Source organism: Variovorax sp. GW823-FHT04B03 (genome assembly GCF_058796495.1).
On sequence record NZ_JBXAIT010000004.1, the window covers coordinates 614,668 to 671,392 of the forward strand.

The 56,725-nt window shown below is 66.9% G+C and carries 51 protein-coding genes and 1 tRNA gene (2 of these 52 running past the window's edge); 30 read left to right on the forward strand and 22 right to left on the reverse strand.

The features are described from left to right. Window positions 1–314: the 5' portion of a Cys-tRNA(Pro) deacylase gene (gene ybaK / locus AC1RAD_RS20165; protein ID WP_139702042.1), read on the reverse strand. Its footprint begins 178 nt before the window's first position; only the first 314 of its 492 coding nucleotides appear in the window; the start codon lies at window positions 312–314; its stop codon lies off the left edge, out of view. 9 nt (window positions 315–323) lie between these two features. Continuing rightward, window positions 324–1,385, reverse strand: a complete 1,062-nt coding sequence (locus AC1RAD_RS20170; protein WP_492736791.1) for an aldo/keto reductase — start codon at window positions 1,383–1,385, stop codon at window positions 324–326. 118 nt (window positions 1,386–1,503) lie between these two features. Here AC1RAD_RS20170 and AC1RAD_RS20175 point away from each other — a divergent pair, with 118 nt between their 5' ends. After that, window positions 1,504–2,430 (forward strand): alpha/beta fold hydrolase, encoded by a 927-nt coding sequence (locus tag AC1RAD_RS20175; protein ID WP_492736793.1) that lies wholly within the window; start codon window positions 1,504–1,506, stop codon window positions 2,428–2,430. Here AC1RAD_RS20175 and AC1RAD_RS20180 read toward each other — a convergent pair. Further along, window positions 2,427–3,128 (reverse strand): aspartate/glutamate racemase family protein, encoded by a 702-nt coding sequence (locus AC1RAD_RS20180; protein WP_492736795.1) that lies wholly within the window; start codon window positions 3,126–3,128, stop codon window positions 2,427–2,429. The genes AC1RAD_RS20175 and AC1RAD_RS20180 overlap by 4 nt on opposite strands. Before the next feature lie 132 nt (window positions 3,129–3,260). Between AC1RAD_RS20180 and AC1RAD_RS20185 the strand changes: the two genes are divergently transcribed. Both AC1RAD_RS20185 and AC1RAD_RS20190 read left to right on the forward strand, forming a co-directional pair. Beyond that, window positions 3,261–4,094, forward strand: coding sequence for a MetQ/NlpA family ABC transporter substrate-binding protein (locus AC1RAD_RS20185; RefSeq protein WP_492736797.1), 834 nt, complete (start codon window positions 3,261–3,263; stop codon window positions 4,092–4,094). Then, window positions 4,091–5,446: an LLM class flavin-dependent oxidoreductase gene (locus AC1RAD_RS20190; RefSeq protein ID WP_492736799.1), complete on the forward strand. Its 1,356-nt coding sequence runs from the start codon at window positions 4,091–4,093 to the stop codon at window positions 5,444–5,446. The genes AC1RAD_RS20185 and AC1RAD_RS20190 overlap by 4 nt, the downstream gene beginning before the upstream one ends. A gap of 141 nt (window positions 5,447–5,587) precedes the next feature. On the opposite strand, the gene AC1RAD_RS20195 is transcribed toward AC1RAD_RS20190, so the two are convergent. Beyond that, window positions 5,588–6,490: a LysR family transcriptional regulator gene (locus tag AC1RAD_RS20195; RefSeq protein WP_062473378.1), complete on the reverse strand. Its 903-nt coding sequence runs from the start codon at window positions 6,488–6,490 to the stop codon at window positions 5,588–5,590. 111 nt (window positions 6,491–6,601) lie between these two features. Between AC1RAD_RS20195 and gcl the strand changes: the two genes are divergently transcribed. The 3 genes from gcl to AC1RAD_RS20210 are packed head-to-tail and all read left to right on the forward strand — an operon-like array spanning window position 6,602 to window position 10,129. Beyond that, window positions 6,602–8,395, forward strand: a complete 1,794-nt coding sequence (gene gcl, locus AC1RAD_RS20200; protein WP_062473376.1) for a glyoxylate carboligase — start codon at window positions 6,602–6,604, stop codon at window positions 8,393–8,395. A 13-nt stretch (window positions 8,396–8,408) separates the two neighbouring features. Next, entirely contained in the window at window positions 8,409–9,194 is a 786-nt protein-coding gene (gene hyi / locus AC1RAD_RS20205; RefSeq protein WP_492736802.1) for a hydroxypyruvate isomerase, read from the forward strand. A 23-nt stretch (window positions 9,195–9,217) separates the two neighbouring features. Continuing rightward, a complete protein-coding gene (locus tag AC1RAD_RS20210; protein ID WP_390342163.1) occupies window positions 9,218–10,129 on the forward strand; it encodes a 2-hydroxy-3-oxopropionate reductase in 912 nt (303 codons plus the stop codon). 2 nt (window positions 10,130–10,131) lie between these two features. Here AC1RAD_RS20210 and AC1RAD_RS20215 read toward each other — a convergent pair whose 3' ends face one another. Beyond that, complete coding sequence (locus AC1RAD_RS20215) at window positions 10,132–11,472, reverse strand: NAD(P)/FAD-dependent oxidoreductase (RefSeq protein WP_492736804.1); 1,341 nt, start codon at window positions 11,470–11,472, stop codon at window positions 10,132–10,134. A gap of 220 nt (window positions 11,473–11,692) precedes the next feature. Between AC1RAD_RS20215 and AC1RAD_RS20220 the strand changes: the two genes are divergently transcribed. Then, window positions 11,693–13,993 carry an NADP-dependent malic enzyme gene (locus tag AC1RAD_RS20220; RefSeq protein ID WP_492736806.1) on the forward strand — a complete coding sequence of 767 codons (2,301 nt, stop codon included), beginning with the start codon at window positions 11,693–11,695 and terminating at the stop codon, window positions 13,991–13,993. Between the two features lie 77 nt (window positions 13,994–14,070). On the opposite strand, the gene AC1RAD_RS20225 is transcribed toward AC1RAD_RS20220, so the two are convergent. From AC1RAD_RS20225 to AC1RAD_RS20235, 3 genes are read right to left on the reverse strand one after another with little or no spacing between them, the layout of a single operon-like run. Continuing rightward, window positions 14,071–14,862, reverse strand: coding sequence for an aspartate/glutamate racemase family protein (locus AC1RAD_RS20225; RefSeq protein WP_492736808.1), 792 nt, complete (start codon window positions 14,860–14,862; stop codon window positions 14,071–14,073). A 13-nt stretch (window positions 14,863–14,875) separates the two neighbouring features. Next, window positions 14,876–15,925, reverse strand: coding sequence for an S-methyl thiohydantoin desulfurase domain-containing protein (locus AC1RAD_RS20230; protein WP_492736810.1), 1,050 nt, complete (start codon window positions 15,923–15,925; stop codon window positions 14,876–14,878). A 44-nt stretch (window positions 15,926–15,969) separates the two neighbouring features. Next, window positions 15,970–17,631: an OPT/YSL family transporter gene (locus AC1RAD_RS20235; RefSeq protein ID WP_492736812.1), complete on the reverse strand. Its 1,662-nt coding sequence runs from the start codon at window positions 17,629–17,631 to the stop codon at window positions 15,970–15,972. 159 nt (window positions 17,632–17,790) lie between these two features. Here AC1RAD_RS20235 and AC1RAD_RS20240 point away from each other — a divergent pair, with 159 nt between their 5' ends. From AC1RAD_RS20240 to AC1RAD_RS20290, 11 genes are all read left to right on the forward strand, one after another. Continuing rightward, window positions 17,791–18,570, forward strand: coding sequence for an IclR family transcriptional regulator (locus AC1RAD_RS20240; RefSeq protein ID WP_492736814.1), 780 nt, complete (start codon window positions 17,791–17,793; stop codon window positions 18,568–18,570). 298 nt (window positions 18,571–18,868) lie between these two features. Continuing rightward, window positions 18,869–19,783, forward strand: a complete 915-nt coding sequence (locus AC1RAD_RS20245) for a dihydrodipicolinate synthase family protein (RefSeq protein ID WP_062473360.1) — start codon at window positions 18,869–18,871, stop codon at window positions 19,781–19,783. Window positions 19,784–19,821: 38 nt separating this feature from the next. Then, a complete protein-coding gene (locus tag AC1RAD_RS20250; RefSeq protein ID WP_492736816.1) occupies window positions 19,822–20,439 on the forward strand; it encodes a TRAP transporter small permease in 618 nt (205 codons plus the stop codon). A 1-nt stretch (window position 20,440) separates the two neighbouring features. Then, on the forward strand, window positions 20,441–21,706 hold the full coding sequence (locus tag AC1RAD_RS20255; protein ID WP_354343887.1) for a TRAP transporter large permease: 1,266 nt from the start codon (window positions 20,441–20,443) through the stop codon (window positions 21,704–21,706). Between the two features lie 55 nt (window positions 21,707–21,761). After that, a complete protein-coding gene (locus AC1RAD_RS20260) occupies window positions 21,762–22,760 on the forward strand; it encodes a TRAP transporter substrate-binding protein (protein ID WP_492736818.1) in 999 nt (332 codons plus the stop codon). Between the two features lie 155 nt (window positions 22,761–22,915). Beyond that, complete coding sequence (locus AC1RAD_RS20265; RefSeq protein WP_062473355.1) at window positions 22,916–23,950, forward strand: ABC transporter substrate-binding protein; 1,035 nt, start codon at window positions 22,916–22,918, stop codon at window positions 23,948–23,950. Further along, window positions 23,950–24,813, forward strand: coding sequence for an ABC transporter ATP-binding protein (locus tag AC1RAD_RS20270; RefSeq protein ID WP_492736820.1), 864 nt, complete (start codon window positions 23,950–23,952; stop codon window positions 24,811–24,813). The genes AC1RAD_RS20265 and AC1RAD_RS20270 overlap by 1 nt, the downstream gene beginning before the upstream one ends. Window positions 24,814–24,823: 10 nt before the next feature. Then, the gene (locus AC1RAD_RS20275) at window positions 24,824–25,594 is read left to right on the forward strand and encodes an ABC transporter permease (RefSeq protein ID WP_070062385.1); all 771 of its coding nucleotides are present in this window, start codon (window positions 24,824–24,826) and stop codon (window positions 25,592–25,594) included. A gap of 11 nt (window positions 25,595–25,605) precedes the next feature. After that, window positions 25,606–26,082, forward strand: a complete 477-nt coding sequence (locus tag AC1RAD_RS20280; protein WP_062473350.1) for a nucleoside deaminase — start codon at window positions 25,606–25,608, stop codon at window positions 26,080–26,082. Beyond that, a complete protein-coding gene (locus tag AC1RAD_RS20285; RefSeq protein ID WP_492736822.1) occupies window positions 26,082–26,900 on the forward strand; it encodes an aminoglycoside phosphotransferase family protein in 819 nt (272 codons plus the stop codon). The genes AC1RAD_RS20280 and AC1RAD_RS20285 overlap by 1 nt, the downstream gene beginning before the upstream one ends. Before the next feature lie 10 nt (window positions 26,901–26,910). After that, window positions 26,911–28,422 (forward strand): hypothetical protein, encoded by a 1,512-nt coding sequence (locus tag AC1RAD_RS20290; protein ID WP_492736824.1) that lies wholly within the window; start codon window positions 26,911–26,913, stop codon window positions 28,420–28,422. On the opposite strand, the gene AC1RAD_RS20295 is transcribed toward AC1RAD_RS20290, so the two are convergent. From AC1RAD_RS20295 to AC1RAD_RS20305, 3 genes are read right to left on the reverse strand one after another with little or no spacing between them, the layout of a single operon-like run. Continuing rightward, the gene (locus AC1RAD_RS20295) at window positions 28,386–28,607 is read right to left on the reverse strand and encodes an oxidoreductase-like domain-containing protein (protein ID WP_492736826.1); all 222 of its coding nucleotides are present in this window, start codon (window positions 28,605–28,607) and stop codon (window positions 28,386–28,388) included. The two genes, AC1RAD_RS20290 and AC1RAD_RS20295, sit on opposite strands and share 37 nt — an antisense overlap. A gap of 16 nt (window positions 28,608–28,623) precedes the next feature. Further along, window positions 28,624–29,976 (reverse strand): sensor histidine kinase, encoded by a 1,353-nt coding sequence (locus AC1RAD_RS20300; protein WP_095950874.1) that lies wholly within the window; start codon window positions 29,974–29,976, stop codon window positions 28,624–28,626. Next, window positions 29,973–30,653, reverse strand: coding sequence for a response regulator (locus tag AC1RAD_RS20305; protein WP_062473345.1), 681 nt, complete (start codon window positions 30,651–30,653; stop codon window positions 29,973–29,975). Before AC1RAD_RS20305 ends, AC1RAD_RS20300 begins: the two co-directional genes overlap by 4 nt. Before the next feature lie 120 nt (window positions 30,654–30,773). Between AC1RAD_RS20305 and AC1RAD_RS20310 the strand changes: the two genes are divergently transcribed. Further along, on the forward strand, window positions 30,774–31,466 hold the full coding sequence (locus AC1RAD_RS20310) for a phosphatase PAP2 family protein (protein ID WP_487848151.1): 693 nt from the start codon (window positions 30,774–30,776) through the stop codon (window positions 31,464–31,466). A 10-nt stretch (window positions 31,467–31,476) separates the two neighbouring features. On the opposite strand, the gene lpxO is transcribed toward AC1RAD_RS20310, so the two are convergent. From lpxO to AC1RAD_RS20325, 3 genes are all read right to left on the reverse strand, one after another. Next, window positions 31,477–32,373 carry a lipid A hydroxylase LpxO gene (gene lpxO / locus AC1RAD_RS20315; RefSeq protein ID WP_062473341.1) on the reverse strand — a complete coding sequence of 299 codons (897 nt, stop codon included), beginning with the start codon at window positions 32,371–32,373 and terminating at the stop codon, window positions 31,477–31,479. A gap of 93 nt (window positions 32,374–32,466) precedes the next feature. Further along, entirely contained in the window at window positions 32,467–33,897 is a 1,431-nt protein-coding gene (locus tag AC1RAD_RS20320; RefSeq protein WP_307637751.1) for a sensor histidine kinase, read from the reverse strand. After that, complete coding sequence (locus tag AC1RAD_RS20325; RefSeq protein ID WP_062473337.1) at window positions 33,894–34,577, reverse strand: response regulator; 684 nt, start codon at window positions 34,575–34,577, stop codon at window positions 33,894–33,896. Before AC1RAD_RS20325 ends, AC1RAD_RS20320 begins: the two co-directional genes overlap by 4 nt. 166 nt (window positions 34,578–34,743) lie before the next feature. Between AC1RAD_RS20325 and AC1RAD_RS20330 the strand changes: the two genes are divergently transcribed. After that, entirely contained in the window at window positions 34,744–35,883 is a 1,140-nt protein-coding gene (locus AC1RAD_RS20330; protein ID WP_492736829.1) for an alpha/beta fold hydrolase, read from the forward strand. A 3-nt stretch (window positions 35,884–35,886) separates the two neighbouring features. On the opposite strand, the gene AC1RAD_RS20335 is transcribed toward AC1RAD_RS20330, so the two are convergent. Further along, on the reverse strand, window positions 35,887–36,765 hold the full coding sequence (locus AC1RAD_RS20335) for an NAD(P)-dependent oxidoreductase (RefSeq protein WP_307588797.1): 879 nt from the start codon (window positions 36,763–36,765) through the stop codon (window positions 35,887–35,889). Between the two features lie 124 nt (window positions 36,766–36,889). Between AC1RAD_RS20335 and AC1RAD_RS20340 the strand changes: the two genes are divergently transcribed. Beyond that, a complete protein-coding gene (locus AC1RAD_RS20340; protein ID WP_492684541.1) occupies window positions 36,890–37,243 on the forward strand; it encodes a winged helix-turn-helix transcriptional regulator in 354 nt (117 codons plus the stop codon). A 13-nt stretch (window positions 37,244–37,256) separates the two neighbouring features. On the opposite strand, the gene AC1RAD_RS20345 is transcribed toward AC1RAD_RS20340, so the two are convergent. From AC1RAD_RS20345 to AC1RAD_RS20355, 3 genes are read right to left on the reverse strand one after another with little or no spacing between them, the layout of a single operon-like run. After that, window positions 37,257–37,658 carry an OsmC family protein gene (locus tag AC1RAD_RS20345; RefSeq protein ID WP_070062377.1) on the reverse strand — a complete coding sequence of 134 codons (402 nt, stop codon included), beginning with the start codon at window positions 37,656–37,658 and terminating at the stop codon, window positions 37,257–37,259. A 31-nt stretch (window positions 37,659–37,689) separates the two neighbouring features. Further along, window positions 37,690–38,169, reverse strand: a complete 480-nt coding sequence (locus tag AC1RAD_RS20350) for a GNAT family N-acetyltransferase (protein WP_492736832.1) — start codon at window positions 38,167–38,169, stop codon at window positions 37,690–37,692. After that, entirely contained in the window at window positions 38,166–38,633 is a 468-nt protein-coding gene (locus tag AC1RAD_RS20355) for an Lrp/AsnC ligand binding domain-containing protein (RefSeq protein WP_062473326.1), read from the reverse strand. The genes AC1RAD_RS20350 and AC1RAD_RS20355 overlap by 4 nt, the downstream gene beginning before the upstream one ends. Window positions 38,634–38,698: 65 nt before the next feature. Between AC1RAD_RS20355 and AC1RAD_RS20360 the strand changes: the two genes are divergently transcribed. Next, window positions 38,699–40,063, forward strand: a complete 1,365-nt coding sequence (locus AC1RAD_RS20360; protein ID WP_492736834.1) for a D-amino acid dehydrogenase — start codon at window positions 38,699–38,701, stop codon at window positions 40,061–40,063. A gap of 42 nt (window positions 40,064–40,105) precedes the next feature. On the opposite strand, the gene AC1RAD_RS20365 is transcribed toward AC1RAD_RS20360, so the two are convergent. From AC1RAD_RS20365 to AC1RAD_RS20380, 4 genes are read right to left on the reverse strand one after another with little or no spacing between them, the layout of a single operon-like run. Beyond that, window positions 40,106–40,456, reverse strand: a complete 351-nt coding sequence (locus tag AC1RAD_RS20365; protein ID WP_492736836.1) for a hypothetical protein — start codon at window positions 40,454–40,456, stop codon at window positions 40,106–40,108. Between the two features lie 28 nt (window positions 40,457–40,484). Next, window positions 40,485–41,309, reverse strand: coding sequence for a MetQ/NlpA family ABC transporter substrate-binding protein (locus AC1RAD_RS20370; protein WP_062473320.1), 825 nt, complete (start codon window positions 41,307–41,309; stop codon window positions 40,485–40,487). Window positions 41,310–41,352: 43 nt separating this feature from the next. Beyond that, complete coding sequence (locus AC1RAD_RS20375; RefSeq protein WP_492728203.1) at window positions 41,353–42,015, reverse strand: methionine ABC transporter permease; 663 nt, start codon at window positions 42,013–42,015, stop codon at window positions 41,353–41,355. Then, entirely contained in the window at window positions 42,008–42,877 is an 870-nt protein-coding gene (locus tag AC1RAD_RS20380; protein ID WP_492736838.1) for a methionine ABC transporter ATP-binding protein, read from the reverse strand. Before AC1RAD_RS20380 ends, AC1RAD_RS20375 begins: the two co-directional genes overlap by 8 nt. A 235-nt stretch (window positions 42,878–43,112) precedes the next feature. On the opposite strand from AC1RAD_RS20380, the gene AC1RAD_RS20385 reads away from it, so the two are divergent. The 8 genes from AC1RAD_RS20385 to AC1RAD_RS20420 form a co-directional block, all read left to right on the forward strand. After that, the gene (locus AC1RAD_RS20385; protein WP_307637742.1) at window positions 43,113–43,937 is read left to right on the forward strand and encodes a MetQ/NlpA family ABC transporter substrate-binding protein; all 825 of its coding nucleotides are present in this window, start codon (window positions 43,113–43,115) and stop codon (window positions 43,935–43,937) included. 125 nt (window positions 43,938–44,062) lie between these two features. Further along, a protein-coding gene (gene prfB, locus AC1RAD_RS20390) for a peptide chain release factor 2 (protein WP_095950518.1) occupies window positions 44,063–45,167 on the forward strand; the annotation gives its coding sequence in 2 pieces (ribosomal slippage) (window positions 44,063–44,143 and window positions 44,145–45,167; 1,104 coding nt in all). A 3-nt stretch (window positions 45,168–45,170) separates the two neighbouring features. Next, window positions 45,171–45,860, forward strand: a complete 690-nt coding sequence (locus AC1RAD_RS20395; protein WP_095950519.1) for an HAD family hydrolase — start codon at window positions 45,171–45,173, stop codon at window positions 45,858–45,860. Next, entirely contained in the window at window positions 45,844–48,543 is a 2,700-nt protein-coding gene (pepN, locus tag AC1RAD_RS20400; protein ID WP_492736841.1) for an aminopeptidase N, read from the forward strand. Before AC1RAD_RS20395 ends, pepN begins: the two co-directional genes overlap by 17 nt. A 23-nt stretch (window positions 48,544–48,566) precedes the next feature. Beyond that, window positions 48,567–49,580 (forward strand): class 1 fructose-bisphosphatase, encoded by a 1,014-nt coding sequence (locus tag AC1RAD_RS20405; protein WP_070062369.1) that lies wholly within the window; start codon window positions 48,567–48,569, stop codon window positions 49,578–49,580. Between the two features lie 25 nt (window positions 49,581–49,605). After that, window positions 49,606–49,681, forward strand: a tRNA-Thr gene (locus tag AC1RAD_RS20410). 552 nt (window positions 49,682–50,233) lie between these two features. After that, on the forward strand, window positions 50,234–55,510 hold the full coding sequence (locus tag AC1RAD_RS20415; RefSeq protein ID WP_492736843.1) for a DEAD/DEAH box helicase: 5,277 nt from the start codon (window positions 50,234–50,236) through the stop codon (window positions 55,508–55,510). A 5-nt stretch (window positions 55,511–55,515) separates the two neighbouring features. After that, on the forward strand, window positions 55,516–56,725 hold the 5' end (the start) of the coding sequence (locus tag AC1RAD_RS20420) for a DUF8741 domain-containing protein (RefSeq protein ID WP_492736845.1). It continues 1,568 nt past the right edge of the window; the window shows 1,210 of its 2,778 coding nt (coding positions 1–1,210); its start codon is at window positions 55,516–55,518; the stop codon falls past the right edge of the window.

Consider the following 56,725-nt stretch of genomic DNA (forward strand, 5'->3'; position numbering starts at 1 on the left):
CCCACCATGTAGCCGCTGTGGCGCTGCGCCACCTCGGGCTTGCAGGGCTCGACCGACTTGGCGCCGATCTGCCGCGCGAGGTTCTTGGTCGAGACCGTGCGGTTGCCATGCATCAGCACGATCAGCGGCTTGGCGTCCTGGTCCTGCATCACCAGCGTCTTGACCACGGTGAACGGATCGAAACCCAGCACCTGCGCGCTGTGCTGGGCGCCGCCGTGCTCCTGGTACTCGTAGGGGTGCTCGGTGAAGGCGACCTTGTTCGCCCGCAGCAGCTGGGTGGCGGGCGTCTCGGAAACGTGGGCTTTCTTGCTCACTTGCTCAGATCAGGCGGCGGGGTCGCGGATGTCCAGGCGGATCTTGTCGATCTCGGCCAGCACCTCGGCCGACAGCGTGGTGCCGTAGGCGTCCAGGTCTTCGTCGAGCTGCGCCACCGAGGTCACGCCGATGATCGTGCTCGCCACCTGCCACTTGGTGTAGCAGAAGGCCAGCGCGAGCTGCGTGGGGCTCAGGCCGTGGTCGCCTGCGAGCTGGTTGTAGCGCCGCGCCGCGCGCAGCGCGTCGGGCTTGCCCCAGCGCTGCTTGCGCACCGACTCGTAGCTCGAGATGCGCGCGCCCTTGGGCGCGTCGGGGCCTTCGATGCCGCTCTGGTCGTACTTGCCCGTCAGCAAGCCGAAGGCCAGCGGCGAGTACGCCAGCAGCGACACGCCGAGCCGGTGCATGGTCTCGTCGAGCGCGTTCTCGTGCGCGCGGCTCACCAGGTTGTAGACGTTCTGCACCGACACCACGCGCGGCAGCCCGTGCTGCTCGGCCAGCCGCACGAACTCGTGCACGCCGTAGGGCGTCTCGTTCGACAGGCCGATGGTGCGCACCTTGCCCGCCTTCACCAGCTTGCCCAGCGCCTCGAGCTGGTCGTGGATCGGCGTCTGCGAGGTTTCCTTCTCGGGGTTGTAGTGGATGTTGCCGAACACCGGCACGTGGCGCTCGGGCCAGTGGATCTGGTACAGGTCGATCACGTCGGTCTGCAGGCGGCGCAGGCTGCCGTGGCACGAGGCCTCGATGTCGGCCGCCGTCATGCCCGTGCCTTCGCGCACCCAGGGCATGCCGCGCGAGGGGCCGGCCACCTTGGTCGCCAGCGTGATCTTCTGGCGCGTGCCGGGGTTGGCCGCAAACCAGTGGCCGATGATGGTTTCGGTCGCGCCGCAGGTTTCCTTGCTCGCCGGCACCGCGTACATCTCGGCCGTGTCGATGAAGTCGACGCCGCGCTCGAGCGAACGATTCAGGACGGCATGAGCCGTGGGCTCATCGACCTGCTCGCCGAAAGTCATGGTGCCGAGGCAGATCGGGGTGACGTGGAGGTCGCTCTGACCGAGTGGAATCTTTTTCATGCGCGGAATGCTAGCGCGCCCGCGCGGCAGGCGCTGCCCCGGCCCCGAGAAACCGAGCGCCGCCCTGTCCTGTGGCGGACTGCGCGCGGCGCGGCCTCTCCGTATCATCGAGCGCCATATGTACCAAGCCCTCCGCCCCTCGCGCAGCGAATTCGTGCCCGTGCGCAACCTGAACTACCACGTCCGCCTCTGGGGGCAACCTTCGGGCGAACGCCCGCCGCTGGTGCTGGTGCATGGCTGGATGGACGTGGCGGCCTCCTGGCAGTTCGTGGTCGATGCGCTGAAGGACGACCGCTTCATCATCGCCCCCGACTGGCGCGGCTTCGGCCTCACCGACGGCGGCGGCGTCGACAACTACTGGCTGCCCGACTACCTGGCCGACCTCGAATGGCTGCTCGACCACTACGCCGGCGAAGGCGACGATGCGCGCCCGGTCGACCTCGTGGGCCACAGCATGGGCGGCAACGTCGCCATGCACTACGCGGGCGTGCGCCCGGCGCGCATCCGCCGCCTCGTCAACCTCGAAGGCTTCGGCATGCCCGCGCGCCAGCCCGCCGAGGCGCCCGCGCGCTACGGCCAGTGGATCGACGAGCTCAAGGGCCTGCACCGCGGCGAGAAGGCGCTCGCGGGCTATTCGGCGGTGGACGGCGTGGCGCGCCGCCTCATGAAGACCAACCCGCGCCTCACGCAGGACAAAGCCGACTGGCTGGCCGGCCACTGGTCGGCGCCGCAGGCCCAGCCCGACGGCAGCGCGCGCTGGCAGATCCTCGGCGAGGCCGCGCACAAGATCATCAACGCCAACATCTTCCGCGTCGACGAAACCCTCGCGCTCTACGCGCGCATCACCGCACCGACGCTGATGGTCGAGGCCTCGGACGACAGCCTGCACGGCTGGTGGAAGGCCCGCTACACGCTCGCCGAATTCCATGAGCGCCTGAAGTCCGTGCCTTCAGTGCGCATCGAGCAGCTCGACGACGCGGGCCACATGCTGCACCACGACCAGCCGCAGCGCGTGGCGCAGCTGATCGAGGACTTCCTGGCCTAGTTTGACTTCTGCGTGGCGCGGCGCAAGGCCGCGCGCGCCAGCAGCCGCGTCGAGTCGAGCGTCGGCAGCGGCGAGTTCGCATCGCTCATGATCAGCGGGATCTCGGTGCAGCCGAGCACGACCGCGTCACAGCCCTCGGCGTCCTTCAGGCGCTGCATCACGCGCTGGAAGGTGGCCACGGCCTCGGGCTTGAAGATGCCGCAGACCAGCTCGTCCATGATGATCCGGCCGATCTCGGCGCGCTCTTCGAGCGTGGGGCGCACGTATTCGAGGCCACGCGCCGAGAGCTTCTCGGGATACACCTCGCTGTCGGTCAGCCAGCGCGTGCCCGTGATGCCGATGCGGCGAAAGCCCCGGCGCACGGCCTCGTCGGCCACCACCTCGGCGATGTGCAGCCAGGGCCGCGGCGAATGCGGCGCCACGTGGTCGAAGGCCTGGTGGATGGTGTTGTCGGGGCAGATCAGGAAATCCGCGCCCGCCGCGGCGAGCTTGCGCGCGGAGCCGAGCATCAGCGCGCCCACGCCCGCCAGGTCGCCCGCGTCCAGGCAGCGCGTGTACTCCGCGAGCGAGGGTGTGTGCATCGACACCTCGGGGTGCGCATGCGGGCCGAGCAGCGCCGCGCCCTCGATGCAGATGGTCTTGTAGCAAAGGGCCGCGCCTTCGGCGGAGCAGCCGACGATTCCGATGTGCAGGGTCATGGAGCGCATCCTACAAAAGCCGACGCGGTTTATCCGGCCTGCGGATATGCAAGCGCGCAAATCTTCGTTCGCGGCGCGCAGCGTGCGACCTAGAGTGCCCGACTCCCCTTGCCGTCTCCCGGAGTTGTCGCCATGCCTTCCCTTTCGCGCGCGCCCTCGTGGCTGCGCCGCCTCGCCCCGCTGTCCTGCGGGCTCGCACTGAGCCTGCTGCTGCTGGCCCCCGCCCACGCGGACGACCTGCGCGTCGGCTTCATGCCCGGCCCCTACCGCGACGCCTTCACTCACGGCATCGAGCCCCAGTTGAAGAAGCTGGGCTACAGCATCAAGTACGTCGAGTTCAGCCAGGGCGTGCAGCCCAACGACGCGGTGGAGCGCGGGCAGATCGACGCCAACATCTTCCAGCACTCGCTGTACCTGAACGCCACCAACAAGCAGCAGGGCTTCGACCTCGTGCCCGTGGTGCATGTGCCGACGCCGCCCATGGGCCTGTATTCGCGCCGCCACAAGACGCTCGACGCCGTGCCCGACGGCGCCACCGTCACGCTGCCGGCCGATCCGGTGAATGCGGCGCGCGCGCTCAACATCCTCGCGGCCATCGGCTGGGTCACGCTCAAGCCGGGCGTGAGCCCGCTGAGCGTGTCGGAGCGCGACATCGCGAGCAACCCCAAGCGACTGAAGATCGTGCCGCTGGACGCCGCGCAGGCGCCGCGCTCGCTGGCCGACGCCGACCTCGCGGCCGTGCAGGGCAACTTCGCCGTGGCCTCCGGGCTCAAGCTCACCGAGGCGCTGAAGCTCGAAGACATGACGCTGCCCTACGTCAACGTGGTGGCGGTGAGGCGCAGCAACGAACACGCGAAATTCGCGAAGGACATCGCCACCGCCTACCAGTCGCCCGAGTTCCAGAAGTTCTTCAAGGCCAACCCCGTGTGGGCGGGCTACCGGCTGCCGGACTACTTCAACCAATGAGCAACAAGAAAACCACCACGCCGCGCAGGCAGCTGCACCTCAACGTCAACATCCTCCATTCGGGCTTCGTGCCCTCGGCCTGGCGCCTGCCCGAGAGCGACCCGTGGGCGTTCGCCGACATCCAGCACTACATCCGCACCGCGCAGATCGCCGAGGCCGCCAAGCTCGATGCTGTGTTCCTGGCCGACAACGCGGCCATCGTCGACCAGATCCACTTCCGCCCGATCACCGCACTGGAGCCCACCATCCTGCTGGCCTGCGTGGCCGCCGCGACCACGCACATCGGCCTCATCGCCACCGCCTCCACCAGCTACAACGAGCCCTACAACCTCGCACGCCGCTTCGCCACGCTCGACCACGTGAGCGCCGGCCGCGCCGGCTGGAACATGGTGACCACGGCCGACCTGCCCTCGGCGCGCAACTTCGGCCTGGACACCACGCCCGACCACGCGAAACGCTACGCCCGCGCCTCGGAGTTCGCCGACATCGTCAAGGCGCTGTGGGACAGCTGGGAAGACGACGCCTTCGTCGGCGACAAGGCCGCCGGCCGCTTCATCGACCCCGCCAAGGTGCACGCCCTCGCGCACCGCGGCGAGCACTTTGCAGTGCAGGGCCCGCTCAACCTGCCGCGCCCGCCGCAGGGCCACCCCGTGCTGGTGCAGGCCGGCGCCTCGGCCGACGGACGCGAGCTGGCATCGCGCCATGCCGAAGCCGTGTTCTCCGCCTCGCAATCCTTCGAAGAATCGCAGGCCTACGCACGCGCCCTCAAGACCCGCGCCGCCGAGCTGGGCCGCGGCCCCGACGCAGTGAAGGTGCTGGCCGGCCTCACCACCATCGTCGGCGCCACCGAAGCGCAGGCGCTTCGCCGCCGCGACGCGCTGGTCGACCTGATCCCGTGGGACTACAGCCTCATGCGCCTGGCCGGCACGCTGGGCATCACGCCCGACCGCCTGAAGCTCGACGAGCGCCTGCCCGACGACCTGCCGCTGCCCGGCAATGGCAACGGGAACCACACCTTCTTCAACGCCGTGGTCGCGGCCGGGCGTACGCACGGCTACACGGTGCGCCAGCTGATCCGCGAACTCGCAGGCGGCGGCGGGCACCGCGTGATCGTCGGCACGCCCGAACAAATCGCCGACGACATCGAGCACTGGTTCAGGGGCGGCGCGGCCGATGGTTTCAACCTGATGCCCGATGCGCTCCCGCATGGGCTGCAAGACTTCGTGGAGGGCGTGGTGCCGATCCTGCAGAAGCGAGGCCTCTTTCGCACGGAGTACGAGGGGCGCACGTTGCGCGATCACCTGGGGTTGGCGCGACCAGCAGGGCGGGCGGCGCAACGGCTTGCAGCCTGAAGGTTCCGTTCCCCCACAGCGTGCCCTGTGCCCAGGACACTGGGTGCTTCCCGCAGCGAAATCAAGGAGGAGGCCGCAGGCCGGGGGACATTCGCGGAGGGAAGTACCCGGTGGCCTGGGCACGCCCCCCGAACAGTCGGCTCAGGCTTCCCACCACCCCTCGTCAAAGCGCCCCTGCAAGAAGGCCACGAACCCCGACACCTTCCCCGGCACCAGCTTCGGCGAAGGAAACACCGCGTGGATCTCCTGCTCCGGCAGCGCGTGGTCACCCAACACGGCGTTCACCTTGCCAGCCGCCAGCGACTCGCTCGCCACATAGCGCGGCATCAACGCAATGCCCAACCCGTCGCGCGCCGCAGCCAGCACCGCCGACAGGTTGTTCGACCGGAAGCGCCCCGACACCGGCACCGTCACCGGATCGCCCTTGGGCGTGTGCATGCGCCAGAACTCGTCGCCCACCACGCTGCTGTAGATCAGCGCCACGTGCGCGCTCAGGTCCTGCGCGCGCTTGGGCGTGCCGTGCTTCTTCAGGTAGGCCGGTGACGCCACCATGACCCACGGGTTTGCGCCGAGGTAGCGCGCGCCCAGTGACGAATCGGCCAGCTTGCCCATGCGGATCGCCACGTCGATGCCCTGCGCGATGAGGTCGACATAGCGGTCCTCGAAGCTCAGGTCGAGCTGCACCTGCGGATGCCGGCGCATGTACTCCAGCGCCAGCGGCACCACCACGCGCCGCCCGAAGGCCACCGACGTGCCCACCCGCAAGAGGCCCTGCGCCTGGTTCTGGCGCAGCTGCACGATGCTGTCGGCCTCCTCGGCGTCGCGCACGATGGTCTTGCACTTCTCGTAGTACAGCGCGCCCGGCTCCGTGAGGCTCACGCCGCGCGTGTTGCGGTTGAGCAGCCGCACCTTCAGGCGCGCCTCCGTGGCCGCGACCTGCTTGGTCACGGTGGGTTGCGTGGTGTTGAACTCGCGCGCCGCCTTCGAGAAGCTGCCGGTCTCGACCACGCGCACGAACATTTCCATTGCCAATAGACGGTCCATGGCCGGATGGTAGCCACTTATTCCGCCATGGAATAGGTTTTATGGCCCCCAGCCGTCTTCTTGGAATGCGCCCCGCTTCCTACAGTGAGGCCACCTCAAGGAGACTTTCAAATGGCAAAGATGACAGCGGTCCAGGCCGCAGTTCTGGTGATGGAAAAAGAAGGCGTGACGCAGGCCTTCGGCGTGCCGGGCGCAGCAATCAACCCGCTGTACTCGGCCCTGCGCCAGCGCGGCAGCATCTCGCACATCCTCGCGCGCCACGTCGAGGGCGCCTCGCACATGGCCGAGGGCTACACCCGCGCCGTGGCCGGCAACATCGGCGTGTGCATCGGCACCTCGGGGCCTGCGGGCACCGACATGATCACGGGCCTGTACTCGGCCTGGGCCGATTCCATTCCCATTCTGTGCATCACCGGCCAGGCACCGCGCGCACGCCTGTACAAGGAAGACTTCCAGGCGGTCGACATCGAGTCGATCTCCAAGCCCGTCACCAAGTGGTCGGTCACCGTGCGCGAACCCGGCCAGGTGCCGCAGGTGTTCCAGCAGGCCTTCCACCTCATGCGCTCGGGCCGCCCGGGCCCCGTGCTCATCGACCTGCCCTTCGACGTGCAGATGGCGCAGATCGAGTTCGACATCGACGCCTACGAGCCCCTGAAGCCCTACAAGCCGGCCGCCACGCGCGCCCAGATCGAGAAGGCCATCGGCATGATGCAGGCGGCCGAGCGCCCGCTGATCGTGGCCGGCGGCGGCATCATCAATGCCGACGCCTCCGACCTGCTCGTGCGCTTTGCCGAAGCCACCGGTGTGCCGGTGATCCCCACGCTCATGGGCTGGGGCGCCATTCCCGACGACCACCCGCTCATGGCCGGCATGTGCGGCCTGCAGACCAGCCACCGCTACGGCAACGCCACCGTGCTGGCGTCGGACTTCGTGCTGGGCATCGGCAACCGCTGGGCCAACCGCCACACCGGCTCGGTCGACGTCTACACCAAGGGCCGCACCTTCGTGCACGTGGACATCGAGCCCACGCAGATCGGCCGCGTGTTCACGCCCGACTTCGGCATCGTCTCCGACGCCAAGGCCGCGCTCGAGCTCTTCGTCGAAGTGGCCGAGGAAATGAAGGCCGCCGGCAAGCTCACCGACCGTGGCGCCTGGGCCGGCGAATGCCGCGAGCGCAAGAAGACCTTGCTGCGCAAGACCAACTTCGACACCGTGCCGATGAAGCCGCAGCGCGTGTACCAGTGCATGAACAACCACCTGGAGCGCGACACCTGCTACGTGAGCACCATCGGCCTGTCGCAGATCGCGGCCGCGCAGTTCCTGCACGTGTACAACCCGCGCCACTGGATCAACTGCGGCCAGGCCGGCCCGCTGGGCTGGACCATTCCCGCCGCGCTGGGCGTGCGCGCCGCCGACCCGACGCGCAAGATCGTCGCGCTCTCGGGCGACTACGACTTCCAGTTCATGATCGAAGAGCTGGCCGTGGGCGCGCAGTTCAAGCTGCCCTACCTGCACATCGTGGTCAACAACTCCTACCTCGGCCTGATCCGCCAGTCGCAGCGCGGCTTCGAGATGGACTACTGCGTGCAGCTGGCCTTCGACAACATCAACGCACCGGCCGACGCCGGCATCGAAGGCAGCTACGGCGTCGATCACCTCAAGGTGGTCGAGGGCCTGGGCTGCAAGGCGATCCGCGTGCACAAGCAGGAAGAGATGGCGCCCGCCATCGCCCGCGCAGAAGCGCTCATGGCCGAGTTCCAGGTGCCGGTCGTCATCGAGGTGATGCTGGAGCGCGTGACCAACATCGCGATGGGCACCGAGATCGACGCCATCAACGAATTCGAACCGCTGGCCGAAAGCACGGCCGACGCACCGACCGCCCTTGCGGTGGCGATGCTGGATTGAGGAGACAAGAGACATGCCCAAGTTCGCAGCCAATCTCACGATGCTCTTCACCGAGCTGCCGTTCATGCAGCGCTTCGAGGCGGCCGCCAAGGCCGGCTTCAAGGCGGTGGAGTACCTCTTCCCCTACCCCTTCGACAAGAAGGAACTCGTGGCCGCCCTGCGCGCCAACGGCCTGCAGCAGGTGCTGCACAACCTGCCGGCCGGCGACTGGGACAAGGGCGAGCGCGGCATCGCCTGCCACCCGGACCGCACCGGCGAGTTCCGCGAAGGCATCGCGCTGGCCATCGACTACGCCACGGCGCTGGGCTGCCCGCAGCTCAACTGCCTGGTCGGCAAGGTGCCGGCGGGCGTGAGCACCGACGCCGCCCACAAGACCGTGGTCGAGAACCTGCGCCTCGCAGCGCGCGAACTCGAAGCAGCTGGCCTGCGCCTGCTGATCGAGCCGATCAACACCTTCGACATCCCCGGCTTCTTCCTCACGCGCACCGACCAGGCGCTGGCGCTGATCGACGAGGTGGGCTCCAACAACCTGCGCGTGCAGTACGACATCTACCACGCACAGCGCATGGAAGGCGAGCTGGGCAACACGCTCACCAAGCAGCTGGCGCGCATCGGCCACATCCAGCTGGCCGACAACCCGGGCCGCGGCGAGCCGGGCACGGGCGAGATCAACTACCCGTGGCTGTTCCAGCACATCGACGCGCTGGGCTACGACGGCTGGATCGGCTGCGAATACAAGCCCCGTGCCACCACCGTCGAAGGCCTCGGCTGGCGCGAAGCCCTCACGAAGAAGCAATGAACGTTCACGAAGGAAACAGAGACATGACCACTGCAGCACAAAAAATCGGATTCATCGGCCTGGGCATCATGGGCGCCCCCATGGCGGGCCACCTGCTCGACGCAGGCCACCAGCTCTTCGTGAACACGCACGGCAACACGCCCGAGCCCTTCGTCTCGAAGGCCACCATCTGCGGCTCGGCCGCCGAAGTGGCGCGCAAGGCCGACATCATTTTCATCATGGTGCCCGACACCCCCGACGTGGAGAAGGTGCTGTTCGGCGCCCCCGGCGCGGAAGGCGTGGCCGACGGCCTGAAGGGTTCGCAGGGCAAGATCGTGGTGGACTGCAGCTCCATCGACCCGATCGCCACCAAGGAATTCGCACGCCGCATCGTGGCGCTGGGCGCCGGCTACATCGACGCGCCGGTCTCGGGCGGCGAAGTGGGCGCCAAGGCCGCGAGCCTGACGATCATGTGCGGCGGCGACGAAGGCACCTTCGGCCGCGTGAAGCCGCTGCTGGACAAGATGGGCAAGAACGTGACGCTGGTGGGCGGCGCGGGCGACGGCCAAGTCTGCAAGGTGGCCAACCAGATCATCGTGGCGCTCAACATCGCCGCCGTGAGCGAAGCCCTGGTGTTCGCCTCGAAGGCCGGCGCCGACCCGGCCAAGGTGCGCCAGGCACTGATGGGTGGCTTCGCCAGCTCGCGCATTCTCGAAGTGCACGGCGAACGCATGATCAAGCGCACCTTCGCGCCGGGCTTCCGCATCGCACTGCACCAGAAGGACCTGAACCTGGCGATGCAAAGCGCCCGTTCGCTGGGCGTGGCACTGCCGCAGACCGCGAACGCGGCGCAGCTGATGAATGCTTGCGCGGCGATGGGCTACGGCCAGCTGGACCACTCGGCGCTGGTGAAGGCTTTGGAAGCCCTCGCCCAGCACACCGTGACTCCCGACTGAAACTAGGTCTTTGCAGTCTCCAGAGACTCTTTCAGGTTGCGCCGGCGCCATGCCCAGGTCTTCACGGCCTGCGGCAGGATGCCGATGCACGACGCGTAGTACGTCACCTTGAAGCCCCAGAAGCGCGGCCCGATGGGCGTGTTGCGGAACAGGTCGCCGGCCAGGATGGACAACAGCGCCTCCTGCATGCGCCAGATGTTGCGCGGCGCCATGAACAGGCGGCGGATGGCGGGCGAGGTGATGCGGTAGATGAACCACGAGAACATCTTCGGCCCGTGCTTCATCACCTTCTCGTAATGGCGGAAGGCCTTCTCGGCCTCCTTCGCCTCGCCCTTGAGCCAGTGGTCGGCGCAGGTCGCGGCCTCGAAGCCGCTGTTCATCGCCAGGTACACGCCCGAGGAAAACATCGGGTCGACGAAGGCGTAGGCGTCGCCCACCATCATGAAGCGGTCGCCACGGCAGAACTTGGAGTCGTAGGCGTAGTTGCCGGTGGTGGTGGCGCCTTCCATGAGCGTGGCGTTCTTCAACCGCGCAGCCAGCTTGGGCGCCAGCGCGATGGTCTGCATCAGGAAGTCCTCGAGCGAGGCGCCCTGGCGCCGCTTGAAGTAGGCCGGCGAGGCCACGGCGCCCACGCTCACGGTGCCGTCCTTCAGCGGGATGTACCAGAACCAGCCGTGGTCGAACCAGAAGAGCGAAATGTTGCCCTCGAAGCGGCCCGGCCGGCGCTCGGCGTTGGCGAAGTGGCCGTACAGCGCCGCGCTCGCATGCTTGCGGTTGCGCTGCTTGGCGTCGAACTGGTTCGACAGCAGCGTGTCGCGCCCGCTGGCGTCGATCACGAAGCGCGGGCGCCATTCGGTCTCGGTGCCGTCGTCGGCCTTGACCTTCACCAGCGGGCGGTTGTCGGGCGTGCCCTTGCCGGCGTCCATGTCGACGCCGGTGACGCGCCGGCCCTCGAAGGTGCGCGCGCCGCGCTTGCCGGCGTGGCGGAACAGCAGCTCGTCGAATTCCGAACGGCGCACGTGCACCGCATAGGGAAAACTCTTGTCCATCGCCTGGCCGAAGTCGAAGTGGCTGCTATGGTCGTGCCAGGGCGAGACGAACTCGGCGCCGTGCTTGCGCAGGCCGATGGCCTCGACCTCGGTGCGCACGCCGAGCCGGTCGAACAGCGGCATGTTCATCGGCAGCAAGGATTCGCCGATGTGAAAGCGCGGATGTTGCGCCTTCTCGAGCAGCACCACGTCGTGGCCCTTGTCTGCGAGCAAGGCAGCCACCGTGGAGCCCGAAGGGCCTCCGCCGATGACCACGACATCCGGCTCGGTGCCGGTGAAAGGTCCGGGTGTCATTCGATGTCCCTCCGTGTTGTTCTGTGGTTGTGGACGTTGGTTCGCCGCACCGCCCGTGCGGCACGGATTTGCCCCCCGGAAACGGGGGTGTTGAAGTTTAGCGAGTCGGCAGACCCTCTCGATCAGGCGGAAGATAGAGGGTCTCGTCGTTCCCCCCGAGAGAAGAGGCCGCGCTTTTGCGGTAGCCTCATTGCCCGCCAGAACCTAGGAGACTTTTCAAATGGCTGCATCCCTGTCCCCCGCTGAAGAAGCACTTCGAGAAGCAGCGCGCGAATACCACCGCTCGCCCGTCAAGGGCAAGATCTCGATCACCCCCACCAAGCCCCTGCTGAACCAGCGCGACCTGTCGCTGGCTTACTCGCCGGGCGTGGCCTACCCCTGCCTCGACATTGCGGAAGATCCCGCGCTCGCGGCCGAATACACCGCCCGCGGCAACCTCGTGGGCGTCATCACCAACGGCACCGCCGTGCTGGGTCTGGGCAACATCGGCCCGCTGGCCTCCAAGCCCGTGATGGAAGGCAAAGGCTGCCTGTTCAAGAAATTCGCCGGCATCGACGTGTTCGACATCGAGCTGGCCGAGAACGACCCCGACAAGCTGGTCGACATCATCGCGGCGCTGGAACCCACGCTGGGCGGCATCAACCTCGAGGACATCAAGGCGCCCGAGTGCTTCTACATCGAGAAGAAGCTGCGCGAGCGCATGAACATCCCGGTGTTCCACGACGACCAGCACGGCACGGCCATCATCTCGGCCGCGGCGCTGCTCAACGGTCTGGAGCTGGTCGGCAAGAAGATCGAAGACGTCAAGATCGCCGTCTCGGGCGCCGGCGCTGCCGCCATCGCCTGCCTGGACGTGATGGTCGGCCTGGGCGCCAAGCCCGCCAACATCTACGCCTGCGACTCCAAGGGCCTGATCTACATGGGCCGCGCGGGCGGCTTCGACGAATCGAAGGCCCGCTACGCCCAGAAGGACACCGGTGCGCGCACCCTGGCCGACGTGGTGAAGGACGCCGACGTGTTCCTGGGCTGCTCGGCCCCCGGCGTCATGAGCGCCGAGATGGTCAAGACCATGGGCACGCAGCCGATCATCCTGGCGCTTGCCAACCCCGAGCCCGAGATCCGCCCCGAGCTGGCCAAGGCCGTGCGCCCCGACTGCATCATTGCCACGGGTCGTTCGGACTACCCGAACCAGGTCAACAACGTGCTGTGCTTCCCGTACATCTTCCGCGGGGCGCTCGATTGCGGCGCGAGCAAGATCACGGAAGAAATGAAGCTGGCCTGCGTGCGCGAGATCGCCGACCTCACCAAGGCCGACATCAGCGAAGAGGTGGCCACCGCCTACGCCGGCCAGGAGCTGGCCTTCGGCCCCGACTACATCATTCCCAAGCCCTTCGACTCGCGCCTGATCCTGCGCATCGCGCCGGCCGTGGCCAAGGCGGCCGCCGCCTCGGGCGTGGCCTCGCGCCCCATCGAAGACATGGAGGCCTACCGCCAGCACCTGACGCGCTTCGTCTACCAGACGGGCATGTTCATGCGCCCGGTGTTCAGCGCCGCCAAAATTTCCACCACCAAGCGCGTGGCCTACGCCGAGGGCGAGGACGAGCGCGTGCTGCGCGCCGCGCAGTGGGCGGTCGACGAAGGCCTGGCCCAGCCCATCCTGGTGGGCCGCCCCGCCGTGATCGAGGCACGCATCCAGAAGGCCGGCCTGCACATCCGCCCCGGCACCGACTTCGAGATCGTGAACCCCGAAGACGATCCGCGCTTCCGTACCTACTGGGAGAGCTTCCACAAGCTCATGGGCCGCCGCGGCGTCACGCCCGAGGCCGCCAAGACCATGGTGCGCCGCTCCAACACCACCATCGCCGCGCTGATGCTGCACCTGGGCGATGCCGACGCGATGATCTGCGGCCTGGTCGGGCGCTTCGACGTGCACCTGGAGCACATCCGCAACCTGATCGGCCTGAAGCGCGGCGCGCCCGGCTTTGCCACGCTGAATGCGCTCACGCTCGAGAAGCGCACGGTGTTCATCACCGACACCAACGTGAACGAAGACCCGAGCGCCGAGTTGCTGGCCAGCATCGCCGTGATGGCCGCCGAAGAGGTGCGCCGCTTCGGCCTGCCGCCGAAGGTGGCCTTCCTGTCGCACTCGAACTACGGCACCTCCAGCCGCGGCTCGGCGCGCAAGATGCGCCTGGCGCGCGACCTGTTCTCGCAGATGGCACCCGACATCGAGTGCGACGGCGAGATGCACGGCGACGCCGCGCTGTCCGACGAGATCCGCCGCACCGCCCTGCCCGAGACCACGCTCACGGGCGAGGCCAACCTGCTGGTGTGCCCGAACCTCGACTCGGCCCACATCCTCTACAACGTGCTGAAGATGACGGGCGCGAACGGCATCACGGTGGGCCCGATCCTGCTGGGTGGCGCGAGCTCGGCCCACGTGCTGACGCCTTCGGCGACGGTGCGCCGCATCATCAACATGACGGCGCTGGCCGTGGCGAAGGTGAAGGCGCAGGACTGACGCCGACGTTTCGTCGATGAAACACAACGCCCCGTCGCGGTCTCCGCGGCGGGGCGTTTTTCATGGGACGGCCGTGTTCAGGTGTGGACGGGCGACACCACCGGCATGTCGGCCGGGTCGAACACATTCCAGGCCAGCAGCTCCTTGTCTTCAGGCGGTGGCTCGCAGCCGCCGACGCGGCTGGGCTTCCAATCGAAACGCTGTTTCGTATCGGCCAGCGCCTCGGCACGCTTGAAGGCGGCCAGCGCCGAATCGATGACGGGCACGCCCAGCGCGTCCTGCAGCTGGCGGTAGAAGCCGAACTCGAGCGTGCAGCCCAGGATGAGCGCCTCGGCGCCGTCCTCGTCGATGGCGCGGCGGCCCTGCGCGATCATGCGGCGCACGGTCTCGTCGCGGTCGCGCTGGAAGTCTTCCACGCCGAGCTCCAGCGCGCGGAACGATGCGATCAGGTGTGCATGGCCGTACTCGCGCACGCGCGCCTCGATGCGCGGCACCCACTTGCGCCGGCCCACGATCACCGACACCTTCTGCGCCAGGTTGGACGCGACCTCGAACGAGGCCTGGCAGGGCGCGACCACCACGGTCTGGCCCGAGATCTCGCGCGCCTCGACCAGCACCGGGTCGTAGAAGCAGCCGACCACCACGGCGTCGAAGCCCTGCTGCGCGGTGTCGCGCACGGCGCGCACGATGTCGGCGCCCAGCAGCGCCTCGTAGCTCTGGTACTCGACGTGGTGCTGCACCGAGGCGTTGCGCAGCGACACCACCTCGACCTCGGTGCCGGGGTTCTTCACCTCGGCGAACTCCTGCGCGAAGCGCGCGTTGTAGGTGTCGTTGCCGACGGCCCGGATCCAGCGGATGCGCAGTGTCATGGCATGTCTCCGTTCAGGCCGGCGCGAAGGCTTCGCCCAGCGACTTCTCGAGCGGGCGGTACAGCTCGGGCATGAACATGGTGCGCGACAGCAGCAGCCGCGCGCGCGGCGCCACCAGCACGCGCAGCCGCGCGCCCTGGCGCACATGGGCCGACACCACGGGCTGGCCGTCGTCCGAGAAGGTCATGATCAGGTCCGGAAAGCGCGCGATGCGCTCGCCGCCCTGCGCCAGCAGCATGTACTCGTTGATGAAGCGCAGCGTGGTGCCGGCCGCGTCGTCGAGCTCGACCACGCCGACGTCCAGCCCTTCCTGCTGCTCGCAGCGGTAGCTGCGCACCGTGCCTTCGGCGACGAGACGGCCGTCGAGCGAACGGGCCACGGCATCGACGCCGCCGTCCAGGAAGGTCCGGCCCAGCGCGATGGCGTGGCTGATGGCGCCCGGTGCGCCGTGCTGGCGCGCATAGCCCACGGTCACGGGGTTGCGCGCCACGGCCACGAGGCCGCCCGCCTCCACCGAGGCGCGGCGCACCACGGCCGAGGTCTGCTCGAGCCGGCCCGACACCACGCCTTCGACATAGCGGTGCGGCTCGCCGCCCGCGTAGGCCTGCACCGAGAGGTAGTCGGGCTCGGTGTGCAGGCCCAGCGCGCCCATCACGCTCGAGGGGTGGGCGCGGCCGTTGCACGCGAGGTCGATCACGGGCAGGCCGGTCATGGCGGCATGGAACCAGCCGTTGACCGTGGTCTCGGCGCCGTTCTCGTTGGCGTGCAGCGCGACCAGCTTCTGGCCCGCCGGCAGCTCGCGCCGCAGCAGCTCCAGCGTGCGCAGCAGGTGCGCCGGCTGCACGTGCGGGTCGGGCGCGGCCGGCGCGCCCACGAGGGCCATGGTGGCGGTGAGCGCGGCGTCGTCGAACTCGTCGACGCTCCACAGCTGCGGCGTGCCGACCTGCAGCGCCAGCCGCGCGGCGCGCTCGCCGGCCGCGATGAGCCCGCCGCCCCCGCCGCCGAGGATGGCGCCGCCCCAGATGGCCGCGCGGACGTCGTCGCTGGTCAGATTGCGTTTCATGGATTCGATTCCTGTGTGTGTGTGATGAAAGGAAAGAAGGAGAACTACTTGCGCAGGCTCTTCACCGCGCCCGAGAAGAAGCTGTAGAGCGCGTCGCCCGCGATGACGCCGCCGGCGAACACCTCGAGCCGTTCGCGCGCGGCGGCGCCGAGCACGGCATGCACCGCGAGCCGGCAGGCGATGCCGGCCGCGACCATCCAGCCGGCCATCGGGCTGGCGATGAGCAGGCCGGTGGCGAACAGCACGCCCAGCTGCTGGCGCGGCCCGCCCGCCAGCTGCAGCAGCGCGCCGGGCACGGCCCACAGCGCCAGGCTGCGCGCGGTCTCGCCCGAGATGCCGGCCTTGATCGCGGCCACGTAGGCGGCGTTGATCGGCGCGGTCTGGTGGTTGGCGAAGAACAGCGGGTAGGCGCAGGCCACCACCACGATCGCCACGCCGAAGCCGACCATGCCGGCAATCATCTGTTCGCGCCGGCCTTCGAGTTCGAAGGCCGAGCCCGAGGCCTCGCCGCGCAGCAGGTGGCCGGCCTTGAGGTCGTAGCCCATGTCGGCAAAGGCCGGGCCGGTGGCGGCCGAGAAGCCGGCCAGCACCACCAGCGCCTCGGGCGGAAAGCCGATCAGGATGCCCAGCAGCAGCGAGATCAGCGCCACCGCGAAGGCCGGGAACCAGCCCGAGTGCATGGCCGCGATGCCCACGATGAGTTCGTGCACGAAGGCCGCGAAAGTGCCGTACACGATGAACAAGGCCAGCATGCCCGGCGACATGCCGGTGTAGATGCCGGTGCCCGCGCACAGCAGCACCATGATCGCGAGGTAGCCCGCGCCGCCCAGCTTGAGCGAGCGGCCGAGCACGCTGGCGGCGCGGGCCTCGGCCAGCGCCTCTGTCGTCGCGGCGGTGCCGTCAGTGTCGGCCGCGCGCCCGTGCTTCTTCAGCACCACGCGCGCCACCTGCACCAGCGCGACGAGGCCGGCGCCGATCATCATCCCGTGCGGCACGTAGCGCGTGCCGATGTCGAAGCCGAACAGCGGCGCCGAGTAGCCGCGCACCAGCAGCCCGATGCCGAAGGCGGTCATGGCGCCGAGTCCGCCGATCAGCGCCACGCCGAAGGCCGACATCGGCAGCTTGAACACCGCGCCCGCCACGCCGGTGGCCAGCCCGCCCAGCAGCAACCAGGCCTGCTTGCCGCCGCCGTCGCCCGCCTTGATGGCCTCGGCCGCGGCGATGCCCAGCGGCCACGGGTTCTTGGCCGGGAAGGCGGGCGTGTCGAACATGCGGTACAGCAGCCACGCGTCGAGCAGCATCGCCAGGCTCACGCCGACGAGCATCGGCACCACCATCTGCGGCAGGCCGAACAGGAAGGGAATGCCGATCGGCAGGAACAGGCTGTTGGCCGCGCCGAAGGTGGCCGACGAGATGCTCGTCTGCGCCAGGTTCTGCGCATGCACCGAGCGGAAGCCCCGGAACATGGCCAGCGGCACGCGCGCCAGCGTCATCGCCGCGAGCGCGCCGATCAGCGAGGTGCTCGGCGTGATGCCCAGGCTGGCCAGCATCTGGATGCCGACGATGGCGCCGAACACGCTCAGCACCACCGTGAGGATCAGGTTGGCGGGCGCGAGCGCCTTGGGATGCAGCGCGGCCGGCGGCAACGCGGTGTGCCCGGCGCCCTTGTCTTCCAGCGGCGCGACGGCGGTCACTTCATGGTGCATGGTCATTCCTTGTTAGTTCCATATTTTGGAACCATGTCCAATAAACTTGAACTTAATGATAAAACCGTACTTTCGGCTGTCAAGCGGGCGTTCACCCGGGTCGGCCGAAAGACGCACCGGCGCCGAACCTATGATTCCCACCCCAACCTATCGAACACGATGAGCACCCTTGCCAACGCCATGGACGTCCTGAAGCTGATCGCGCGGCTGCGCCGCGACATCACGGTGACGGACGTCGTGACCGAGCTGGGCCTGCCCAAGAGCTCGGCCTCCCGCACGCTGAGCATGATGGCCGGCTACGGCTTCCTGGACCGCGACGCAGCCACGCGCGCCTACCGCCCGGGCGGCGTGATCATGGAGGCCTCGTACCACTTCCGCGCCTCGCGCAACACGGCCTCGCTGGTCGAGGAGGCGCTCGACGCGCTGGTGCGCGAGACGGGCTGCACGGGCTACATCAACGTGCTCGATGGGGCCGACACGCTGGTGATCCAGATGCGCACCGGTGCCGGCGCGCTGCAGATCTACACGCCGCCGGGCAGCCGCGCGCCCGCCTACTCCAGCGCCATGGGCCGCGCGCTGCTGGCCCGCCTGAGCGACGACGAAGTGGGCGCCCTGATCGGCATCAAGCTCGACCAGGGCCGCGGCCACGCACCGAAGACGCGCAAGGATTTGCTCGCGCGCCTGGCCGTGATCCGCGACACGGGCTGGGCCCTGTCGCGCGGCGAGTACGTGACGAACGTGGCGGGCATCTCGTCGGCGGTGCTCGACCCCGCCACGCGCCAGACCTACGCCTTCGGCATCGCGCTGCCCGCGGAGCAACTGTCGGAAGCACTGGTGGAGCGCTTCGGCGCCACCGTGCGCGACGCCGCCAGCAGCGTGGGCAAGCGCGTGGGCGATCCGTACTGGCTGGGCTTCGGGGCGACTGCCGCACTGACGTAGCCACACCAGCGCCGGCGCAAGCCGCACGCCCCGCCGCGTTCACCGCTGCGGGGCTTTTTTTCGCCTGCCGCATCGTGAGGCGCCTCGGTGCGCAGGGTGCGCCAAGGCGGTGCTTCCGGGCGTCCGACCGCCCCTTTCAGAAGCCTCCAACCACCATTTCGGCTGGCATGCAATCTGCTAATACCCTGAGCAGATATTTCTCATATCTTACTAATATATTTAAAAACCGAGCCTTCAAGCCCTGGTTTCGACCGCTGTCCGCAGCGCCCTTTTCTTCTTTTTTTCGAGGTACACGTTCATGAGCAATCCCCGCTGGCAAGGCATCTTCCCCGCCATCACCACCAAGTTCCACGCCGACGAAAGCATCGACGCCGAGGGCACCGCCCGCCACATCGACTTCCAGATCCGCAACGGCATCCACGGCCTCGTCACCTGCGGCTCGCTCGGTGAAGCCAGCACGCTGACGCTCGAAGAAAAGCTGCAGGTCGCCAAGATCGCTCTCGAAGCCGCCGACGGTCGCATCCCCGTGCTGGCCAACGTGTCGGAGACCAGCACCCGCGAAGCCCTGCGCTACGTGGACGGCGCCAACAAGCTGGGCGTGGCCGGCTACATGGTCATGCCCTCGGTGATCTACGTGGCCGACGCGCGCGAAGCGATGCTCAACGTGCGCACCATCGCCAACGCGGCCCAGAAACCCATCATGGTCTACAACAACCCGGTGGCCTACCGCGTGGACCTCAAGCCCCAGCACATGGTCGAGCTGGCCGACTGCGAATGGATCGCCGCCATCAAGGAAAGCACCGACGACATCCGCCGCATCACCGACCTGCGCAACACCGTGGGCGACCGCTACCAGCTGTTCCTGGGCGTGGACGACCTGGCCTACGAAGGCCTGGCGCTGGGCTGTGACGGCCTGCTGGCCGGTGTCGGTTGCGCCTTCCCGCGCGAGACAGTGGCGCTGTACGACCTGATGAAGGCCGGAAAATTCGCCGAAGCACTCAAGCTCTACCAGTGGATGACACCGATGCTGCACCTGGACGTGTCGACCAAGCTGGTGCAGAACCTCAAGCTCATCGACCTGCTGGTCGGCGTGGGCACCGAGCACATGCGCCGCCCGCGCCTGCCGCTCATCGGCGAAGAGCGCGCCTTCATCGAGAAGGTCGTCGCCAAGGCGCTGGCCACGCGGCCCGCACAGTACCAGTCGGTCATGTAATCGCCGCGCGCACGACGCACCGCAAGGCCCAGAACACCATGCAAGAAAACGCCTTGAAAGAAAGCGGCGGCCTGTCCCGCCGCGTGCTCGACGCGTCGGACTTCGTCCTGCGCTGCGAGCGCCACCTGCTCAGCAGCCTCATGGGGCTGCTCATCGTGCTGGTGCTGCTGAACGTGGTCACGCGCTACGGCGGCTTTCCGCTGTACTGGGTGGACGAGGCCTCGGTGTACTGCGTGGTCTGGCTCACCTTCATCGGTGCGTCGGCGATGACGCGGCTGCGGCTGGACTTCGCGGTGACGCTGCTCACCGACAAGCTCGGCACGCGGGCCGCGCGCGTCGCCAAGGCCAGCGCCTCGGGCGGCGTGCTGCTGCTCGGGCTGGCCCTGCTCGCGATGTGCTGGCTGTGGATGGACCCGGCGGGCATCGTGCGCCACGGCTTCGACGCGAAGGAGTTCGCGGCCGAGAGCTTCAACTTTCTCTACACCGAGCGCACGCAGACGCTCGACTGGCCGACGTGGGTGGTGCAGCTGATCCTGCCGATCTTCGCGCTCACCCTCAGCGTGCATGCGCTGGCCAACCTCCTCGAAGACCTCGGCCTGCAGCCCAAGCGCACGCACGACGAGTTCCATGTCGCCAACGCGGACGCCGTGAACTGAAATGCTGACCTCTGCCTTCTTCCTCCTGATCATGCTGGTCGGCGTGCCGATCGGCGCCTGCCTGTGCCTGTCGGGCATCGTCTACATCCTCAACTCGGGCGACACGGTGCTGTTCCAGTCGTTCCCGGTGCAGATGTTCGGCGGCGTCGACAGCTACAGCCTCATTGCGATTCCGCTGTTCATCCTGATCGGCGAGATCATGAACGGCGGCGGCATCACGAAGCGGCTCGTCGACCTCGCGCTGGCCTTCATCGGCTCGGTGAAAGGCGGCTTGGCCTACGTGAACATCCTGGCGAACATGCTGGTGTCGTCGATCATCGGCTCGGCCACCGCGCAGGTGGCGATCATGAGCCAGATCATGGTGCCCGAGATGGAGAAGCAGGGCTACGACAAGACCTTCGCGGCCGGCATCACGGTGTACGGCGGCATGCTCGGCCCGATCATTCCGCCCTCGGTGATGTTCGTGGTGTACAGCGTGCTCGCGCAGGTGGCGGTGGGCGACATGCTCATCGCGGGGATCATCCCCGGCGTGATCCTCACGGTGCTGTTCTTCATCGTGATCGCCGGCATGGGCGTGATCTACAACTACCCACGCACCGAGAAGCGCACCGCCCGCCAGCGGCTGCACACGATCCTCACGGCCTGCCCGACGTTGCTCATTCCCATCGTGATCGTCGGCTCGATCCTCGGCGGGCTGGCCAACCCCACCGAATCGGCAGCCGTGGGCGCGGTGGCCGCGGTGCTGGTGGGTCGCTACGTGACCAAGGAATTCCGCTTCGCGATGATTCCGCAGATCCTGCTGAAGTCGGCGATCTACTCGGCGGTGGTGCTGTTCCTGGTGGCGGCCGCCGCGGTGTTCTCGTGGCTGCTGATCTACGGCAAGGTGCCGCAGGCCACGGCCGCATGGATACAGACCGTGGCCAAGGACCCGATCGCCTTCCTGCTGCTGGTGAACGTGATCCTGCTGGTGATCGGCACCGTGATCGACGGCATTCCCGGTCTCATCATGACCGTGCCGATCCTGCTGCCCATCGCGACCGAGATCTACGGCATCGACCCGCGCCATTTCGGCGTGGTGGTGGTCATCAACCTCGTGCTCGGGCTGATGACGCCGCCGGTGGGACTGAGCTTCTTCGTGGCCTCGGCGGTGACGGGGGCCAAGCCCGGAAAGATGTTCATCGTCACGCTGCCCTTCTTCCTGATCTGCTGCGTGGCGCTGGTGCTGCTGTCGCTGTTCCCGAGTCTTTCGCTGGCGCTCATCAAGTAAGCGCTGAACCGATCTCTCTCTCGCTTCCCTTCACCTCACCCCACAGGAGCTTCGCATGGCCCTCTCCCGCCGCCAGTTCGTCCAGGCCGCCGCCGGCACCGCCGCCGCGTCGACCGCCCTCTTCGGCACCGTGTCGCGTGCCGCCGCCGCCAAGGAATTCCGCCTGGGCCTCATCACGCCCGCGGGGCACTCGTGGAACCGCGCCGCGGTGAGCTTCGGCGAGGCGCTGAAGAAGGCCACCGACGGCCGCCTGAGCGCCACCGTGTTCCACTCCGGCCAGCTCGGCAACGAGTCGGCCATGATGCAGCAGTTGCAGTCGGGCGCGCTCGACATGGGCTGGATTCAAGCCGCCGAACTCGGTTCGCGCGTGGCGAGCGTGGCGGCCATCAACGCGCCCTACCTCGTGCGCTCGACCACCAACGTCGCCTCGCTGGTGCGCACGCCCGCGGCGCTCAAGCTGCTCGATGTGCTGCCGCGCGAGACCGGCACCATCGGCCTGGGCTGGGGCATCACCGGCATGCGCGTGGTGTTCGCGACCAAGGACATCGCCTCGCCCACCGACCTGAAGGGCATGAAGCTGCGCATCAACCCCACGCCGGTGTACCGCGACTTCTACCAACTGCTGGGCGCCGCGCCCACGCCCATTCCCACGCCGGGCGTGTTCGACGCGATGTCCAACGGCCAGGTCGACGGGCTCGAAGCCGACATCGAGTTCTCGTGGAACCAGCGCTTCGACCGCGTCTCGAAAACGCTGCTGCCGATGAACGCGCTGTTCATGCCCTTCGCACCGCTGGTGTCGGGCCGCATCTGGCAGACGCTCGACGCGAAGGACAAGGCGCTCATCACCGACCTCGTGAAGCAGCAGCTCGACGCGCAGATCAAGGACATCGTGACCACCGAGCTCGGCCTCATCGACAAGTTCAAGGCCAGCGGCATCGCGATCAAGAGCGCCACCAACTACAACCCCGCGCCGGTCATCGCAGAGTTCGACAAGGTCTGGCTGCCCAAGGCGCCGCAGATTGCCGAGCTGCGCAAGATCGGCGCGACGCTCTGACGGCGGTCCACGGCCCGGATTCCCAGGCGCGGTGCACGCCGCACACGCCCTGGGCGGGCCGCGCACCTTGGTGATTCACCGGAAGGGTTCGCACCAATCGCGTGCGGGCACCGTTTTTGCTTGAATGCCGAAGCATTCACATTCACGGAACCCGCATGAACAAGCGTCAACTGATCCAGTCCTTCCTCGCCGCCTCGGCCCTCAGCTTCGGCCTGTCTTCGGCCATGGCCCAGAGCCCGACGCCGATCAAGTTCCAGCTCGACTGGCGTTTCGAAGGACCGGCCGCGCTGTTCCTGCACCCCGCGGCCAAGGGCTACTTCAAGGCCGCCGGCCTGGACGTGACCATCGACGCCGGCAACGGCTCGGGCGGTACCGTGACGCGCGTGGCCTCGGGCGCCTACGACATGGGCTTTGCCGACCTCGCAGCGCTGATGGAGTTCCACGCCAACAACCCCGACAGCCCGAACAAGCCGGTGGCCGTGATGATGGTCTACAACAACACGCCGGCCTCGGTCATGGCGCTCAAGAAGAGCGGCATCACCAAGCCGGCCGACCTCGCCGGCAAGAAGCTCGGCGCACCGGTGTTCGACGCCGGCCGCCGCGCGTTCCCGATCTTCGCCAAGGCCAACAACATCGGCGCCGTGAACTGGACCGCCATGGACCCGACGCTGCGCGAGACCATGCTGGTGCGCGGCGACATCGACGCCATCACGGGCTTCACCTTCACCTCCCTGCTCAACCTGGAGGCGCGCGGCGCCAAGGCGGCCGACGTGGTGATCCTGCCCTACCCCGACTACGGCGTGAAGCTGTACGGCAACGTGATCATCGCCTCGCCCAAGCTGCTCAAGGACAACCCGGCGGCGGTGAAGAAGTTCCTCTCGGCCTTCGCCAAGGGCGCCAAGGAAGTGATCGCCAACCCTGCCCTGGGCATCGAGTCGGTGAAGGCGCGCGACGGCATCATCGACAGCAAGCTCGAGACGCGCCGCCTGCAGCTGGCGATCGACACCGTCATCAACAGCGCCGACGCGCGCACCGACGGCTTCGGCGCCGTCAACGCGGGCCGCATGTCGCTCATGGCTTCGCAGGTCTCCGATGCCTTCAACACCAAGACGCGCGTGAGCCCCGACGCCGTGTGGACCGCGGCCATGCTCCCGCCGGCGGCCGAGCTCAGCGGAATCCTGCGCAAGTGATGGCGGCCGGCGCAACGACACCCGACGCAGCCGCCCCCTTCGTCGATTTCCAGGACGTCTGGCTCGCCTACAACGAAGAGCTGCTGCGCGCCAACCACTTCGCGGTCGAGGCCATCGACCTGAAGGTGACGCGCGGCGAGTTCATCGCCATCGTCGGCCCCTCAGGCTGCGGCAAGTCGACCTTCATGAAGCTCACCACGGGGCTGAAGATGCCCTCGATGGGCAAGATCCGCATCGACGGCCAGCCCGTGACCGGGCCGCTGAAGATCTCGGGCATGGCCTTCCAGGCGCCTTCGCTGCTGCCGTGGCGCACCACGGTCGACAACGTGCTGCTGCCGCTGGAGATTGTCGAACCCTACCGCTCGAACTTCAAGGCCAGGCGCAAGGAATACGAAGAGCGCGCCCGCCGCCTGCTGCAGAAGGTGGGCCTGGGCGGCTACGAGGACAAGTTCCCGTGGCAGCTCTCGGGCGGCATGCAGCAGCGCGCGAGCATCTGCCGCGCGCTCATCCACGAGCCCAAGATGCTGCTGCTGGACGAGCCCTTCGGCGCGCTCGACGCGTTCACGCGCGAAGAGCTGTGGTGCATCCTGCGCGACCTGTGGACCGAGCAGCAGTTCAACGTGATCCTGGTCACGCACGACCTGCGCGAGTCGGTGTTCCTAGCCGACACGGTGTACGTGATGAGCAAGAGCCCCGGGCGCTTCGTGGTCAAGCGCGAGATCGACCTGCCGCGCCCGCGCGAGCTGGAGCTGACCTACACCAAGGAGTTCACCGACATCGTGCTCGAGTTGCGCGGCCACATCGGCGCCATCCGCGGCAACGCCACCACCACCTCCTCCGCTGCGGCGGCGGCAGCGCACTGAGGAGGCGGCGATGAAAAACAGCAAACAACTCGAGCGCTGGTCGCCGTGGCTGCTGCTCGTGGCGGTGCTCCTGCTGTGGCAGGTGATCTGCGCGGGCTTCGGCGTGTCGGACTTCATTTTCCCGAGCCCGCTGCGCATCTGGGAGCAGTTCTGGGAGTTCAAGGAAATCATCGCGGGCCACGCATGGCGCACCTTCTGGGTCACGATGGCGGGCTTCGGCCTGGCGATCGTGGTGGGCGTGCTGCTGGGCTTCGTGATCGGCAGCTCGCGCCTGGCCTATGCGGCGATCTACCCGCTCATGACGGCCTTCAACGCACTGCCCAAGGCGGCCTTCGTGCCGATCCTGGTGGTGTGGTTCGGCATCGGCATCGGGCCGGCGATCCTCACGGCGTTCCTGATCAGCTTCTTCCCGATCATGGTGAACATCGCGACCGGCCTGGCCACGCTCGAGCCCGAGCTGGAAGACGTGCTGCGCGTGCTGGGCGCCAAGCGCTGGGACGTGCTCGTCAAGATCGGCCTGCCGCGCTCCATGCCCTACTTCTTCGGCTCGCTGAAGGTGGCGATCACGCTGGCTTTCGTCGGCACCACGGTGTCGGAGATGACCGCCGCCAACGAGGGCATCGGCTACCTGCTGATCTCGGCCGGCTCGGCCATGCAGATGGGCCTGGCCTTCGCGGGGCTGATGGTGGTGGGCGCGATGGCGATGATCATGTATGAGCTGTTCAGCCTCATCGAGAAACACACGACAGGCTGGGCACACCGCGGCTCGCAGAACGCATAAATAATGGGGGCATGACCCCCGAACAGATCACCCGCGCGCTGCGTCGCGCCGACGCCGTGGCGCGACGCGCCATGGCCATGGGCCGCCACCCCTTCGGCGCCGTGCTCGTCGCACCCGACGGCGAGACCGTCCTCGCCGAGCAGGGCAACATCGACACGGTGCACCACGCGGAGGCCACGCTCGCGCGCCACGCGGCGCAGAACTGGCCGCCCGAGTACCTGTGGCAGTGCACGCTGGTGACCACCTTCGAGCCCTGCGCCATGTGCGCGGGCACGAGCTACTGGGCGAACATCGGTCGCATCGTGTACGGCGCGGAAGAATCCGCGCTGCTCGCCCTCACCGGCGACCACCCCGAGAACCCGACGCTGAGCCTGCCCTGCCGCGAGGTCTTCGCACGCGGACAGAAACCCGTCGAAGTGATCGGCCCCGTGCCCGAGGTGGCCGACGAGATGATCGCCACGCACCGGGGATTCTGGGAATCGCGCTAGTGGACCCGCAGGGCGTGTTCGCGCCTTACCTGGAACGTTGGCAGCTCACGCCCGACGGCGAGGCCTTCACCTCGCTGAGCGGCACGCTGCTGCCCGTGCGCCAACAGGGCGTTGCGGCCATGCTCAAGGTGTCGCACGAGGCCGAGGAACAGGCGGGCAGCCTGCTGATGGCCTGGTGGAGCGGCGACGGCGCCGCGCCCGTGCTGGCCCATGACCGCGAAGCCCTGCTGATGGTGCGCGCGCAAGGCACGGGCTCGCTGGCACAGATGGTTCAAGATGGCCACGACGACGAGGCCACGCGCATCCTGTGCGCCGCCGCCGCGCGCTTGCACGCCCCGCGCGACACGCCGCCGCCCCCGACGCTGGTGCCGCTCACGCGCTGGTTCGAATCGCTGTGGGCCGGCGCGGCCACGCACGGCGGCGTCTTCGACCACAGCGCGCGCACCGCACGCGAACTGCTGGCCGCGCCGCGCGACGTGGTCGTGCTGCATGGCGACATCCACCACGGCAACGTGCTCGACTTCGGCCCGGCCGGCTGGCTCGCCATCGACCCCAAGGGCCTGCACGGCGAGCGCGGCTTCGACCACGCGAACATCCTGTGCAACCCGGACGGCGAGAGTGCATTGGCGCCGGGGCGCTTCGCGCGCCGAGTCGAGGTCATCGCGGAGGCCACGGGCATCGAGCAGCGGCGACTGCTGCAGTGGGTACTGGGGTGGGCCGGGCTGTCGTCGGTGTGGATGCTGGAAGACGGCGAGGCGCCCGGGAGCACGCTGGAGGTGGCGAAGCTGGCGGCCGCGGCGCTTGGGATCACCAGCTAGATTCGGACGCATGTCTCGCCCTCACTCCTACCTCGATGTCCTTGCGCGGGTTCTGGCGCTGCCGATGTCGGAAAGCCTTGCGTCTTCTGACGAGCGCTTTCACGCGGCATCGGCGGGTGAAGACGCATTGATCGTCGATGTCGAGAAGCGCCGCTACCACCGCGTGCCCGATGCGCGTCCTCAGCGCTTCGATGACACGGCGCATGACGGCGTCGCGCAGGCAGCGCTGCAGCTTGAACACCGCGATGGCATCCGCACGATCGCACTGGCCGCGCAGGACGACAGCTTCTGGACGCCGCTGCCCGATCCGCGCGTGATCGGCCTGCCGCGCATCGTGCAGCGGCATGACGCGGCGTGGATGTCTCCGGCACCGCCACCGTCAGATGCTCCCCAACGGACCCGTCTCACCGACTGGCTGGGTTCGCTGGTCGCGCTGGCGGTGCTGGCCTTCTTTGCCGCCTTCGGTTTCAACGCACTGCGCTGGTCGCTGGAAGGAGGCTGGAACTTGCTGTGGCTGCTGGTGGGGCTGCCGGTGTTTCCGGTCTTCACCGTGCTGACACTGTCGACCGCCTACGGCTTTTTCCGAACTGCGGTGCCACCGCGCCAGGCCCTGAACGCGATCGATGTCCGTCGCGACGAGCGCTTTCGCATCGGCGAACCCCTGGCGTTTCGCGTGGATGCCACAGTGCCAGCGTCGGTAGGCGATCAACCCGCGGAGCCGCCGCCCCAAGTCTTTGCTCGCCTGATCGTCCAGACGGTGAACGACAAGGAAGATGGCAGTTGGTCGGTGAACGATTGGGCGTGGGGCGCGGACCCCGCCGACTGCGTTTCATCGACGCTCACCGGCACAGGCGAACGCCACGTGCACTATGCCGGCACCGTGACAGCATCGCGCAACATGCCGCGCAAGGCACAGGAGCGCTGGCACCTGGCGTTGTCCGCCAACCAGGAAGCGGAAACCGAGCCGTTCTATGTCACCAGCCTCGCCACGCCGCCCTTGATCACGCCCCACCGGATGGTGCAACCGCCGGATCGCCTGGCACAGCTCAATGCCCTGCTGCACGGCGAGGAGCTTGCGTTGGTCCGCACGGCCTACGGCAGAAAAAACAGCAAGGCATTCTTCGAAGACTTCGCGTCGGAGGATATCCAGGCCGTGTTCACGGTCGACGTCGAGGCGCTGGTGGACCACGCGATGGCCGCTGGCTGGCACGAAGGCAAGATCAAGACCGAGCGGGTCGGCGGCGACAGCACCCTCTACCTGCTGAAGGAAGGTCCCGCCTACAAGGTGATGTTCACCGAACGCTGGTGGACCGAGTCACTGTACGAGTCGACCGATCTGCGCAGCACCGTGGCACGCTACCTCGTGGCAACCAACCTCTTTGTCCGACGCCTGCCGGGCGCGCAAGCGCTGGAGATTCCAGCGCCCTACAGCGACATGAGGTCCGACTCAGCCCCTGCGGTTTCCGCGACCGACGAGACGCCTCCTCAATCCAGCAGCAGCGACGCCTCATCCCGCCAATAAGCCACCGCCGCCAGCCACCCTTCCCACACGCATCCATTGCAGCCACGTCCACAGCAGGTGGTGGGCTCGGGCGGTGGCGCGCGCATCGTCACCCCTTCGGCATCGAGCATCGCCTGCACGCGCGCGATCAGCGCCTGCGCGCCGGCAAGGTTCGTGGGTTCGGGCAGCCGGTCGATGGCGTTCATGGTGGGCGGGTCTTCTTCAGGCCTCGAGGTTCATCAGTTCGAGCCGCATCTTCGCGCCGCCCGATTCGCTCGAGCCGATGCTCAGCTGGCCGCGATGCAGCCGCGCCACCTCGGCCACGAGGTGCAGGCCCAGCCCGGCGCCGCGCCCGCGCGGCACGAGCCGGTGGAACGGCGCCACCACGCGCTCGCGGTCGGCCTCGGGAATGCCGGGGCCCGAGTCGCGCACCTCGATGCACGAGGGCTCGCACAGCCGCACCTGGATGTCGCAGCCCGGACCGCCGTGCTCGATGGCGTTCTGGATCAGGTTGGTGAGCGCGCGTTCCAGCGAGGGCGCGTCGCCGCGCACGGTGAGCGGTTGCGGCGCATCGACCGACAGCGTGCAGCGGCTGCGGATGGCGAGCGGCGCGATGTCGGCCGCCACGCGCTCGCACAGCGACTTCAGCTCCACCTGCTGGTCCAGCGACAGGCCGTGGTCGAGCCGCTGCAGGTCGAGCAACTGCTCGGCCAGCGTGGCCAGCCGCGCCGAGGCCTGCATGAGCTTCATCTTCAGCGGGTCGTTGGGCAGGCCTTCGAGGTGGATCTGCAGCGTGGTGATCGGCGTGCGCAGCTCGTGCGCGGCATCGGCCAGGAAGCGCTCCTGCCGGTCGTAGCCTTCGTTGAGCCGGTCGAAGGCACGGTTGACCGCGTTGACCAGCGGACGGATCTCGCTGGCCACGTTGGCCAGCGGCAGGCGCGTGGTGCGCTCGTGCACGTCGATGCCCTCGGCATGCTCCGCCGTGGCCACCACGCCCTTGAGGCCGCGCTTCACGACGAACGGCGTGGCCAGGATCACGCCCAGGCAGGTGACGAGCGCCATCGGTGCCACCAGGAACAGGAAGGCGATGCCGGTGCCCTTGAGCGTGTTCTCCACCGTGAGCGGGCCGCCGGTCTGCGCCATCACGGCCACCGGGCCGGCGCGCGATTCGATGCGCTCGAAGCGGGCCTTGGGGCGGGTGCCGTCGCTCTCGGGGTCGATGGCCACGCGCTCGGTGTCGTCGAGTGCATCGAGCAGCCGCAGGTAGGCGGGCGGCACCTCGCCGTGGCGCAGTTGCACGCCGCGCGGGTCGCGCACAATGAACCAGAACTGCGGGTCGGCCTTCTGCAGCCGCCGCAGCGCGCTCGTGGGCTCGACCACCAGCTGGCCATCGGCGCCGCGCATCAAGGCGCGCTGGATGGAGGCCACCGTCTCGTGGCCGGTCTCGTCGACCACGCGGCCCAACGCCCACGCCAGCCCGAGGAAGCCGCCCATCACCAGCAGGCCGACCACCACCTGCAAGAGGATCAGGCTCCAGATCAGCCGCCAGCGCAGCGAAAGCAGGCTGAGGCTCATGCCGACTGCGGCGCGCACATGAGATAGCCCACCCCGCGGATCGCATGGATCTCGACCTGCGCGCCGGCCTTGTCGAGCTTGGAGCGCAGGCGCGAGACGTGCGTGTCGAGCGCGTTCGACTGGATGTCGTCCTTGTGACCGTACACGCGGTCTTGCAGCGCCTCGCGCAGCACGGTGCGGCCGCGGTGTTCGAGCAGCGTCTCGAGCACCAGCAGCTCGCGCCGCGGCAGCGTGAGGCAGGCCTCGCCCACATGGGCCTGTCGCGTGTGGTGGTCGAAGCGCAGTTGCCCGAGCGTCATGATGAAGTTGGCGCGCACCGCGGGGCGGCGTGCCAGCGCGCGCACGCGGGCCAGCAGCTCGTCCATCGAGAAGGGCTTGGCCAGGTAGTCGTCGGCGCCGCCGTCCAGGCTCAGCACGCGCTCGGCCACGTCGGTCATGGCGGTGAGCACGAGCACGGCGCAGGCGATGTGGTTCTGCGCCAGGAACGCGACGAGCGAGAGGCCGTCGCCGTCGGGCAGCCCGCGGTCGAGCACGACCACGTCGTAGGGCGCGCCGAGCGCGGCCTCCTCGGCCGCGCGCAGCGAGCTCGCCACATCGACCACCGCCTGGTTCTGGCGCAGCGCCGACGCGAGCGCCTGCGCCAGGTCGGCTTCGTCTTCGACAAGCAGGATTCTCATGGGGGGATGGGGAGAGACCGGACAGGCGGGTGATTCTAGAGAGCCCCACATGAGGTAACGCAATGTTCACGCAATGCATGCGCCTACGCTGTGGCGCTTCCCTCTCCTGAAAGCGCACCGGTGACGCTGCCCTCCCGCCCGAACCCCGCCGCCCTCCCCGTCACGCCCTGGCACTTGGCGCTGGGGCAGCGCTTCGCCACGCTGTGGGTCGTGAAGATGATCGGCACCACGCTCGGCATCTCGGGCTTCTTCGTCCTGTACTTCTGGGTGATGCACCACCCGCCCTCGGTGCCCACGGTGATGCCGCTCACCCCCATCGACCACTGGGTGGACGTGAGCGACGACGCGATGCTGCTGTACAGCTCGCTGTGGTTCTACATCTCGCTCGCGCCGGCCTTCACGAAAAACAAGGCCGAGCTGTGGGCCTGCGCGCGTGGCGCCGCACTCATGGCGGCCACCGGCCTGGCGGTGTTCTGGTGCTTTCCGACGGTGGTGCCGAGCTTCGCGATCGACTGGTCGCAGTATCCGGCGCTGCAGTTCCTCAAGAGCGCCGATGCGGGCGGCAATGCCTTCCCGTCGCTGCATGTGGCCTTCGCCGTGTTCGCGGCCGTGTGGCTCGGCCGCCAGCTGCGCAGCGTGCAGGCGCCCGCGTGGACGCAATGGGTGAACGTGCTGTGGGCCGCGGGGATCGTCTACTCGACGCTGGCCACGCGCCAGCACGTGCTGCTCGACGTGCTCGGCGGTGTGCTGCTGGCGGGCCTGGTGTGCTGGCGGCGCGCGCCGCGTGCCCGCTTGGTACTGGCCGAGGCGTGAGCGCCGTCGGTTACCAGAAGATCCAGAGCGCCAGGCCGCCGAAGATCGTCCACTTCACGAGGTAGTACGCGCGCTTGTCCCAGGCCTTCAGGCGCTTGCCGACCACGCGGATCTGGTAGATGTACTTGAAGGCGCGGTTCAGGCCGCCCGTCTTGTCGCCCGCGTCGTTGGGCGAGGCGGCGGCGGCCAGCAGGTTCTTGGCGAACCAGCGGTTCACGGCGCTGGCCCAGCGGTACTTCAGCGGACGCTCGATGTCGCAGAACAGGATCACGCGGTCGTGGTCGGTGGTGTTCTCGGCGTAGTGGATGTAGGTCTCGTCGAACACCACGGCCTCGCCGTCGCGCCAGTGGTAGCGCTGGCCGTCCACGTCGATGTAGCAGCCTTCGACGCCCGGCGTCCACAGGCCCAGGTGGTAGCGCAGCGAACCCGCGAACGGGTCGCGGTGACGCACGAGGCGGCTGCCCGGGGGCAGCTCGGCGAACATCGCGGCCTTGATGGTGCCGATTCCTTTGAGCAGCTCGGTGGTGCGCGGGCACAGCACGGCGGCCGAGGGGTGCGCCTCGTCGTACCACTTCAGGTAGAAGCGCTTCCAGCCGCTCTTGAAGAAGGAGTTGAAGCCCACGTCGTTGAACTGGCTCGAGGCCTTGATGCTGCCGCCGTTGCGCATGGCCAGCGCTTCTTCGCGGATCACTTCCCAGTTTTCCTCGAGGATGCGCATCTCGGGGAACTGCGCGGGCGACAGGTACGGCGTACCGGGCACCTTCGAGAAAAGGTACATGAAGACGTTCAGCGGCGCCAGGAAGGTCGAGTGATCAGAGAGCTGTCTGAAGAACTTGTGCCGGACCTGGCCGCGGAAGTGAACGTAGAGTGCGCTGAGCACGAAGATGGCAAGAATGACCCACTTCATTGGTGAAAGTGTCCTGTAGACGAGCGCCGGGGGAGCCGGCTAGTGTAAATCCTTGCCCCGGAACAGGCCCGGCCGGGGCCTTTTCCCCCGGGCTCAGGCGCCGACGAGCAAGGGCTGCGGCACGTCGGCCTGCGCCAGCGGCAGCCGCACCGTGGCCAGCAGGCCGCCGCCCGGGGCCTCGCCCAGCACCGCCTCGCCGCCGTGCCGGTCGACCACCGACTTGACGATCGCCAAGCCCAACCCGCTGCCGCTTTGCGTCTGGTCGGGGTTGCGGAAGAAGCGGTCGAACACGCGCTCGCGCAGCGCGGGCGGAATGCCCGGGCCCGTGTCGGCCACGGTCAGCAGCGCCCGCGCGCCCTCGCGCGCCACGTGCACCGTCACGGTGGCGCCGCAGGGGCTGTACTTGATCGCGTTGTCGATCAGGTTGTCGATCATCGAGACCAGGCTCTCGCGCTCGCCGAGCACCGGCACGGCGTCGTCGCACACCAGTTCGAGCTCCACGCCGCGCGCACGCGCCAGGCCCTCGATCATGGCCAGCCGGTCCTGCACCAGCCCGTCGAGCGACAGCATCACGGGCAGCGCGTTGGTGGCGACGGCGTCGCTGCGCATGAGCTGCAGCAGCTGCCCCACCAGCCGCGCCGCGCGGTCGTTGCTGCGCAGCAGGTTGGCCATGAGTTCGCGCTGGCCCTCGTCGCTGCTCTGCTCCTTCAGCGCCTCGACGTTCACGCGCATGGCCGCCAGCGGCGTGCGCAGCTCGTGCGCCGCGTCGGCGATCAGGCTGCGCTCGCGCGTGGTGCTGTCGCGCACCCGCAGCAGCAGGCTGTTGATGCTCTGCACCATCGGCTTGAGCTCCTTGTGCGGCGGCGTATACGACAGCGGCGTCAGGTCGTCGGGCCCGCGCTCGGCGGTCTCGCGGCTCACCTGGCGCCACGGACGCAGCGCCAGCCGCACCGACAGCCACGCGGGAAAGACCAGGAACGGCAGGCTGATCACCAGCGGCAGCAGGTAGTAGCCGCGCGACAGCACGGTGACGGCCAGCCGCCACACGCTGGGCTCGGCCAGCACCACGCGGGTGTCGGCGATGGGCGAGGCCATCGTGCGCGCGCGCCACTCGCGGCCGCCCGCGACCACGGTCTCGTTGCGGTCGGGCACCGAGTTCAGCAGCACGGGCACACCGGCGCGCGAGTTGTAGATCAGCTTGCCGTGCTGCCACACCTGCATGACCGCCAGGGCTTCGTTGGTTTCGTCGCCGTCGCTGAGCGCCTCGATGAGCGCGGCGTCGAAGGCCTCGAGCGCCTCTCGTTGCCGCTCGGGTTGGTCCTCCAGCTTCTGCGCGATGGAGATCGCCGCCTTGAAGATGCTGGTGAACCGGAGCAACCCCGGGTCCTTGTACGAGTCGTACAGCAGCAGCCCCACGGCCGAGGTCCACAGCAGCGCGACCACGGCCATCTGCGCCACCAGCAGGCGGCGCATCAGGGACGGCTGGTTCCAGTTCTTCCAGCCGCGCGCCAGCTGGCGCATCATTTCGACGGGCTCCGCACCAGCGACTGGGTGTCGATCACATAGCCGATGCCGCGCACCGTGCGGATGTAGCCCTGCCCGATCTTCTTGCGCAGGTTGGAGATGTGCACCTCGAGCGAGTTGCTGCCGTTGGCCTGGCCGCCGGGCAGCACCTGCTCTTCCATCACGCGGCGCGTGACCACGCGGCCGGTGCGCTTGAGCAGCAACGCGAGCAGGTCGAACTCGCAGCGCGACAGCTCGACCGGCTCGCCGTCGACGATCACGCCGCGCGTGGGTTCGTGCAGCGCCAGGCCGCGCATGCGGATGGTCTCGTCGTTGAAGCCGTAGCTGCGCCGGGCCAGGGCCCGCACGCGCGACAGCAGCTCGGCCAGCGCGAAGGGCTTCACGAGGTAGTCGTCGGCGCCGTCGTCCAGGCTGCGCAGGCGGTCGTTGAGCGCGTCGCGCGCACTCAACACCAGCACCGGCAGGATCTGGCGGGTGCGGCGCAGGCGCAGCAGCAGGTCGAGCCCGTCGCCGTCGGGCAGGCCCAGGTCGAGCAGCACCATGTCGAAGGCGCCGTTGTCGAGGGTGCGCAAGGCGTCGTCGAGCCGGCGGACCCACACCACGTCCAGGCCCTGGTTGGCGAGCGCAATGCGCACGCCGTTGCCAAGATCAAGATCGTCCTCAACAAGCAAAAGATTCATGGGAAGGATTCCAAGCGAACAAGCCCGGTTCCGGGAAGTGGCCGAAGTATCTGCCACACCCCGCCGCTGCGCTTCAGGAAGCCTTCATGAAGGCTGCAGGGCTTCTTCAGGCGGCGTGCCCACACTGCAAGGCTCCTGTTTTCCTCTTCATGCCTGGAGCCCCGACGTGCCTCGCCCCTGTCTTTCCACGGTTCGCCCGCACTGGGCGAACCCGCTTCACTTCCAGCGCCGCGACCTGCTGCGCGCCGTGCTCCTGGGCAGCGCGGCCGGGCTGGCCGCTTGCGGCGGTGGTGGTGGCGGCGGCAACGCCGGCCCCGCCCCCATCGGCAACGACCTTCCCGTGGCGGCCACCGACCGCCGCGTGAAAGTGTCGACCACGCCCGAGGTCTCGCTGCAGGTGCGCGACTGGCAGCGCAGCGACGACGGCGGTCCCGTGCTCATGCTGCTCGCCGGCCTGGGCGGCAACGCGCGCTGCTTCGACAGCCTGGCACCCGCGCTGGTCGCGGCCGGCGCCGCCTCGCGCGTGCTCGCGGTCAGCCGGCGCGGCTACGGCCTGTCGGACAAGCCGCTGCCGGTGAAGAGCGCCACGCAGCACTACGAGGTCGACACGCTGGTCGACGACCTGGCCGCGCTGTGCGATGCGCTCGGCCTCACGCGCGTGGTGCTCGGTGGCCATTCGATCGCCGGCAACGAACTCACGCGCTTCGCGGGCCGCTTTCCCGAGCGGGTGCGCGGCCTGGTGTACCTCGATACCACCTTCGACTACACGAAGGACGCCGACACCGGCGGCGAAGACCCGCCGCTGAACCGCCGGCTCGACGAGCCCGCGCCCACGCCCGACGACGGCCGCTCGATGAAGGCGGCCATTGCGTACCTGCGGCGAAAGTCCAAGAACTGGTGGCCGGCGCTCGAGGCCAACCTGCGCGACGCGCTCGACGCGCTGGCCGACGGCAGCGTGCGACCCAACACGCCCGACGCGGTGGAGACCGCGATGGACACCGCGGCCCACCGCTTCTCGCCCGACTACCGGCCGGTGCGCGCGCCAGCGCTGGTGGTGACCGCGCTGCCGTTCGACCAGCGCGACCTGTTCCCCTGGCTCGAACGGCCGCTCGACGCGCAGACCGGCCAGGACGCCGCCGACTTCCTGCGCATCTTCCGCCGCGTGCGCCGCGCCGACGCCGACCGCCTGGCCACCGCGCTGCAGACCTCGCACCGGCTCACGCTGGACCACTGCAACCACACCGACTTCTTCATGGAACGCGAGGCCGAGGTGGTGCGCGCGATCCAGTCGATGCGCTGGGCCTGACGTCTATTTCCGCAGCAGCTTGATCAGCGCCGCCAGTTCCTCGCCGCCGAGCCCCGCCGCGTCGGCACGCTGGAACAGGCCCGCCGCAAAGGCCGGGAACTCGGTGTTGATGCCCGCCTCCTGCGCGGTCTGCAGGATGCGCTGCGTGGCCTCGACCGAGATGCGCATCGGGCTCTGCGTGATCGCGAAGTCGCCCGACTGGATGACCGCGCCCTCGTGCTGGAGAAAGCCCGCGAAGGTCGGCATGATGCCGGCCACGATGCGGCCGTACTCGGCCACGTCGAAGCCTTCGTGCTCGGCGATGCGCGCGCCGTGCAGGAAGCCGAGCATCGTGCCGTAGATGCTGGACAGCGTGGCCAGGTCCATGGCCGCGGCGGCGCTGGCCTTCTCGCCGAGGTAGACGATGCCGCCGGCCAGCACCTTCAGCAAGGGCTCGGCCTCGGCGAACACGGCCTGCGCACCCGACACCAGCAGCGGCGTATCGGGCCGGCCCATCTGGTCCGGCGCGGCCTGGATCGCGCCTTCGAGGTAGGCGGCGCCGTGGCGGTGCGCCCAGGCTTCGGCCTCGCGCGCGTCCTTCGGGCTGCCGGTGGTGAGCTGCGCGAGCAGGCGGCCGTCCATGGCGGCGGCCACGCCGTCCATCGCGAAGATCGCGTCGGCGGCGCGGTAGTCGTACACGCACATCACGGCCATGCGACTCGCGCGCAAGGCCTCGGCCGCGCTGCGCGCCAGCACGGCGCCGCGGGCGACCAGCGCGTCGGCCTTGTCGGCCGTGCGGTTCCACAGCGTGACCTTGTAGCCCTGGTCGAGAAAGAGCCGCGCGATGACGACGCCCATCGCGCCCAGGCCCAGAACCGAAACTTCCTTGTTGGTGTTGCTCATGGCAATCCGATGCAGTGGTTGATGACGCCTGCATGGTAGAAATTGCACTTCCATATGGTCAAGTACCTACGATAAAGTAAGGTACTTACCAAATGGGAAGTATTGAAATCGCAAGGAGCAAGAGATGGCAGCGAAGAAGCCCTACAACTGCGGCGTCGGCCCCGCGTTCGAGGTCATCGGCGGCAAGTGGAAAGCCGTCATCCTGTGGGAGCTGCACCTGCAGCCCTACCGCTTCGGCGAGCTGAAGCGGCTGCTGCCCGAGGTCAGCGAGAAGATGCTGATCCAGCAGCTGCGCGAGATGGAAACCGACGGCCTCGTGCACCGCGAGGTGTTCCACGAAGTGCCGCCGCGCGTCGAGTATTCCGAGACCTCGCTCGGCGCCACGCTCAATGCGGCGCTGGGGCCGCTGGCCGATTGGGGCGACCGCTATGCCAAGCGCGTGGCGGCGGCGCGCAAGCAGGCCGAAGCGGCGAAGTAAGGGCGCAACGCGTTCAGTCGGCCCATCCCGTTTCGATTTCGGTCTTCACTTCCGTCATGAGCTTGTGCACGGGGCACTTGCCGGCCACGCGCAGCAGCTCGTCGCGTTGCGCCTCAGTCAGATCGCCCGTCAGGCGCAGGCCCGACTTCAGGCGGTAGATGCCCTTGCGCTCCTCGCTGTCGTCGCGGTCGACCACGACCTCGATGTCTTCCACCGGAATGCCCTTGCGGCGCGCGTAGAGCAGCACCGTGAGCGCCTTGCAGGCCGCCAGCGACGCGTCGTACAGGTCGTGCGGCTCGGCGCCACCGTCACTGCCACCGCCCGCGGGCGATGCATCGACCGGGATCTCGTGGTTGCGGATCTTGAGGATATGGCGCGTGCCGGTGGTGCCGTCGCGGCGGATCGAGAGGGTCATGCCGATGTCCTTGAAGGGGTGGAAAGAAAGCTCAGGCCAAGTCTTTCACATACAGGATGGTCGTGAATCCGCTGTGCCATTCGAGGTCGGGGTAGCGGCCGGCCTCGCGGTAGCCGAGCGCAAGGTACAGGCCCTGGCTCTGCGTGTTGAAGGTGTCGGTTTCGAGCCGCGCCTGCGCCACGCCGTCGGCGCGCATGCCGGCTTCGGCAAAGGCCATGAGCGCGCGGGCGATGCCCTTGCGCTGGTGCGCGGCGGGCACGTGCAGGGCCTGCACGAAGTCGTGCTCCCAGTGCACCATGCCGACCACCTCGCCGTCGAGTTCGGCCACGAAGAAGGCCGGGCCGCTCTCGTCGATGTAGCCCACGGGCTCGCCGCTGTCGGCATAGGCCTTCGCGGCCTCGGGCGTGAGCTGCGGCAGCCAGGTGCTCGCGAAGGTGTCGTCGAGGATGACCTTCACGGCGTCGAAGTCGGCCAGGCGCCAGGGCCGGATGACGATAGCGGCCCCGCTCACCGGTCCACCGCCAGCATCAGTGTTTCCTTGATCTCTTCCATCACCACGTAGCTGTGCGACTCGGCCGCCACCGGCAGCTTCTTGAGGATGTCGCCCAGCAGGTGCCGGTACTCGCTCATGCCGCTCAGGCGCGCCTTCACGAGGTAGTCGAAGCTGCCCGACACCAGGTGGCATTCGAGCACCTCGGGCATGTGCAACAGCTCCTGCTTGACCTTGTCGAACACGTCGCCCGACTTGGCCGAGAGCTTGATCTCCACGAACACCAGCAGCGTCTTGCCCAGCGCCTCGGGCGACACGTGCGCGTGGTAGCCGGTGATGACGCCGTCGCGCTCCATGCGCTTGACGCGCTCGGCGCAGGGCGAGGCCGACAGGCCGATGCGCTCGGCCAGTTCGGTCATGGAAATGCGGCCCTGGCGCTGCAGCAGGTCGAGGATCTTGCGGTCGATTCGGTCGAGTTCGGGCATTTCACTCCGCGCGGGGTCTTGGACGGTTTTCGGCAGCGATTTTCACGGCCAAAGACCTAAAAACAATGGAATCCACTGCATTGTGCACTTTAGATTCACATCATTCCATTCAGATACGCGAATACACCATGAAAGTCATCGTTCTCGGCGGCGGCGTGATCGGCACCACCACGGCGTACTACCTCGCGCGCTCCGGCGCCGAAGTCACCTTGCTCGACCGGCAGGCCGGCCCAGCCGAGGAAACGAGCTTCGGCAACGCCGGCCAGGTGTCGCCCGGCTACTCGACGCCGTGGGCCGCGCCCGGCATTCCGCTGAAGGCGATCAAGTGGATGTTCCAGAAGCACGCGCCGCTGTCGATCCGCCCCGACGGCACGCTGTTCCAGCTGCGCTGGATGGCCGCGATGCTGCGCAACTGTTCGCCGGAGCGTTACGCGGTCAACAAGGAACGCATGATGCGCGTGGCCGAATACAGCCGCGGCTGCCTGCAGCAACTGCGCGCCGACACCGGCCTGCAGTACGAGCACCGCACCGGCGGCACGCTGCAGCTGTTCCGCACGCAGGCGCAGCTCGACGCGGTGCAGCGCGACATCGCCGTGCTCGAGGAATGCGGCGTGCCCTATGAACTGCTCGACCGCGACGCCCTGGCGCGCGTCGAACCCGGCCTGGCCGGCGCGCGCGAGCGCCTCACGGGCGGCCTGCGCCTGCCCAACGACGAAACCGGCGACTGCCACCTGTTCACGCGCGGCCTCGCCGAGATCGCGCACGGCCTGGGCGTGGACTTCCGTTTCGGCCAGACCATCGACGGCCTTGAGACCGACGGCGGCCGCATCACCGGCGTGCGCACGCGTGCCGGCAAGATCCTCACGGCCGACCGCTATGTGATGGCCTTCGGCAGCTACTCGCGCGCCGCCATCGCCTCGCTGGGCCTGGACATTCCGGTGTACCCGGTCAAGGGCTACTCGCTCACGGTGCCGCTGCTCGACGAATCGCTCGCGCCGCAATCGACCGTGCTCGACGAAACCTACAAGGTGGCCGTCACGCGCTTCGACAACCGCATCCGCGTGGGCGGCATGGCCGAGCTCGGCGGCTTCGACCTGCGCCTGAACCCGGCGCGCCGCGCCACGCTCGAGAAAGTGGTGAGCGACCTGTTCCCGGGTGGCGACCTGCCCAACGCCAGCTTCTGGACCGGCCTGCGCCCGATGACGCCCGACAGCACGCCCATCGTCGGCGCCACGCGCTACCCCAACCTGTTCCTGAACACGGGCCACGGCACGCTGGGCTGGACCATGGCCTGCGGCTCGGGCAAGCTGATCTCGGACCTCGTGACGGGCCAGCGGCCGGAGATCCGCACAGATGGATTGGCGATGGACCGCTACACGCAAGGCCCGTCGCGCTCGGCGCGCCCGAGCCCGACGACGGCGCCGGCCTGAGCGACACCTGGGATGCGACGGGCCGCGCAGGCCCGCGCTGACCTACTCGTCGCTCGCGTCGTTGCCCGTCATCGCAAGCACCTCTTCGACAAAGGCCTCGAAGCGCGGCAACGCGGCAGGCAGCCCGTCGAGCGAAGCGGCCTCGCCCGCATCGAAGAAATACGGCGCATCGGCGGGAATGGCGACCCATTCCCCGCCTTCGACCAACAACCCCAGATACCCCTCCGCCGTCGGCAGATAGAACAGCCCCGCGCTGTCGAGCGTGCGCTGGCCTTCGGCTTCGCCGCGCCCCCAGCGCACGCCGTGGCGCGCGAGGTGGTCGCTGATCCAGCCGTCGCACACGTGCGTGTCGCGCCAATTGGCCTGGCCATCGAATACGGCGAGCACGGGCATGGGGCGTCCTTCGCTGAAGCGTGAGGGATTACTGCAGGAAGCTGGGCTTGGCGTAGCCCTGGAACTTGCTGTCGACCACCGTCTTGAATTCCTTCGAGCGGTAGGCCTCGGCGATGTCCTTGGCCCAGGCGGCGTTCTTGTCGGCGCTCTTCACGGCGACCACATTCAGGTAGTAGTCGGGCGTCTTCTCGAGCACCACGGCCTCGGTGAGCTTCAGGCCCGACGAGATCGCGAAGTTGCCGTTGACGATGGCGTACTCGGTGTCACCCAGCGAACGCGGCAGCTGCGCGGCCTCGAGCGGAATGAACTTGAGCTTCTTCGGGTTCTCGGCTACGTCCTTCTCGGACGCGCGCAGCGGATCGATGCCGGCCTTGATCGTGACCAGCTTGTTCTGCTCCAGCAGCACCAGCGCGCGCGCCAGGTTGCTCGGGTCGTTCGGCAACGTCACGCGGTCGCCTTCCTTCACGTCGGCCAGCGTCTTGCGCTTGGTCGAGTACACACCCATGGGCGCGATCGGGCCCTGCACCAGCTCGGCGAGGTCCAGCTTCTGGTCGGCCGAGAACTTCTGGAGGTAGACCCGATGCTGGAAGAAATTGGCGTCGAGCGAGCCCTGGGCCAGCGCGAGGTTGGGCTGCACGTAGTCGTTGAACTCGACCAGCTTCACCTTGTAGCCCTTCTTCTCGAGGATCGGAATGATGCCGGCCTTGAGCTGGTCGGCGTTGGAGCCGGCGGTGCCGCCGATCACGAGGTTCTTCTTGGCGTCCTGCGCCTGCGCCGACAGCGAGAGGCCGCCGAGCGACAGCGCGACGAGGGAAACGGCGAGGACGGAACGGCGCAGCAGTGCGGTTTTCATGGAATGAACTGAAAGATGAGAGAAGAAAAAGGAGAAAGGGACATCAACGCTTGTCGAGCCGGCGCGCCGTGGTGTTGCCCACGAACTGCAGGATCTGCACCAGCACCACGAGCAGCGCCACGGTGAGCACCATCACGTCGGTCTGGAAGCGGTAGTAGCCGTAGCGGATCGCCAGGTCGCCGATGCCGCCGCCGCCCACCACACCGGCAATCGCCGAGTACGACAGGAAGCTCACGGCCAGCACGGTGAGCGCGAGCACCAGGCCCGAGCGCGCCTCGACCACCAGCACGCGCCAGACGATCTGCAGCTCCGAGGCGCCCATGGCATGCGCCGCCTCGATCACGCCGCGCGGCACCTCGCGCAGGCACTGGTCGACCAGCCGCGCGAAGTACGGAATGGCCGCGAACGACAGCGGCACCGCGGCCGCCAGCGGGCCGATGGAGGTGCCCGCGATGATCCGCGTGAACGGCACCAGCGCCACCAGCAGGATGATGAACGGGAAGGAACGCACCGTGTTCACGATCCAGTTGAGGACGTGGAACGCGGGCTTGTTCTCGAGCGACTGGCCCGGTCCCAGCAGGAACAGCAGGATGCCCAGCGGCCCGCCGATGAGCACCGCCGCCGACAGGCCGATGGCCAGCATCAAAAAGGTCTGGCCCGTGGCCGTCCACAGCTCGGGAAGGATGGGGGTGATGTTCTCAAACATAGGCCAGCTCCTGCGCGTTGCGCTGTGCGGTCGCCACGCGCGGCACCACGGGTTCACGTGCTTCGCGTTCGCGGCGGCGCACCAGTTCGTCGATCTCGCGGCCCAGCGCGGTCTTGCGTTCCTCGCTCGGCGCATCGACGGCGAACTGCTCGATGAGGCGGCCCTTTTCGAGAATGGCCACGTTGCGGCACAGCACCTCGACCACCGAGAGCTCGTGCGTGACGATCACGATGGTCACGCCGATCTTCTGGTTGATGTCGCGCAGCGTCTCGAGCAGCGCGCGGGTGGTTTCGGTGTCGAGCGCCGAGGTGGGCTCGTCGCACAGCAGCACCTGCGGGCGCGGCGCCAGCGCGCGGGCAATGGCCACGCGCTGCTTCTGGCCGCCCGAGAGCTGGGCCGGGTAGGTGTCGATCTTCTCGGCCAGGCCGACGAGGTCGAGGCACTCGCGCACCCGCTCGTTGATCTCGGCCTTGGAGTGGCGGCCGTGGATCTTCAGCGGGAAGGCCACGTTGTCGAACACCGTGGCGTTCTGCAGCAGGTTGAACTGCTGGAAGATCATGCCGATGTTCTGGCGCGTGTCGCGCAGCTCGCGGCGCGAGAGCGTCGTGAGGTCGCGCCCGCCGACGAACACCTTGCCCGCATCGGGCCGCTCGAGCAGGTTGATGAGGCGCAGCAAGGTCGACTTGCCGGCGCCGCTCTTGCCGATGAGGCCGAACACGTCGCCCTGCTGGATCTCGAGCGAGAGCGATTGCACGGCGTCGAACACCTCGCCGCTGGGCAAGGCAAACGACTTCTGCACCGATTGAAGACGGATGACCGGCGCCGCGTTGCCGCGTGCCGCATCAGGCGAAGGGAAGGTCATGAAAGAAGGCGCGGGCCGCAAGGGCGCGATCGCGCAGGTTCGCAAAAAGGTGCCGAGTATGAAAAGAAACGAGCCGAAAGGGAACGAACAAATCGGCTCGTGCTTATATAAAAAATCAAATAAGAAAGACCATATGGAGCGAGTGGAAGCCATATCGATATGAGGATTGATTCGTTCCCGATCCGCGGCGGCAATGCCACATTCGGCGCCTTCATTTCTTCGATTTCGCGCCACCATGCATTCCACTTTCCGCCGCCGCGGCCTCACGCTCGCCACCCTCGCCACCCTCGTCACCGCCCTTTTCGCCGGCAGCGCCGCCGTTGCGCAGGACAACAAGAACACCGTCAAGGTCGGCATTTCCGTCGGCAGCGCCGAGCAGGTGTTCGAGGTGGTCAAGAAGGTGGCCGCCAAGGACGGCCTGACCGTCCAGGTCGTGGTGTTCAACGACTACCAGCTGCCCAACGCGGCGCTGGCCGCCGGCGACCTGGACGCCAACGCCTTCCAGCACCAGCCCTTCCTGGACAACCAGATCAAGGCGCGCGGCTTCGACCTCGTGCCCGTGGGCCTGACCATCACCGCGCCGCTGGGCTTCTACTCGCGCAAGATCAAGTCGATCGACCAGCTGGCCGACGGCGCCTCGGTCGGCATCCAGAACGACCCGTCGAACGGCAACCGCGCCCTGCTGCTGCTGCAACAGGCCAAGCTCATCACCCTCAAGCCCGAGGCCGTGAAGAACAACAACGCCACGCCGCTGGACGTGGTGACCAACCCCAAGAAGCTCAAGCTGGTGTCGCTGGACGCCGCCCAGCTGCCGCGCTCGCTCGACGACCTGGCCATTTCGGCCATCAACAACGACTACGCCGAAAAGGCCGGCCTGTCCTTCGGCAAGGACGCCGTCATCAAGGAATCGGCCCAGAGCCCCTACGCCAACCTGATCGCCGTGCGCCGCGCCGACAAGGACAAGCCCTGGGCCAAACGCCTCGTGGCGGCCTACCAGTCACCGGAGGTGCGCAGCTTCATCGAGACGCAGTTCAAGGGGTCGCTGATTCCGGCGTTCTGATTCGGTGCCCGCGCCTTCCCCCCGAGAGGGAAGGCGCAATACAGGGGCGCTGCCTGGCGGGTTGGCGGACCGTGAGAAAATGACGGGTTCCCCCGAACACCAACCTCACACAGTCAGGACACCCCATGGACGCAGAACAGATCAACCAAATCGGCGCAATGCTCGCGGACCTGAGCGTCCGTACGGTCGATTTACGGAGGTATCTTTGACTACGATGCCAAAGCTGAACGACTGAGGACAGTCAACGCATCGCTCGAAGACCCGAACGTCTGGAACGACCCCAAGAAGGCCCAGGAACTGGGCAAGGAAAAGAAGTCGCTCGACGACGTGGTCGTCACGCTCGACCGGCTCACCAACGGGCTGTCGGACAACACCGAGCTCTTCGAGATGTCGAAGGAAGACGGCGACCTCGATGGCCTGCAGGCCATTGCCGATGACGCCGCCACGCTCGAAGCCGACATCAAGCAGCTCGAGTTCCGCCGGATGTTCAACAACCCGGCCGACCCGCTGAACGCCTTTGTCGACATCCAGGCCGGCGCCGGCGGCACCGAGGCCTGCGACTGGGCCAGCATGCTGCTGCGCCAGTACCTGAAGTACGCCGAGCGCAAGGGCTTCAAGACGCAGATCGAAGACGAAACGCCCGGCGACACCGCCGGCATCAAGGGCGCGACCATCAAGGTCGAGGGCGACTACGCCTTCGGCCTGCTGCGCACCGAGACCGGCGTGCACCGCCTGGTGCGCAAGTCGCCGTTCGACTCGTCGGGCGGGCGCCACACCAGCTTCGCATCGATCTTCGTGTACCCCGAGATCGACGACTCGATCGAGATCGAGATCAACCCTTCGGACGTGCGCACCGACACCTTCCGCGCCTCGGGCGCCGGCGGCCAGCACATCAACAAGACCGACTCGGCCGTGCGCCTGACGCACATCCCGACCGGCATCGTGGTGCAGTGCCAGGACGGCCGCAGCCAGCACAGCAACCGCGACGTGGCGTGGAAACGCCTGCGCTCGCGCCTGTACGACCACGAGATGCGCAAGCGCCAGGAAGAGCAGCAAAAGCTCGAGGACAGCAAGACCGACGTGGGCTGGGGCCACCAGATCCGCAGCTACGTGCTGGACAACAGCCGCATCAAGGACCTGCGCACCAACGTCGAAGTCTCGGCCACGCAGAAGGTGCTCGACGGCGACCTCGACGTGTTCATCGAAGCCTCGCTCAAGCAAGGCGTCTGACCGATGAGCCTGAACACCGGCAGGGTCGAAGCCCTGATCTTCGACATGGACGGCACCATGATCGACTCCATGCCCTGGCATGCGCGCTCGTGGGTGACCTTCGCGCAGCGCCATGGCGTGCAGCTCGACGTGAGCGAGATCCTCGCGCGCACCACGGGCCGCACCGGCACCGAGAGCATGCGCGAGCTGTTCGAGCGCGCGCTCTCCGATGCCGAGTGCCAGGCGATGGTGCACGAGAAGGAAGAGATCTACCGCGAGCTCTTCCACGACAACTTCACCGAAGTGGCGGGCTTCACCGCCTTCGCCAAGGCCGCGGTGGCACGCGGCCTGAAGGTGGCGGTGGGCACGGCCGGCGACAGGCACAACATCGCGTTCGCCATGTCGCGCCTGAAGATGGACCCGCTGCCGCTGGCCATCGTCGGTGGCGACGAAGGCTTTTCGGGCAAGCCCACGCCCGCGATCTTTCTGGAAGCCGCGCGCCGCATCGGCGTGGCGCCCGAGCGCTGCATCGTCTTCGAAGACGCGCCCTTCGGCATCGAAGCGGCCCGCCGCGGCGGCATGCGCGCCGTGGCCGTGTGCAGCACCCATACGGCCGCCGAGCTGGCCGGCCCCCACGTGATCGCCGCCGTTCGCGACTACAACGAACTGGCCCATTCGAATTTTCTGGAGACCCTCGATGCTGCTTCAGCGTGACGCCCAAGGGCAACCCATTGCCATCCGCCGCGAAGACTATGCCGCGCCGGCGTTCTGGATCGACACCGTCGACCTGACCTTCGACCTCGACCCCGCCAAGACCCGCGTGCTCAACCGCATGCAGCTGCGCCGCAACCCCGAGGTGCCGGCCCAGCCGCTGCGCCTGGACGGCGACGAGCTCAACCTGGCGCGTGTGCTCGTGAACGGCCAGGGCGCCTCGTTCCGCATGGAAGGCGACCAGCTCGTCATCGACGGTTTGCCCGACGCGTTCGAGCTCGAACTCTTCACCACCTGCTGCCCCATCAAGAACACCAAGCTGATGGGCCTGTTCGTGAGCGAAGACACCTTCTTCACGCAGTGCGAGGCCGAGGGCTTCCGCCGCATCACCTACTTCCTCGACCGTCCGGACGTGATGGCGATGTACACCGTCACGCTGCGCGCCAGCAAGGCCGCCTACCCGGTGCTGCTGTCGAACGGCAACCTCGTCGACCAGGGCGAACTGCCCGAAGGCCGCCACTTCGCCAAGTGGGTCGACCCCTTCAAGAAACCCAGCTACCTGTTCGCCCTGGTGGCGGGCAAGCTCGTGGCGCGCGAGCAGCGCATCACCGCGCGCAGCGGCAAGGAGCATCTGCTGCAGGTGTACGTGCGCGCCGGCGACCTCGACAAGACCGAGCACGCCATGAACTCGCTGGTCAACTCCGTGCTGTGGGACGAAGCCCGCTTCGGCCTGCCGCTGGACCTCGACCGTTTCATGATCGTGGCCACCAGCGACTTCAACATGGGCGCCATGGAGAACAAGGGCCTGAACATCTTCAACACGAAGTACGTTCTGGCCAACCAGGCCACCGCCACCGACGCCGACTACAGCAACATCGAAAGCGTGGTCGGCCACGAGTACTTCCACAACTGGAGCGGCGACCGCGTGACCTGCCGCGACTGGTTCCAGCTCTCGCTGAAGGAAGGCCTCACCGTCTTCCGCGACCAAGAGTTCAGCCAGGACCTGTGCGCCGACGCCTCGGCCCGCGCCGTGAAGCGCATCGAGGACGTGCGCGTGCTGCGCACCGCGCAATTCCCCGAAGACGCCGGCCCCATGGCCCACCCGGTGCGGCCCGACAGCTACATCGAGATCAGCAACTTCTACACCGTCACCATCTACGAAAAGGGTGCCGAGGTCGTTCGCATGATGCAGACGCTGGTCGGCCGCCAGGGCTTCGAAAAGGGCATCACCCTGTACTTCGAGCGCCACGACGGCCAGGCCGTGACCTGCGACGACTTCGCCCAGGCCATTGCCGACGCCAACCCCGACTCCGAACTGGCCCGCCTGCTGCCCCAGTTCAAGCGCTGGTACAGCCAGGCCGGCACGCCCCGCCTGGCCGCGCACGGCGTGTACGACGCGCAGAACCGCAGCTACACCCTGAGCGTGGTGCAAAGCTGCCCGCCCACGCCGGGCCAGCAGACCAAGGAACCCTTCGTCATCCCGCTGAACATCGGCCTGCTCGACGCCGCCACCGGCCGCGAGCTGCCCATGCAGCTCGAGGGCGAAAGCGACGTCGCACGCGGCACCCGCACCATCGTGCTGTCGCGCGCCGGCGAGCAGATCACCTTCGTGGGCCTGGACGCCGAGCCCGTGCCGTCGATCTTGCGCGGCTTCAGCGCGCCGGTGATCCTCGACTTTGCGTACACCGACGCCCAGCTGCTCACCCTGCTGGCCAACGACCCCGACCCGTTCAACCGCTGGGAAGCCGGCCAGCGCCTGGGCCTGCGCGCCGCGCTGCAAGCCATTGCCGCGCACGCCACCGACACCACGCCGGTGCTGAACGACGCCTACCTCGACGCCATGCGCGGCGTGCTGCGCCACCCGCAGCTCGACGCCGCCTTCAAGGAGCTGGTGCTCACGCTGCCGTCGGAAACCTACATTGCCGAGCAGCTCGACGTGGTCGATCCGCAGCGCGTGCACCTCGTGCGCGAAGCCATGCGCGCCCAGCTCGCCACCGCCCTCTTCACCGACTGGGAACAGGCCTACGAAGACAACAAGGACACCGGCGCCTACACGCCCGACCCGACCTCGTCGGGCCGCCGCGCGCTGGCCGGCATGGCGCTCAACTTCCTGTGCCTGGCGGCGCGCGCCTCGGGCGACACCGTGTGGCCCGGCAAGACCCTGCAGCGCTTCAAGGACGCGGGCAACATGACCGACCGCTTCAACGCGCTCAACGCCCTCGTGTCGTCGGGCCACACCCTGGCGGCGCAGGCGCTCGCGCGCTTCCACGCCATGTTCAAGGACGAGGCGTTGGTCATCGACAAGTGGTTCTCGCTGCAGGCCGGCGCCAGTGACCGCGGCGGCGACATCCTGCCGCTGGTCAAGCAGCTCATGAAGCACCCCGACTTCTCGCTGAAGAACCCCAACCGCGCGCGCAGCGTGATCTTCAGCTACTGCAGCGGCAACCCCGGCGCCTTCCACCGCGCCGACGCCGCCGGCTACGTGTTCTGGAGCGAGCGCGTGATCGAGCTCGACGCCATCAACCCGCAAGTGGCCGCACGCCTGGCGCGCGCGCTCGACCGCTGGAGCAAGCTGGCCGAGCCGTACCGCAGCGCCGCACGCGAAGCCATTGCCCGCGTGGCTGCCAAGCCCGACCTGAGCAAAGACACGCACGAAGTCGTCACCCGCGCCCTTGCCGGAAACTGAACCCACTGAACCCCACAAGATCCATGGCTCAACAAAAAATCTCCTTCACCCGCTACCTCGTCGAGCAGCAACGCGCCGACGGCCTCATTCCCGGCCAGCTGCGCCTGTTGCTCGAAGTGGTCGCCCGCGCCTGCAAGAGCATCAGCCAGGCCGTCAACAAGGGCGCGCTGGGTGGCGTGCTCGGCACCGCCGAGAGCGAGAACGTCCAGGGCGAAATCCAGAAGAAGCTGGACATCATCGCCAACGAAGTGCTCATTGAAGCCAACGAATGGGGCGGCCACCTCGCGGCCATGGCCAGCGAAGAGATGGAAACCATCCACGTGGTGCCCAACCGCTACCCGCAGGGCGAATACCTCTTGATGTTCGACCCGCTCGACGGCAGCAGCAACATCGACGTCAACGTGAGCATCGGCACCATCTTCAGCGTGCTGAAGAAGCCCGACGACACCCCCGGCGTGCAGGAAGCCGACTTTCTGCAGCCCGGCAGCCAGCAAGTGGCCGCCGGCTACTGCATCTACGGCCCGCAGACCACCCTGGTGCTCACCGTGGGCAACGGCGTGGCCATGTTCACGCTCGACCGCGAGCAAGGCAGCTTCGTGCTCACGCAGGAAGACATCCAGATTCCGGCCGACACCAAGGAATTTGCCATCAACATGAGCAACATGCGCCACTGGGACGAGCCCGTGAAGCGCTACATCGACGAATGCCTGGCCGGCAAGGAAGGCCCGCGCGGCAAGGACTTCAACATGCGCTGGATTGCCAGCATGGTGGCCGACGTGCACCGCATCCTGATGCGCGGCGGCGTCTTCATGTACCCGTGGGACAAGCGCGAGCCCGAAAAGGCCGGCAAGCTGCGCCTGATGTACGAGGCCAACCCCATGAGCTGGCTCGTCGAGCAGGCCGGCGGCGCCGCCACCAACGGCAAGCAGCGCATCCTCGACCTGAAGCCCACCAAACTGCACGAGCGCGTGAGCGTGATGTTGGGTTCGCGTCACGAAGTGGAGCGTTTGACGCAGTACCACGCCGAGAAGCCTTGATTTCTTGGCTATAATCTGAGGCTTCGCCGGTGTAGCTCAGTCGGTAGAGCAGCTCATTCGTAATGAGAAGGTCGGGTGTTCGATTCATCTCTCCGGCACCAAAAAGACAAGGCTCTGTTGCTATGTATAAGATAGCAACAGAGCCTTTTTCTTGGGCGACGTATGAGACTTTTGAGCACGGCAGTTCGGCGCGCCCGGTCATTCGACTCATCGAGATGTCGCATCCAACCGCCCTACTTGCAGCAGTCAGTCGTGCAGAGTGGAACGGACAGAGCCGCAGCAGACATGGCCCCACACAAGGCCTGTAAGCGCTTCTTCGAAGTGAAGTGTTGACCCCCTCTTCTTACCATCCGCGCGCTTCGCTACGGCCTATCGGCGCCTTGCGCGTTCATATCCCGCAACGAAGCCCGATTGCTTGCCTGCGCGGATCAACTTAGGGGCGAGCCCTCGCGTCTAGCTTCGTTGCAGGGTGCCTAGAAGCCGGCAATCCCCCTAGAACACGCGTCGCGACATGACTGGCCAAGTCGCTAGACTCTGTCGATTCCCGCCCCTTACGCGCACCGCTGGTCGGTATTCAGTCGCAATCTCGCATGCCGACGATGCGTCGCCCCGCGCAAGTGGAGCCTCTAACGAAGATCAGAAGAGCAAACGCAATGGACAACGTCTTTGGTTTTCGCAATCGACTCATTTCCGACTATGAGTCTTTCTCACGAAGCTTTGTGCGAATCGCGGCTGCAGATATTCGTGAAGAAGTCGAGCGCCAGTATGCCGAGGGGCGCTTCTGGCCAGAACCGCTGGTGCAGATCAATCCGAACTATCGGCGCAAAGGCACCGTGCAGGAGCTTGCTGAACAAGGGCTTGTGCATCCAGCCTGCGCTGATGTATTCCGGGTCGGTAAAGCGGAAGGCAATCCCCAGGCACTTCACCTCTATGCCCACCAGTTGCAAGCCCTCGCGAAAGGTCAGGCGCAGCAAAGTTTTGTGGTGACCACAGGCACCGGCTCAGGCAAGTCGCTCTCCTTCTTCATACCCATCATTGATCGTGTTCTGAAAGCCAGGGATATAGACGACAAGGCGCGCACTCGGGCTATCGTGATTTACCCAATGAACGCGCTAGCCAACAGCCAGTTGGAAGAACTTGACAAGTTTCTGCATGGATACGCATCGGAACAGCGCCCCTTCACGGTCGCCCGCTACACCGGCCAGGAATCCTTCACTGAGCGCGATGCCATCGCAAACAATCCGCCAGACATTCTGCTTACCAACTTCATGATGCTGGAGTACATCCTCACGCGCTTCGACGATGTCGACCGGCGCGTGGTGGACCATTGCGAAGGCCTCGAATTCTTGGTACTCGATGAGCTGCATACCTACCGTGGCCGCCAGGGTTCGGACGTTGCACTTCTGGTGCGCCGGCTGCGCGAGCGCTTGAAGGCTGAAAATCTGGTGTGCATCGGGACCTCTGCCACCATGTCCAGCTCGGGCACTCAGGCGGATCGCAACCGGACAGTAGCCGAAGTAGCTGGCAGACTTTTCGGCGCGACCATCACAGAGCACGATGTCATCGGCGAAACGCTAGAGCGAATTACCAATCCCCTCAATGATGTGGAAGCCATTCGAGCAGAGCTTCCTCAGGCCATTGCGCGTGTCGACGACAGTTGGGCAAACTTTTCTGCCTTCCAAGCTGACGCCTTGGCTATATGGGTGGAGCTGAACCTAGGCATCGAGCTACCCGACAACGAGCCTCCTCGACGCGCGAAGCCAATGACGCTTCGAGAGGCCAGTAAGAGGCTCGCTACTGATGCGGGGGTCGATGAGGCCGCAGCAAGCGGCGCCTTGCAGCGTTTTCTAGTTGCCGCACATGACGTGAGAACGCCTCAGGGTCGCCCACCCTTCGCCTTCAAACTGCACCAGTTCATCAGCGGCCCCGGCAAGGTGCTAACGACGCTTGAAGCGCCTGGCAGGCGGCACCTAACGTTGGACGCACAACGCTTCGCACCAGGGCGCCAGGCCGAGGGCGTGTTTCTTTATCCTGCCCATTTTTGCCGAGACTGCGGGCAGGAATATTTTCCGACGTGGCAATCCAGGCAGCGCCCGTTCAACTTCACTCCGCGTGAGATCGATGATGTCAGCGCAGAGGATGGCGAAGACGTGCCATACGGCTTCCTGTGCCCAGTCACGCCCGGTCAGCAATATGGAGGCGGGATCGAAGACTTGCCCGAAAACTGGCTGGATTTCAGCCGCAACGACGTCAAAGTCAAGCCACCCTACAAGAATGCCGTCCCTTACCAAGCGACCATCAATGCGCGGGGTTGCGAAGGCTCGGGTGAAACCTTCTGGTTCGTTCCGGGTAAGTTTCGCTTCTGCATAAATTGCGGTGTGGCTCATGAAGCCCGGGGCAAGGATGCCAATCGCCTATCCAGTCTTTCTGGTGAAGGCCGTTCTTCGGCTACCACCATGATCGCGCTCAGTGCGCTCCAACAGCTCTTCGAATTGCCAGAACCTGATAAGGGCCAATCAGATCCCCGCAAGGTGCTGGGCTTCACTGACAACCGCCAGGACGCCGCGCTTCAAGCAGGTCATTTCAATGACTTCATCTTTCTGTTGACATTGCGTGCTGGTTTGGTAGGTGCCATGCAAGACAACGGCGGCCTGCTAAACGAAGAACAACTGGCCGAAGCAGTGTTCAAGGCACTGGGCTTCAACAAGGTGGACGAGATCACCCTCGTTGAGTACCTTCGCACTCCCAAGCTCATGGGGCTAGCACGACAGGAAGCGCAACGGACGCTGCGTTTCATCATTGCCTATAGATTGCTGCGCGACCTTCGTCGCGGCTGGCGCTTCAACAATCCGAACCTCGACCAATTGGGCTTGCTGGCTATCCGCTACCGCAGCCTTGACGAGTTCTGCGCTAATGCCGCCGCGTTTTCCAAGAACAAGGTCCTGAGCCAGTTAGACCCTGCTAGCCGCACACGACTATGCGAACTGCTGTTCGACACCCTGCGCCGTAATCTTTGTTTGGAGACGCGCTATTTGGATCCGGTGGAGCAGGACAAGGCGCGCACTAACGCCCACACCTATCTGAACGAACGCTGGGCTTTCGCTCCGGATGAAAAACTGGAGACAGGCCGCTATCTCATCCTGGGAAAACGCCCCGAGTACAAGGGAAAACCCCGTGCGGACCTTGTCACCGGAGGTCCGCGTTCCCGTCTGTTGCGGCAAGTCAAGACAGCCTCGTTCTGGCAAAACACCTCTTGCGCTTCCTTGGTCGCTAACTGGAAGGACGCGGAATGGACTGAGCTGATCGAAGCCCTGCTGCAAGTAGCCAACCAATACGGCTATGTGCAAAAGCACTCTATCGACCAGCAATTGGTTGGCTGGCGTCTAAACGCTGCAGCGCTTGATTGGTGCCTGACGGCGGCGCAACCACTCAACGAAGACACCCGCGTCAATCAGTTCTTCCGAGCGCTCTATCTGAGCATTGCCGACTTGCTGCGCGCCCCATCGCATCCCTTGTTCGAATTCGAAGCCCAGGAGCACACTGCCCAAGTCGATGCCCCACGCCGGCAGCTGCTCGAACAACGCTTTCGCTACACCGACAAGGATCGCAAGGACTGGGCAGCCAACCCCGCGCACGAAGCGCCGCTTGAGCGCCTGTCAGTGATGTTCTGCTCCCCTACCATGGAGCTCGGCGTAGACATCTCCGCCCTCAATACCGTCTACCTGCGCAACGTGCCGCCCACACCGGCCAACTACGCCCAACGCAGTGGGCGTGCGGGTCGCTCTGGACAACAGGCACTGGTCATTACCTACTGTGCAGCGCTCAGTCCTCACGATCAATGGTTCTTCCATCATGCAAACGAAATGGTGCACGGGGTCGTCCGCCCACCCACGCTTGATCTGGCCAACCGCGACCTTATCGAAAGTCACCTACAAGCTGTGTGGCTGGCCAGTGCGCAGATTGTGCTGGACCCCAGCATTGCGCCTATGCTTGACTTGGGCGAGCCCGGTAAGCCACTAAAGAAGTCCTACCACGACATCCTCAATGCCCTCGATGTCCAACAGCGTGCGCAGGCCGGCGCCCAGCGCGTAGTCGAGCAGCTACGGGCTGAGTTGGGTAGCAGTCACTGGTTCTCGTCGGACTATGTGAATCAAGTCATCCAACGGGCACCAGAGCAGTTTTCAAAAGCGCTGGAGCGTTGGCGTGTGCTTTTCGACGCCACGCGCCAGCAGATGGACATGGCAGACCAGATCGTCAAGAGTCACACTGCCTCACATAACGAACGCCAGAACGCGCAAAGGCGCTATGGCGACGCCGCGCGTCAGTATGCGGTATTGCTCAAAACCGGCAACACCCAAAGTACCGACTTCTACACGTACCGTTACCTCGCTAGCCAGGGCTTCCTGCCAGGCTACAACTTTCCGCGCCTCCCACTCATGGCCTGGATCCCCGCACGGGGCAGCATGACCGCAAACGGCAAGGATGAGGACGGCAGCATGGTCAGCCGCCCGCGCTTCCTGGCACTGTCGGAATTCGGGCCACGCAGCCTCATCTACCACCAGGGTCGCATGTACCGCGTGGTGCGGGCCAAGCTCAACGTGGGCAACGCTGACCACATCTCAAGCAACAGCCAGTTGTCCACCATCACATCCTTAGTGTGCAGCCAATGCGGCTATGGCCATCTGGGCGAACCCGGGGGCGTGCAACCACTGATCAATCGCTGCGAAAACTGCGATGCGTTGCTCACCGAACATGATTGGGTGCGCGAACTCTACCGCATTGAAACCGTCGAAACAGTACCGGTGGAGCGCATCTCTATCAACGACGAAGAGCGTCAACGTCAAGGCTTTGAGCTGCAGACGACCTATCGTTTCCTTCCTGGCCCGGATGGCTTCATCCAGCGTCAAAAGGCCGACGTCAAGCTGACTGACGATCTTCTGAGCGAACTCACCTATGCTCCCGCCGCGCGCATCTGGCGACTCAACCGCGGCTGGCGTCGCCGCAAAGCTAAGGAGCAGTTGGGTTTCTACATCAACCCAATCACCGGCACTTGGAGTAAGCAGGATGCCCCTGATGCGTCAGATGACGCCGGCAGCGACGACACTCTGCTAGACAAGGTTCCCAACCAGCGCATCGTCCCCTTCGTGGAAGACCATCGCAATTTGCTCATCCTAGCCCCGATTTTTCCCTTGTCTCTGGAAGCCATGGCCACCCTGCAAGCCGCGCTCAAACGCGGCATCGAGATGACCTTCCAGATCGAAGAATCCGAGCTGGTAGCCGAACCCCTTCCTAAGGCTGACGAGCGACGCGCTCTTCTTTTCTATGAAGCCGCAGAGGGCGGCGCCGGTGTGCTAACGCAGCTTGCCCATGACCCAGACAGCCTGGCTCAGGTGGCTAGTAACGCCCTGCGACTCCTCCACTACCGCATGCCGCAGGGGCCATGGAAGCTGGACGAACTGCCCGCTCTGGAACTCACTGACCACTTGGGCAACCACGTCTGCGAAGCCGGCTGCTACCAATGCCTGCTGTCCTACTTCAACCAGCCGGACCATGAACACATCAACCGCCGCAACCCGGACGTGCTCAAGCTGCTGGTGGCCTTGGCCAATGCCCAAGTGCATCTCAAACGGGCAGCATCCGAGGAGCCGGCCACTATGTCGGCCGACGGGCCTCTCGCGGCGTGGCTGGCCGCGCTCACTCAAGCCGGGCTGCGCCAACCCGATGCCGTGAACGTCCCAGTCAACCAGGGTACCGCCATCGCTGCCGCCCAGTACAAGGCAGTGCGTACTCTGGTTTTCTTGGCACCGGTGGACGCCATCACCACTGCCCTGCTGCAAGATAAGGGCTGGCGACTGCTCGACTTTTCCGAACCTGCTCACTGGCCCGGGATGTTCGCTGCTCATGCTGACGTTCTGAGCGCTGCGGAGTGAACCCTATGACCGTCCTCGAACACGACTTTCTTCCCGGCAATCTGGTGCGCGCCCGTGGGCGCGAATGGGTGGTGCAAAGCGACTCGCGCCGCGACTGGCTGCGCCTGCGACCACTTGGCGGGGCCGACGACGACACGATCGCCCTCATCCCTGAACTGGAATTTCAGCCCGTCGAGCCCGCCACCTTTGCCTGGCCCGACCCCGCCCGTGCCGGCAACCACGCCGCCGCCTTGTTACTGCGCGATTCGCTGCGTCTGAAATTGCGCGCCGGTGCCGGCCCCTTCCGCTCATTCGGCAACATCGCGGTCGAGCCGCGAGGCTACCAACTGGTGCCGCTGTTGATGGCGCTTCGCCTATCCACTGTGCGGCTGCTGATCGCCGACGACGTCGGCGTCGGCAAGACCATCGAAGCCGGCCTCATCGCCCGCGAGCTTATGGATCGAGGCGAAATCGCTCGGTTCGCCGTTCTGTGCCCACCGCACTTGGTGGACCAGTGGCAAGGCGAATTGGAGACCCGCTTCAACCTGCAGGCCGTAGCGCTCACCTCGGCCTCGGCAGCCCGCGTCGAGCGCGAGCTGCCGCACGGCGTGGGCTTGTTCGATCACCACCCGGTTGTCGTGGTCAGCCTGGACTACATCAAGAGCGAGCGCCACCGCGAGCATTTCCTGGCCATCGCGCCGGAATGCATCGTCGTGGACGAAGCCCATACCTGCGCCAGCAGCGGCGCCGGCAAGCAGCTGCGCTTCGAACTGTTGCAACGTCTGACACAAGACGAGCGTCGCCACCTCATCCTGCTCACCGCTACCCCGCATTCGGGCGACGAGACTGCGTTCTACAACCTGCTCTCGCTGCTGGACCCGCGCTTTGCCGCCCTACAGGGCCGCATGTCCGCCAGCGACCCGCTGCGCCAGGAACTGGCCCGCCACTTTGTGCAGCGCCGCCGCAAGGACATTTCCGAATGGCAAGCCGAAACGCAGGACGGCCGTGGTTTCCCTCGCCGCATGAAAACCGAAGTCACCTACCAGCTCAGCGGCGACTGGGGCGCCTTTTTCGATGCCGTGCAGGACTACTGCCGTGAGCTGACCGAAACCATCGAACAACAAGGCCCGGGCAGTGCCCGTCTGATCTGGTATGCCACGCTCGCCCTGCTGCGCTGCGTGGCCTCGTCGCCTGCGGCTGCGGTCAAAGCCCTCACCACCCGGTTGGAAGGCAGCC

Coding starts and splice junctions, on each gene's coding strand:
- AC1RAD_RS20270 (WP_492736820.1), top strand. CDS start 23,950: ATGGCGGCCGGCGCAACGACACCCGACGCAGCCGCCCCCTTCGTCGAT.
- AC1RAD_RS20260 (WP_492736818.1), top strand. CDS start 21,762: ATGGCCCTCTCCCGCCGCCAGTTCGTCCAGGCCGCCGCCGGCACCGCC.
- AC1RAD_RS20220 (WP_492736806.1), top strand. CDS start 11,693: ATGGCTGCATCCCTGTCCCCCGCTGAAGAAGCACTTCGAGAAGCAGCG.
- AC1RAD_RS20370 (WP_062473320.1), bottom strand. CDS start 41,309: ATGAAAACCGCACTGCTGCGCCGTTCCGTCCTCGCCGTTTCCCTCGTC.
- AC1RAD_RS20255 (WP_354343887.1), top strand. CDS start 20,441: ATGCTGACCTCTGCCTTCTTCCTCCTGATCATGCTGGTCGGCGTGCCG.
- AC1RAD_RS20240 (WP_492736814.1), top strand. CDS start 17,791: ATGAGCACCCTTGCCAACGCCATGGACGTCCTGAAGCTGATCGCGCGG.
- AC1RAD_RS20235 (WP_492736812.1), bottom strand. CDS start 17,631: ATGCACCATGAAGTGACCGCCGTCGCGCCGCTGGAAGACAAGGGCGCC.
- AC1RAD_RS20230 (WP_492736810.1), bottom strand. CDS start 15,925: ATGAAACGCAATCTGACCAGCGACGACGTCCGCGCGGCCATCTGGGGC.
- AC1RAD_RS20340 (WP_492684541.1), top strand. CDS start 36,890: ATGGCAGCGAAGAAGCCCTACAACTGCGGCGTCGGCCCCGCGTTCGAG.
- AC1RAD_RS20395 (WP_095950519.1), top strand. CDS start 45,171: ATGAGCCTGAACACCGGCAGGGTCGAAGCCCTGATCTTCGACATGGAC.
- AC1RAD_RS20325 (WP_062473337.1), bottom strand. CDS start 34,577: ATGAATCTTTTGCTTGTTGAGGACGATCTTGATCTTGGCAACGGCGTG.
- AC1RAD_RS20185 (WP_492736797.1), top strand. CDS start 3,261: ATGCCTTCCCTTTCGCGCGCGCCCTCGTGGCTGCGCCGCCTCGCCCCG.
- pepN (WP_492736841.1), top strand. CDS start 45,844: ATGCTGCTTCAGCGTGACGCCCAAGGGCAACCCATTGCCATCCGCCGC.
- AC1RAD_RS20305 (WP_062473345.1), bottom strand. CDS start 30,653: ATGAGAATCCTGCTTGTCGAAGACGAAGCCGACCTGGCGCAGGCGCTC.
- AC1RAD_RS20335 (WP_307588797.1), bottom strand. CDS start 36,765: ATGAGCAACACCAACAAGGAAGTTTCGGTTCTGGGCCTGGGCGCGATG.
- AC1RAD_RS20380 (WP_492736838.1), bottom strand. CDS start 42,877: ATGACCTTCCCTTCGCCTGATGCGGCACGCGGCAACGCGGCGCCGGTC.
- hyi (WP_492736802.1), top strand. CDS start 8,409: ATGCCCAAGTTCGCAGCCAATCTCACGATGCTCTTCACCGAGCTGCCG.
- AC1RAD_RS20300 (WP_095950874.1), bottom strand. CDS start 29,976: ATGAGCCTCAGCCTGCTTTCGCTGCGCTGGCGGCTGATCTGGAGCCTG.
- lpxO (WP_062473341.1), bottom strand. CDS start 32,373: ATGAAGTGGGTCATTCTTGCCATCTTCGTGCTCAGCGCACTCTACGTT.
- AC1RAD_RS20355 (WP_062473326.1), bottom strand. CDS start 38,633: ATGCCCGAACTCGACCGAATCGACCGCAAGATCCTCGACCTGCTGCAG.
- AC1RAD_RS20250 (WP_492736816.1), top strand. CDS start 19,822: ATGCAAGAAAACGCCTTGAAAGAAAGCGGCGGCCTGTCCCGCCGCGTG.
- AC1RAD_RS20170 (WP_492736791.1), bottom strand. CDS start 1,385: ATGAAAAAGATTCCACTCGGTCAGAGCGACCTCCACGTCACCCCGATC.
- AC1RAD_RS20180 (WP_492736795.1), bottom strand. CDS start 3,128: ATGACCCTGCACATCGGAATCGTCGGCTGCTCCGCCGAAGGCGCGGCC.
- AC1RAD_RS20365 (WP_492736836.1), bottom strand. CDS start 40,456: ATGCCCGTGCTCGCCGTATTCGATGGCCAGGCCAATTGGCGCGACACG.
- AC1RAD_RS20225 (WP_492736808.1), bottom strand. CDS start 14,862: ATGACACTGCGCATCCGCTGGATCCGGGCCGTCGGCAACGACACCTAC.
- AC1RAD_RS20175 (WP_492736793.1), top strand. CDS start 1,504: ATGTACCAAGCCCTCCGCCCCTCGCGCAGCGAATTCGTGCCCGTGCGC.
- AC1RAD_RS20405 (WP_070062369.1), top strand. CDS start 48,567: ATGGCTCAACAAAAAATCTCCTTCACCCGCTACCTCGTCGAGCAGCAA.
- AC1RAD_RS20280 (WP_062473350.1), top strand. CDS start 25,606: ATGACCCCCGAACAGATCACCCGCGCGCTGCGTCGCGCCGACGCCGTG.
- AC1RAD_RS20215 (WP_492736804.1), bottom strand. CDS start 11,472: ATGACACCCGGACCTTTCACCGGCACCGAGCCGGATGTCGTGGTCATC.
- AC1RAD_RS20190 (WP_492736799.1), top strand. CDS start 4,091: ATGAGCAACAAGAAAACCACCACGCCGCGCAGGCAGCTGCACCTCAAC.
- AC1RAD_RS20295 (WP_492736826.1), bottom strand. CDS start 28,607: ATGAACGCCATCGACCGGCTGCCCGAACCCACGAACCTTGCCGGCGCG.
- AC1RAD_RS20290 (WP_492736824.1), top strand. CDS start 26,911: ATGTCTCGCCCTCACTCCTACCTCGATGTCCTTGCGCGGGTTCTGGCG.
- AC1RAD_RS20345 (WP_070062377.1), bottom strand. CDS start 37,658: ATGACCCTCTCGATCCGCCGCGACGGCACCACCGGCACGCGCCATATC.
- AC1RAD_RS20210 (WP_390342163.1), top strand. CDS start 9,218: ATGACCACTGCAGCACAAAAAATCGGATTCATCGGCCTGGGCATCATG.
- AC1RAD_RS20275 (WP_070062385.1), top strand. CDS start 24,824: ATGAAAAACAGCAAACAACTCGAGCGCTGGTCGCCGTGGCTGCTGCTC.
- AC1RAD_RS20415 (WP_492736843.1), top strand. CDS start 50,234: ATGGACAACGTCTTTGGTTTTCGCAATCGACTCATTTCCGACTATGAG.
- AC1RAD_RS20360 (WP_492736834.1), top strand. CDS start 38,699: ATGGAATCCACTGCATTGTGCACTTTAGATTCACATCATTCCATTCAG.
- AC1RAD_RS20375 (WP_492728203.1), bottom strand. CDS start 42,015: ATGTTTGAGAACATCACCCCCATCCTTCCCGAGCTGTGGACGGCCACG.
- AC1RAD_RS20265 (WP_062473355.1), top strand. CDS start 22,916: ATGAACAAGCGTCAACTGATCCAGTCCTTCCTCGCCGCCTCGGCCCTC.
- AC1RAD_RS20385 (WP_307637742.1), top strand. CDS start 43,113: ATGCATTCCACTTTCCGCCGCCGCGGCCTCACGCTCGCCACCCTCGCC.
- gcl (WP_062473376.1), top strand. CDS start 6,602: ATGGCAAAGATGACAGCGGTCCAGGCCGCAGTTCTGGTGATGGAAAAA.
- AC1RAD_RS20245 (WP_062473360.1), top strand. CDS start 18,869: ATGAGCAATCCCCGCTGGCAAGGCATCTTCCCCGCCATCACCACCAAG.
- AC1RAD_RS20195 (WP_062473378.1), bottom strand. CDS start 6,490: ATGGACCGTCTATTGGCAATGGAAATGTTCGTGCGCGTGGTCGAGACC.
- AC1RAD_RS20320 (WP_307637751.1), bottom strand. CDS start 33,897: ATGATGCGCCAGCTGGCGCGCGGCTGGAAGAACTGGAACCAGCCGTCC.